The sequence below is a fragment of the Prosthecobacter sp. genome (genome assembly GCF_020439865.1).
In the GTDB taxonomy this organism is placed as follows: domain Bacteria; phylum Verrucomicrobiota; class Verrucomicrobiia; order Verrucomicrobiales; family Verrucomicrobiaceae; genus Prosthecobacter.
The window spans coordinates 1-54394 of sequence record NZ_JAGRPF010000140.1; the positions used below are offsets into that span (position 1 = coordinate 1).

General features: G+C 59.7%; 44 protein-coding genes and 1 tRNA gene. 22 read left to right on the top strand and 23 right to left on the bottom strand.

The features are described 5' to 3' along the window. The first annotated feature begins 126 nt into the window (after positions 1-126). From lptE to KDL09_RS16975, 3 genes are all read left to right on the top strand, one after another. The gene (gene lptE / locus KDL09_RS16965) at positions 127-636 is read left to right on the top strand and encodes an LPS assembly lipoprotein LptE (RefSeq protein ID WP_294387662.1); all 510 of its coding nucleotides are present in this window, start codon (positions 127-129) and stop codon (positions 634-636) included. Positions 637-756: 120 nt separating this feature from the next. Next, entirely contained in the window at positions 757-1431 is a 675-nt protein-coding gene (gene rsmI / locus KDL09_RS16970) for a 16S rRNA (cytidine(1402)-2'-O)-methyltransferase (protein ID WP_294387820.1), read from the top strand. Between the two features lie 23 nt (positions 1432-1454). Then, positions 1455-3917 (top strand): glycogen/starch/alpha-glucan phosphorylase, encoded by a 2463-nt coding sequence (locus KDL09_RS16975; protein ID WP_294387664.1) that lies wholly within the window; start codon positions 1455-1457, stop codon positions 3915-3917. Positions 3918-3921: 4 nt separating this feature from the next. Here KDL09_RS16975 and lpxB read toward each other — a convergent pair whose 3' ends face one another. The 7 genes from lpxB to KDL09_RS17010 form a co-directional block, all read right to left on the bottom strand. Next, positions 3922-5043, bottom strand: coding sequence for a lipid-A-disaccharide synthase (gene lpxB, locus KDL09_RS16980; RefSeq protein WP_294387668.1), 1122 nt, complete (start codon positions 5041-5043; stop codon positions 3922-3924). Then, the gene (locus KDL09_RS16985; RefSeq protein WP_294387671.1) at positions 5040-5993 is read right to left on the bottom strand and encodes a Gfo/Idh/MocA family oxidoreductase; all 954 of its coding nucleotides are present in this window, start codon (positions 5991-5993) and stop codon (positions 5040-5042) included. The genes lpxB and KDL09_RS16985 overlap by 4 nt, the downstream gene beginning before the upstream one ends. Positions 5994-6015: 22 nt before the next feature. Then, positions 6016-7443: a signal recognition particle protein gene (gene ffh / locus KDL09_RS16990; protein ID WP_294387674.1), complete on the bottom strand. Its 1428-nt coding sequence runs from the start codon at positions 7441-7443 to the stop codon at positions 6016-6018. 89 nt (positions 7444-7532) lie between these two features. After that, entirely contained in the window at positions 7533-8861 is a 1329-nt protein-coding gene (locus KDL09_RS16995; protein WP_294387678.1) for a polysaccharide deacetylase family protein, read from the bottom strand. Positions 8862-8865: 4 nt separating this feature from the next. Next, complete coding sequence (locus tag KDL09_RS17000) at positions 8866-9579, bottom strand: hypothetical protein (RefSeq protein ID WP_294387681.1); 714 nt, start codon at positions 9577-9579, stop codon at positions 8866-8868. A 32-nt stretch (positions 9580-9611) separates the two neighbouring features. Further along, positions 9612-11120 (bottom strand): hypothetical protein, encoded by a 1509-nt coding sequence (locus KDL09_RS17005; RefSeq protein ID WP_294387683.1) that lies wholly within the window; start codon positions 11118-11120, stop codon positions 9612-9614. Beyond that, the gene (locus tag KDL09_RS17010; RefSeq protein WP_294387685.1) at positions 11117-11830 is read right to left on the bottom strand and encodes a hypothetical protein; all 714 of its coding nucleotides are present in this window, start codon (positions 11828-11830) and stop codon (positions 11117-11119) included. Before KDL09_RS17010 ends, KDL09_RS17005 begins: the two co-directional genes overlap by 4 nt. 152 nt (positions 11831-11982) lie before the next feature. On the opposite strand from KDL09_RS17010, the gene KDL09_RS17015 reads away from it, so the two are divergent. The 5 genes from KDL09_RS17015 (at position 11983) to KDL09_RS17035 (ending at position 18392) form a co-directional block, all read left to right on the top strand. Continuing rightward, positions 11983-13821 carry an alpha/beta hydrolase-fold protein gene (locus KDL09_RS17015; protein WP_294387688.1) on the top strand — a complete coding sequence of 613 codons (1839 nt, stop codon included), beginning with the start codon at positions 11983-11985 and terminating at the stop codon, positions 13819-13821. Between the two features lie 47 nt (positions 13822-13868). After that, on the top strand, positions 13869-14105 hold the full coding sequence (locus KDL09_RS17020) for a hypothetical protein (RefSeq protein ID WP_294387691.1): 237 nt from the start codon (positions 13869-13871) through the stop codon (positions 14103-14105). Between the two features lie 21 nt (positions 14106-14126). Continuing rightward, positions 14127-15701 carry an arylsulfatase gene (locus KDL09_RS17025; RefSeq protein ID WP_294387694.1) on the top strand — a complete coding sequence of 525 codons (1575 nt, stop codon included), beginning with the start codon at positions 14127-14129 and terminating at the stop codon, positions 15699-15701. Positions 15702-15775: 74 nt separating this feature from the next. Continuing rightward, positions 15776-16804 carry a TIM barrel protein gene (locus tag KDL09_RS17030; RefSeq protein ID WP_294387696.1) on the top strand — a complete coding sequence of 343 codons (1029 nt, stop codon included), beginning with the start codon at positions 15776-15778 and terminating at the stop codon, positions 16802-16804. Positions 16805-16901: 97 nt separating this feature from the next. Beyond that, positions 16902-18392, top strand: coding sequence for a hypothetical protein (locus KDL09_RS17035; protein WP_294387699.1), 1491 nt, complete (start codon positions 16902-16904; stop codon positions 18390-18392). A 35-nt stretch (positions 18393-18427) separates the two neighbouring features. Here KDL09_RS17035 and KDL09_RS17040 read toward each other — a convergent pair whose 3' ends face one another. Both KDL09_RS17040 and KDL09_RS17045 read right to left on the bottom strand, forming a co-directional pair. Continuing rightward, complete coding sequence (locus tag KDL09_RS17040; protein WP_294387701.1) at positions 18428-19066, bottom strand: NAD(P)H-dependent oxidoreductase; 639 nt, start codon at positions 19064-19066, stop codon at positions 18428-18430. 32 nt (positions 19067-19098) lie between these two features. Then, positions 19099-19818, bottom strand: a complete 720-nt coding sequence (locus tag KDL09_RS17045) for an SDR family oxidoreductase (protein ID WP_294387706.1) — start codon at positions 19816-19818, stop codon at positions 19099-19101. A 196-nt stretch (positions 19819-20014) separates the two neighbouring features. On the opposite strand from KDL09_RS17045, the gene KDL09_RS17050 reads away from it, so the two are divergent. The 3 genes from KDL09_RS17050 to KDL09_RS17060 all read left to right on the top strand — a co-directional run bounded on the left by KDL09_RS17050 (position 20015) and on the right by KDL09_RS17060 (position 24225). After that, entirely contained in the window at positions 20015-20590 is a 576-nt protein-coding gene (locus KDL09_RS17050; protein WP_294387709.1) for a DUF4339 domain-containing protein, read from the top strand. Positions 20591-20719: 129 nt separating this feature from the next. Then, complete coding sequence (locus KDL09_RS17055; protein WP_294387710.1) at positions 20720-22888, top strand: DUF1549 domain-containing protein; 2169 nt, start codon at positions 20720-20722, stop codon at positions 22886-22888. Between the two features lie 44 nt (positions 22889-22932). Beyond that, positions 22933-24225 carry a DUF1501 domain-containing protein gene (locus KDL09_RS17060; RefSeq protein WP_294387712.1) on the top strand — a complete coding sequence of 431 codons (1293 nt, stop codon included), beginning with the start codon at positions 22933-22935 and terminating at the stop codon, positions 24223-24225. A gap of 105 nt (positions 24226-24330) precedes the next feature. Here the strand turns inward: KDL09_RS17060 and KDL09_RS17065 are convergent, their stop codons facing one another. Then, positions 24331-25698 carry a Gfo/Idh/MocA family oxidoreductase gene (locus KDL09_RS17065; protein ID WP_294387713.1) on the bottom strand — a complete coding sequence of 456 codons (1368 nt, stop codon included), beginning with the start codon at positions 25696-25698 and terminating at the stop codon, positions 24331-24333. A gap of 152 nt (positions 25699-25850) precedes the next feature. On the opposite strand from KDL09_RS17065, the gene KDL09_RS17070 reads away from it, so the two are divergent. Then, on the top strand, positions 25851-27203 hold the full coding sequence (locus KDL09_RS17070) for a sodium:alanine symporter family protein (protein ID WP_294387714.1): 1353 nt from the start codon (positions 25851-25853) through the stop codon (positions 27201-27203). A gap of 63 nt (positions 27204-27266) precedes the next feature. Continuing rightward, positions 27267-27340 (top strand) — tRNA-Gln (locus tag KDL09_RS17075). A gap of 102 nt (positions 27341-27442) precedes the next feature. Here the strand turns inward: KDL09_RS17075 and KDL09_RS17080 are convergent. The 5 genes from KDL09_RS17080 to KDL09_RS17100 form a co-directional block, all read right to left on the bottom strand. Continuing rightward, entirely contained in the window at positions 27443-27715 is a 273-nt protein-coding gene (locus tag KDL09_RS17080) for a hypothetical protein (RefSeq protein ID WP_294387716.1), read from the bottom strand. 152 nt (positions 27716-27867) lie between these two features. Next, positions 27868-28152 carry a GIY-YIG nuclease family protein gene (locus KDL09_RS17085; RefSeq protein ID WP_294387718.1) on the bottom strand — a complete coding sequence of 95 codons (285 nt, stop codon included), beginning with the start codon at positions 28150-28152 and terminating at the stop codon, positions 27868-27870. A 27-nt stretch (positions 28153-28179) separates the two neighbouring features. Next, complete coding sequence (locus KDL09_RS17090) at positions 28180-29523, bottom strand: DUF1501 domain-containing protein (RefSeq protein ID WP_294387720.1); 1344 nt, start codon at positions 29521-29523, stop codon at positions 28180-28182. Positions 29524-29588: 65 nt separating this feature from the next. Next, a complete protein-coding gene (locus tag KDL09_RS17095; protein WP_294387723.1) occupies positions 29589-29939 on the bottom strand; it encodes a hypothetical protein in 351 nt (116 codons plus the stop codon). Positions 29940-30045: 106 nt separating this feature from the next. Beyond that, on the bottom strand, positions 30046-30939 hold the full coding sequence (locus tag KDL09_RS17100) for a metallophosphoesterase (RefSeq protein WP_294387725.1): 894 nt from the start codon (positions 30937-30939) through the stop codon (positions 30046-30048). Positions 30940-30980: 41 nt separating this feature from the next. Here KDL09_RS17100 and KDL09_RS17105 point away from each other — a divergent pair, with 41 nt between their 5' ends. From KDL09_RS17105 to KDL09_RS17115, 3 genes are all read left to right on the top strand, one after another. Next, positions 30981-32486 (top strand): N,N-dimethylformamidase beta subunit family domain-containing protein, encoded by a 1506-nt coding sequence (locus tag KDL09_RS17105; RefSeq protein WP_294387727.1) that lies wholly within the window; start codon positions 30981-30983, stop codon positions 32484-32486. 105 nt (positions 32487-32591) lie between these two features. Further along, positions 32592-35657, top strand: coding sequence for a DUF1553 domain-containing protein (locus KDL09_RS17110; protein ID WP_294387729.1), 3066 nt, complete (start codon positions 32592-32594; stop codon positions 35655-35657). Positions 35658-35660: 3 nt separating this feature from the next. Further along, the gene (locus KDL09_RS17115; RefSeq protein WP_294387731.1) at positions 35661-37121 is read left to right on the top strand and encodes a DUF1501 domain-containing protein; all 1461 of its coding nucleotides are present in this window, start codon (positions 35661-35663) and stop codon (positions 37119-37121) included. Here KDL09_RS17115 and KDL09_RS17120 read toward each other — a convergent pair whose 3' ends face one another. After that, on the bottom strand, positions 37122-38237 hold the full coding sequence (locus KDL09_RS17120; RefSeq protein ID WP_294387734.1) for a Zn-dependent alcohol dehydrogenase: 1116 nt from the start codon (positions 38235-38237) through the stop codon (positions 37122-37124). A gap of 10 nt (positions 38238-38247) precedes the next feature. Continuing rightward, positions 38248-38577, bottom strand: coding sequence for a hypothetical protein (locus KDL09_RS17125; RefSeq protein ID WP_294387737.1), 330 nt, complete (start codon positions 38575-38577; stop codon positions 38248-38250). Positions 38578-38674: 97 nt separating this feature from the next. Here KDL09_RS17125 and KDL09_RS17130 point away from each other — a divergent pair, with 97 nt between their 5' ends. Together KDL09_RS17130 and KDL09_RS17135 are read left to right on the top strand one after the other, a co-directional pair. Beyond that, positions 38675-40852 (top strand): hypothetical protein, encoded by a 2178-nt coding sequence (locus KDL09_RS17130; RefSeq protein ID WP_294387738.1) that lies wholly within the window; start codon positions 38675-38677, stop codon positions 40850-40852. 12 nt (positions 40853-40864) lie between these two features. After that, the gene (locus tag KDL09_RS17135; RefSeq protein ID WP_294387742.1) at positions 40865-42646 is read left to right on the top strand and encodes an ABC transporter transmembrane domain-containing protein; all 1782 of its coding nucleotides are present in this window, start codon (positions 40865-40867) and stop codon (positions 42644-42646) included. A gap of 32 nt (positions 42647-42678) precedes the next feature. Here the strand turns inward: KDL09_RS17135 and KDL09_RS17140 are convergent, their stop codons facing one another. Next, on the bottom strand, positions 42679-43869 hold the full coding sequence (locus KDL09_RS17140; protein WP_294387743.1) for an ABC transporter permease: 1191 nt from the start codon (positions 43867-43869) through the stop codon (positions 42679-42681). 43 nt (positions 43870-43912) lie between these two features. Beyond that, entirely contained in the window at positions 43913-44347 is a 435-nt protein-coding gene (locus tag KDL09_RS17145; protein WP_294387746.1) for a YidB family protein, read from the bottom strand. Between the two features lie 117 nt (positions 44348-44464). Between KDL09_RS17145 and htpG the strand changes: the two genes are divergently transcribed. Then, positions 44465-46303 (top strand): molecular chaperone HtpG, encoded by a 1839-nt coding sequence (gene htpG, locus KDL09_RS17150; protein WP_294387750.1) that lies wholly within the window; start codon positions 44465-44467, stop codon positions 46301-46303. Positions 46304-46386: 83 nt separating this feature from the next. After that, positions 46387-46776: a hypothetical protein gene (locus KDL09_RS17155; RefSeq protein WP_294387754.1), complete on the top strand. Its 390-nt coding sequence runs from the start codon at positions 46387-46389 to the stop codon at positions 46774-46776. Between the two features lie 6 nt (positions 46777-46782). Here KDL09_RS17155 and KDL09_RS17160 read toward each other — a convergent pair whose 3' ends face one another. Further along, positions 46783-47382 carry a class I SAM-dependent methyltransferase gene (locus KDL09_RS17160; protein ID WP_294387756.1) on the bottom strand — a complete coding sequence of 200 codons (600 nt, stop codon included), beginning with the start codon at positions 47380-47382 and terminating at the stop codon, positions 46783-46785. A gap of 120 nt (positions 47383-47502) precedes the next feature. Between KDL09_RS17160 and ruvA the strand changes: the two genes are divergently transcribed. Further along, positions 47503-48108: a Holliday junction branch migration protein RuvA gene (ruvA, locus tag KDL09_RS17165; protein WP_294387759.1), complete on the top strand. Its 606-nt coding sequence runs from the start codon at positions 47503-47505 to the stop codon at positions 48106-48108. A gap of 67 nt (positions 48109-48175) precedes the next feature. Here the strand turns inward: ruvA and KDL09_RS17170 are convergent, their stop codons facing one another. Next, positions 48176-50908 carry a cytochrome c gene (locus tag KDL09_RS17170; protein WP_294387762.1) on the bottom strand — a complete coding sequence of 911 codons (2733 nt, stop codon included), beginning with the start codon at positions 50906-50908 and terminating at the stop codon, positions 48176-48178. 193 nt (positions 50909-51101) lie between these two features. Here KDL09_RS17170 and KDL09_RS17175 point away from each other — a divergent pair, with 193 nt between their 5' ends. Beyond that, positions 51102-52823 carry a chloride channel protein gene (locus KDL09_RS17175; RefSeq protein WP_294387765.1) on the top strand — a complete coding sequence of 574 codons (1722 nt, stop codon included), beginning with the start codon at positions 51102-51104 and terminating at the stop codon, positions 52821-52823. Here KDL09_RS17175 and KDL09_RS17180 read toward each other — a convergent pair. Together KDL09_RS17180 and KDL09_RS17185 are read right to left on the bottom strand one after the other, a co-directional pair. Continuing rightward, on the bottom strand, positions 52820-54049 hold the full coding sequence (locus KDL09_RS17180; protein WP_294387769.1) for a serine hydrolase domain-containing protein: 1230 nt from the start codon (positions 54047-54049) through the stop codon (positions 52820-52822). The genes KDL09_RS17175 and KDL09_RS17180 overlap by 4 nt on opposite strands. A 59-nt stretch (positions 54050-54108) precedes the next feature. Continuing rightward, on the bottom strand, positions 54109-54394 hold a 286-nt coding region (locus KDL09_RS17185), incomplete at its 5' end, for an acyloxyacyl hydrolase (protein WP_294387817.1).

The following is a 54394-nucleotide window of genomic DNA, read 5'->3' on the forward strand; positions in this document are numbered from 1 at the left end:
CCTCCTCCGGCATCAGGCACAGCGCCTCCGATTCCTCCGGCGCCGACGGTGAAGCCGGCGTCATAATTCTTGCGCAGACGGGACAACCCGCCATGCTGGGTGGCTCACTTCTCAAACCATTTTTGGATGAAACAGATTTTTCTTTTGCTGGCTCCACTGTGTCTCATGCTCACCGGCTGTGCGGGTTACAGTCTCGGCAGTCAAAAGCCCGCCCATCTGCGCCACATCACCAAGATCGCGGTGCCAAGCTTTGAAAATCTGACGCTGGAGCCCCGTCTGGGGGTGCTGGTGACCAATACGATCATCAAGCAGCTGCAGAACCACGGATCCTATCAAATTGTTTCCCGAGGCGAGGCAGAGGCGATTCTGCAGGGGAAGATTTTACGAATCAATCGCACGCAGTTCCGTTCAGATCGTAACAACATCCTGCGTACGTCGCAGATTCTGGCGACCCTCTCCTGTGCGTTCACGATCACGGAGGCCGGTTCCGGCAAAGTGATTCACAACGGAAGCGCCTCGGCTGATTCTTACATCATCCTCGATGCGAACCTTCAGCTCTCCGAGACCCAGTTGCTTGAAGATGCGGCTCAGCGTCTCGCTCACGAAGTGGCTGATCAGGTTTCCGAGGGCTGGTAACCGACTCTCCGTTTCATGTCATCGGAGCAGGATTCAAAGGCGGACCATTTCGAAGGCGAGGCGCATGCAGTGCTTGAACCTGTGGTCGCCACCGGGCGTTTGAGGGCGGGGCTTCATCTGGTGGCGACTCCGATCGGAAACATGCGCGACATCACCCAGCGTGCGCTGGACACGTTGCGCGTGGCCGATCTGGTGGCATGTGAAGACACGCGTCACTCAGGGATCCTGCTGAAGCACCATGATATTCGAGCACGGCTCGTCAGTCTCAACGAACACAATGAGGCGCAGCGCATTCCGCAATTGATCGATCACATGCGTCAGGGCGGCAGTGTGGCCCTGATTTCGGACGCAGGCATGCCCACCGTATCTGATCCGGGACAACGACTCGTGGGAGCCGTGGTGGGAGCAGGTTTGCATGTCGAGGGGATTCCGGGCCCAAGCGCGGTGATCACCGCGCTCGCCGCTTCGGGGCTGCCCACGACGCCCTTCTTTTTTGGTGGATTTCTCCCGCACAAAAAGGGCGCACGAACCACCGAACTCACCGCTGCTTTGCAGCGCGACTGCACCAGCATCTTCTTCGAAAGTCCCTACCGGCTCGTCGATACGCTGGCCATTCTGGCAGAGCTTGAACCGGGGCGTCGCATCGTTGTGGCACGTGAGCTGACGAAAAAGTTTGAGGAATTCAAGCGTGGCCCGGCAAGCATCCTGCTCTCTTGGTTTCAAACTAAAGCGCCAAAAGGCGAAATCACTCTTCTTATCGCTCCGGTTGATCCCCCCAAGTGGTTGACCTGGTAAAACTTTCCCAACTCAGCACTCCCATGGAAGCCCTCGCCAACTGCGCCGTTCTCGACACCACCGACAGTCTCAAGCTCTCAATCACCAATCACCTGCGCTTTACCCTGGGCGCCTACATTGAAACTGCCAGCGAGAACGACTGGTATGTCGCCACGTCGCTGGCGGTGAGGGATCGGGCCATGGAGCGTGCCACCCAGTCTCGCCGGCAGCATCGTGCGCAGGGAGTGCGTCGTGTGCATTATCTCTCGCTGGAGTATCTCATGGGCCGGCTGTTGGAGAACAATCTGCGCAATTCAGGGATTTACGAAGCCACCAAGCAGGCGCTGGCAGAGATGGGCAAAGACTTGGATGCGCTGGTTCAGAAGGAGCCTGACATGGGGCTCGGAAACGGAGGTCTGGGACGTCTCGCAGCCTGTTTCATGGACTCTCTTAGCACCATGGATCTACCGGCCATCGGCTACGGCATTCACTATGAGTTCGGTCTTTTCCGCCAAGAGTTCGTGAACGGCAAACAAGTCGAGCATCCCGATGCTTGGATGCGTGATGGCAGCCCCTGGAAGATTGCGCGGCCATCGTACCGCCAGACGGTGCATCTCTATGGCAGGGTCATTCAGAAATTCGACGAGTTCGGCCAGCCTCACCACGAGTGGATCGAGACCAAATGCCTTTTGGGACTGCCATGGGACATTCCCATCATTGGTTACGACAGCAACACCGTGAATGTTTTGCGTCTCTGGCAGGCGCAGGCGGACGAAGATTTCAATTTCAAGGTGTTCAACGAAGGCAGTTACATCGAAGCCCTTCGTGAAAAGGCCATTGCTGAAACCGTTTCCAAGGTGCTCTACCCGAACGACGCCACCGAAAGCGGCAAAGAACTGCGTCTGGTGCAGCAGTACTTCTTCGTCGCCTGTTCGCTGGCCGACATTGTGCGTCGATTCAAGGGGGGCTACGAGCTGCCGTGGAGTGAATTCCCCTCCAAGGCCGCCATCCAGCTCAACGACACGCATCCTGCAGTCGCCATTCCCGAACTCATGCGAATTCTCGTCGATGACGAGAAACTCGAGTGGACACAGGCCTGGGACATCTGCCAGAAAACGTTCTCCTACACCAATCACACGCTGCTTCCCGAGGCGCTCGAAACATGGAGCGTGGCCTTGTTTGAGCGTGTTCTCCCGCGGCACCTGCAGATCATTTTTGAAATCAACAAGCGCTTCCTTGACGGCGAGGTAGAAAAACGCTGGCCGGGAGATTCCGACAAGAAGCGCAATCTCTCGCTCATCGAGGAGCGTGGCGGCAAGCACGTCCGCATGGCGCATCTCTCCGTTCTTGGCAGCCATGCGACAAACGGAGTGGCCGCGCTCCACACGCGCCTGCTTTGCGAGCGACTCTTTCCCGAATTCTTCGAGCTGTATCCCGGCCGCTTCCTCAATCTTACCAACGGCGTCACCTTTCGCCGCTGGCTCGACGTGTGCAATCCGCAGCTCTCCGCGTTGATCTCTGAGTCTATCGGCTCCGGATGGCTGAAGGATGCGAATGAATTGAAGGCGCTGGACCGGTTTGCCGACGACGCTTCGTTCAGGGAAAAGTTCCACGCCATCAAGCGCGGTCACAAGGTGCATCTTGCCAAGATCATCCAGGACACCTGTGGTGTCTGCGTCAGTCCGGATGCCCTGTTTGACGTTCAGATCAAGCGTCTGCACGAGTACAAGCGCCAGCACCTGAATCTGCTGCACATCGTCAGTCTCTACCGCAAGATCATCGCGAACCCGGAGATCGACATGGCACCGCGTGTCTTTATCTTCGGAGCCAAGGCTGCACCAGGTTACTTTCTTGCCAAGAACATTATTCACGCGATAAACGCCCTCGCCGCCAAGGTGAACCACGACCCGCGTGTGGATGGGAAGCTCAAGGTCATCTATCTCCCGAATTATGGCGTTTCACTCGCCGAGCGCATCATTCCTGCTGCCGATCTCTCGGAGCAAATCTCTACTGCGGGCAAGGAAGCTTCCGGCACTGGCAACATGAAGCTCGCCCTCAACGGTGCGCTCACCATCGGTACGCTGGACGGTGCCAATGTGGAAATCCTCGAAGAGGTCGGCCCGGACAACATCTTCATCTTCGGTCTCACCGTGGAGGAAGTTACCGAACTGCTGGCCAAAGGCTACAACCCTTGGGACTTTTATCACGCAAGCGAGGATCTGCGTCTCAGCATCGACTGGCTGGCATCTGATTACTTCACCGGCAATCCTGACGAGTTCAAACCTCTGCGGGACAGTCTGCTGGCACATGGAGATCCTTTCCTCGTCATGGCGGACTACGAACGCTATGCGGCCTGTCAGTCCAAAGTGGACGAGGCCTATCGTGATCAGCCGCGCTGGCAGAAGATGGCCATTCACAACACGGCTCGCATGGGCAAGTTCAGCAGCGACCGCACCATCCTCGAATACGCCAAAAACGTCTGGAAACTGCCTCAGGTCGTCGTCTGAGGCGCTACAGCGCTTCGTGCACCGTTTGTGCGGCGCGCGAGTAAGCGCCACCGCTGCCGAGCGTGGCAACTACCTCGGCCAGTTCCTTCTGCATTTGCTGCCGTTTCGACTCGTGGGTTAGGAGGTCGAGTGTGACCTTCGCCAGACTGTCTGCGGTCAGTTTTTCCTGCACGAGTTCTGTCACCACTTCGCGTTTCGCCAGAATGTTGACGATGCCCAGGTGCTTGATGCGCACGACGAGTTTGCCGATGATATAAGTCGGCCAGCTTACGTTGTAGACCAGCGTGTAGGGCAGGCCAAAACATGCCGCTTCGAGCGTGGCGGTGCCGGATGCCACAGCACCGGCTTCGGCACGCTGCATGAGATCATAGACCGTGCCGGTTTCGATCCAGCGCTTGGCTTCGGGCATGCCGTGTTCCTCCGCCATGGTGCGCATGTAGCCGGCAAGGGATTCGTTTGCCGCAGAAACGGCGAAACGTGCGTTGGGGATCGCCTGCTTGATCGCTTTCGCAGCATCCATCATGAGCGGAAACAGACGGCGCACTTCGTTGAGTCTGCTGCCGGGAAACCAGCCGACCAGGCCGGATTCGCGCTTCCAGTCCCGCTTCAGTGTCACCAAGCGATCGACCATCGGGTGGCCGCTGAATTCAGTGCGAAGTCCGCTTTTTTCATAGAACTCCTTTTCGAAGGGAAAGATGCAGATCATCAGGTCCAAGACCTGGGCCATCGTTTTCACACGGCCCTTTTTCCAGGCCCAGACTTGGGGGCTGATGTAGTAGAAGATTCGGCCCTTGTAGCCGGCGGTGCGCAGCGCTTTGGCCAGTCTCAGATTGAAGCCGGGGTAATCGACTAGAATGACGGCCTCGGGCTTCTGGTCGAGAATGGCGTCGAGCACCGCGTCCATCTTCTCTTTGAAATAGCGGTACATCTTCACCACCTCCCAAAGGCCGACGACTCCGGCCGTCTCAACCCAGTCTTCAATGCCTTCGCCAATGAGTTCCCTCATCTTCGGTCCACCCAGACCGATGACCTTCATGTCCGGCTCGAGCGCCTTCAATTCACGCAGCAATCCTGCGGCATGGGTGTCGCCGCTGACTTCGCCTGCGATGATGAAAATCCGGTTCATGAGGTGCCGAGAGCGGCGTTCTTTTCGATCTGGTCGGTGATTTCGAGCGCAATTCGCACGGCCTCGGCGCCTTCTTGCCCCGTAACCACCGGCCTGCGGCCGTGACGGGCGCATTCGACGAAGGCGGCGATTTCGAGTTTCAGCGGCTCGTCTTTTTCGACTTCGACCGCCTCGCGCACGATCTGCATGCCGTCCTTGCGGTAGATCCAGCCGCTTTGTTCCTGATAGTCGAGACTGAGGTAGCTGTCGTTTTGGAAGACGCGGATTTTGCGCATCTTCTCGGGGCTGATGCGGCTGGCGGTGATGTTGGCGATGCAGCCGTTGGCGAACTTCAGTCGTGCGTTGGCGATGTCCTCACGCTTCGTCAGCACGGGAATGCCGACGGCGTCCACCTGCACCAGCGGCGACTTCACGAGGTGAAGGACGATCTCGATGTCGTGAATCATGAGATCAAGCACCACGCCGATGTCGATGCTGCGGTTTGGGAACGGGGAGAGACGGTGGGCTTCGATGAACTTGGGATGGTCCATGCGCTGCTCAAGCTGCAGAAGCACGGGATTGAAACGCTCGATGTGGCCGACCTGCAGGATGACGCTCTTTTCCTGCGCGAGTTCGATCAGCGCCTGGGCCTCTGCATAGGATTCGCTGATCGGCTTTTCCACCATGACGTGAATGCCGCGCTGCATGAGCGGTTCGGCAACCTTGCGGTGGAAGATTGTCGGGACGGCCACTGTGGCTGCGTCAATGCGCTGGGCGAAATCCTCGAGGTCGCTCGCGGCCTGGGTGCCATATTGAGCGGCGAATTCGGCGGCGCGTGCGGCGTCAGCATCATACACGGCGGCGAAAGCAACCACTCCGTCGCTCTTCGCGGCGATCTCTGCCATGATGCGGGCGTGATTCTTGCCAATGGCGCCGACTCCGGCGACTCCAATGCGGAAAGGGGAACTCATGATTTGATCGAGGAGGGAAGGGTTAGAATTTGCCGGGGAACTTCATGCCGGGCGGAAGTTTGGGCAGTTTTCCACCACCACCCAGCATGCCGCCGAGGCCACCCATTCCTCCCGGTCCTCCCATGCCGCCGCCTCCACCCATCATGCCGCTCATCATCTGGGCCATCATGCCCTTGTTGCTCATGAGCTTCTTCATCATTTCGAACTGCTTGAGAAGCTGGTTCATTTCCATCACCGGACGTCCGGCACCATTGCAGATGCGCTTGCGTCGCTGGCCGTTGATGATCTCCGGACGCTGGCGCTCTTTCGGTGTCATCGAGAGGATCAGGGCTTCGACATGCTTCATTCGTTTGTCGCCATCGGCTCCCACCATGTCCTTCATCTTGCCCATTCCGGGCAGCATGCCGAGGATGCCGCCGATGGGGCCGAGTTTCTTCATCATGCGCAGCTGGGCAAGCATGTCGGTGAAATCGAATTTGTTCGACTGCATCCGGGCGGCGAGTTTCATCGCCTCCTTTTCGTCGATCTCTTCAGCGGCTTTCTCGACGAGGCCGACGACGTCGCCCATGCCGAGGATGCGCTGGGACATGCGGTCAGGGTGGAAGACCTCGAGTTGCTCGACCTTTTCGCCGACACCCAGGAACTTCACGGCACAGCCGGTGACCTGACGCATCGAAAGCAAGGCGCCGCCGCGGGCGTCGCCGTCCAGCTTGGTCATGATCAGGCCGGTGATGCCGACGGCGTCATTGAATTTCTGCGCCACGCTGACAGCCTGCTGGCCGGTGGCAGCATCAGCTACGAGCAGCACTTCATTGGGCTCCACCATGGCCCGCACGCGCTTGAGTTCGGCGAGGAGTTCTTCGTCGAGATCCTGACGACCGGCGGTGTCAAAGATGGCGATGCCGCTGCCCTGTTCCTTCAGCCAGACGAGCGACGCCTTTGCCGCCTTCACCGGATCAGTTTCGCCTTCAGCGGGTGCGAAGACGGGCACGTTGAGCTGCTGACCAAGAACCTGAAGCTGTTTGATGGCGGCCGGACGGTAAAGGTCGAGGGCGATGAGCAGCGGCCGGCGTCCTTGTTTCTTGAGCCAGTTGGCGAGCTTGGCGGACGTCGTCGTTTTACCGGCACCGTTGAGGCCGGTCATCAGGATGCGCTGCGGCGGGTCGAGATTCAGCGCGCTGGCATCACTGCCGAGCAGCTTGACCAGCTCATCGTGGAAGATTTTGACGATCTGCTGGCCGGGCGAAACGGTGCGCAGCACTTCAGCACCCACGGACTGTTTTGTGACGGTTTCGACGAGGTCTTTGGCGACTTTGAAGTCCACGTCGGCCTCCAGCAGGGCCATGCGGATGTCCTGCATGGCTTCGCTGACATTGGATTCACTGATGCGGGCCTGGCCGCGCAGCTTTTTGAAGGCGCTTTCGAGTTTTTCAGAGAGGGCGGAGAACATCGGGAAGAGGAGTGGGGCGCGTGACAGTCGGCAGAAGCTTCCGCATGGCAACTGCGAAGGCGGATCTAATCAAGGCCTCGAAAATGGAGCTACGGTGCTGGAAGGTAAGCCGCGGCGAGGTCGATCTTGAAGCGCCAGCTCACCACTTCGGCAGGCTGGGCGGCATCACGCTGAAAGCTGAGGCTGACGGCGCATTCTTCGCGATGCAGTTTGTAGGGAAACTGAAAGCGCACAACCATTGTGGCCGGATCGTAGTTCACCGGAACGGTGCCGAGACCGGCGATGCGCAGCTTGATGCTCTCGGGGACGATGGTGCCGATTTTTTTCAAATCTGCCTCGATGAGAGGACGTCGTTCCGCGATGACGGCGTCGGGTTTGGGAGTGAGCTGTATGAGCTGCTCTCCTTTGTCGTTTTTCGCGTCTGCCACGAGGAACTTGTTGGAGGTGACGTCTCCGCGCCCCCGGAAGCTGGTGGCGAGCTTGAAGTTGGTGTCGTTGTCCCCATGGATGATGTAGCGACCGATTTTGCCGTTGGGGGTGTCCCAGGTGACTTTCTGGCCGTTTACCGTGACGAGCGATTCGTAGCCGACCTGCAGTCCTGTCTCCATGATGCTGTCATCAAAGATGCCGAAAGGATAGGCGAAGGAGGTGATTTTGATCTTGAGGTTCTGTTCCAGAAAGTCGCGCGAGTCCTTGAGTTCGCCCACAATCCATTGCTGAAAGTCAGCGTCGTTCTTCGCGCCTTTAGGGCGCTTCTTGAGGCTTTCATGGGAGACGCTGTGGCTGCCGATTTCGCAGCCGTGCGCCATCATCTCCTTGAGTTGGTCCCAGCTCATGGAGCGACCGCCGATGTTCACGTATTTTTTGTAGAGATAGACGGTGAACGGGAAGTTGAACTCACGCAGCACCGGATAGGCGTAGGTGTAAACGCCTTCCCAGCCGTCATCCATGGTGATGACGATGGATTCTTCCGGAATGTTCTTCTCTCCGCGCTTCCAGGCCATCATCTCGTTCAATGAGATGACCGGAATCTTGGAGTCTTTGATCGCCTGCATCTGCTCGCGGAATTTGGGTGCGGCAATAAGCATGGGACTGCCGCCGCGATCGCGAAAATCATGGTAGCCAAGAACGGAAACGATGGCGGACTTGTTGAGCTCGAAGGCTGGGGCTGCCGGGATCTCAGGCTCCGGGGCGGCTGAGCTTAGCATCGCGGAATCCTGCAGCTTCTTTTCGATCGCCTCTTCCTCGGGGGTCAACGCGGGCTCGGCTGGCTCAGCGGGCTTGGGAGGAGGCGGAGGTTTGGGGGCGACTCCACTTTGCTCTGCCAGGCGACGCAGCTTGTCCTCGATCCGCTTGCAGGATGGCAGCGAGCCAAGGGCCAGAAGTGCGATGGAAAGAAGAAGGACGGAACGCAGCATGGAACTAGGGATTGGGGGCGGGGGCACGCGGACGGGTGATGAGCAGGCTCTTGAGGGTGACTTTGGGACTGGTTTTGTCACCGGCGCTGAGATGCAGTGTTTCTCCTCGATGGTCTCCGGTCAAGACAAGGCTGCCCAACCGCATGATTCGGAACGTTTCGGCATTCTTGGTCGTCCGGTCAGCATCGAGGTCTTTTTCGATGATTTGTCCGTTAAACTCGACACGAATCTTCACAGGCTGGTTCAGCTCCGGACATGCGTAGTGTAGCAGGATGTCGTAGCTGCCTGCGGCGATGAGTTCGATGCGCCATTCGGCTTCGCCGATCAGTGCAGTTGGGGCGTCAGGAGGCGGTGTGGGTGAAACAGACTGGGCGAGGGCGGGTGCCAGCGCGATCAGCGCCTCTTTGCGTTCGGCAGGGACGGGTGGAGGCATGGCCGAGGGCATCGGCATGGTGCCCGACTGCGCCTTCTGCATGGCAATGAGATCCAGTACACCGCCTGCGCTTATGATTTGTTGGATGCGTCCGATCTCGGCGTCGTAGGCCGGCTTGTTGGTGGCACCGGCCGCCTGACGTTGCAATTCGATCAGATACTTCCCGAGCAATGGGATGTGACGTGCGCTCAGCTCTTTCTGATAGATGCTTTCCATCTGTTGCAACCGCGTGGCCGGCGCTGCAGGTGCGGCGGGTTGCTGGGCTCCTGCACTGGGAGCAAGCATGATCAAAAACAAAGCGAGCATCAGCACGCGCCTCATTGCTTTTTCCCTCCATTGGTTTCAGCCGAAAGCGCCCAGGCTCCGGGGGCGGGCTTGCGGTTTTTGGCGGCGGTTTCACGGGCGGTGAGGGTCGAGAGGAAGGCACGTTCCATCACACTTCGGCGCAGATCTCGCGGTGGTGGGACGGCGGCGGCGAGCCCGTGGTCGACGAGCACGTTTTGATACAGGCCGACATCAGGCAGGAACAAAAGGGCGGCATAGGTGCCGTCTTTGTCGCGATCCGGGCGGATGAGCAGGCGCAGCGGTTTGTCACGCAGATAGCCGGCGGTGAATTCACGTGCGGCACGGCCCACGGCGACCGCATCTTCGTTTTCGATGTTGAAGTGCTTAGCAAAGCGATCCACACCCGGGTCGTCTTCTTCAATCGGGGCACAGTCAACCCAGAGGAGGCGCACGGGAAGCGTGCGGCCCTCATGCACGACGCTGAAGCGCTCACCGGAAAGAGGTTCTTCTCCTGACAGTCGTGCGTCACTGAGATCTTCGAATCCATTGAGATTGCCACCGACGGAACTGATCGCGCGGATGCCGGTGGGACCTGTTTTTTGATCGCTCAGACGTTGGACGCGGCGTGTCTCGGCGTTGACCTGATCTTTCAAGGCGGGCTTTTCCTGCGCGAGGTTTTGCAAGTTGGCGAGATAGGCGGTGGTGGCGGTGGCGCGGGCGTCGTCGATGGCTGTCTTCAGCGCGGCATTGGCCTGCTGCATCGCGGTGGTCGAATTGGCCAGTGGCACCTCTGTTGTTGAGGCGGCTTCTTCCGTCACGGGAACCAGCCGCAGATTGCGGACGCGGATGATGTTGGCGGGATAACCTGCCGAGGATGCGAAACGCAGCGTCACCGGGTTGCGCGTGAAGGTGAGCGGGCCCACGCGCACCGTGGTAAAGGTGGTTTCATCGGTGCTGCGGGAGATGTCGAACGTGCGGTGATTTTCGGGGGCTTTGCCCAGCAACGTCACCTCGTCGAATTCAAACAGTGCCGTCTTCTGCGGCTGAAATTTCGAAGAGGCGTAGATGCTGCCTGCGACGGGCGCGTCGCTCATGTTCGCTTCGAATTCGAGATGATAGCTGCCGGGCAGAAGGCGGAAGTCCTGCCACTCGGCGCCGCTCCCGTTGGAACGCCAGCCGCTGAGAGTTTCACCGGAGGCCTGGGCCGAGCCCATCATTCGGGCCTGCACCAAGGGCAGGGGAGTGGCGAGGCTGGACGCGGTGCCGGCGTAAAGCGCCTGCAACTGCTCACGACGCTGCCGGATGGCCCGGGCCTCTTCGTAGTCACCTGTAGCGGCGATTTCCGTCTCCGCCCTCGCAAGCGCCCGTTCGTATTGTTCGGTCAGGAGCTGCGAGTCTGCCATGACCTGCCGAAGAAACGTGGCGCGTGTGGTGGTGAGAGCGGCGGGTTCCGCAGGTTCGGGAGTCGGCGTCTGAGCCTCGGACAGCGGTGTCAAACCGGCCTGCAGGGCAAGGATCAAAACTGTCAGTCGGAGATTCATCGGGATGCCGGTGCCAGTTCGACGCCCAGCAGTTGCATGAGATTGTTGGTGAAGAGCGATTGTGCGACGAGTGTGAGCGTGCCTGACCCATCGCTGATCTTGAGGGTGCCGGCGCTCCGTTCTTCGGGGCCTTTAAGCGTGGTCTCGATGTCCGTGGTGAGCGTGAATCGTGCTTCTTTGATCAGCAACTGGCCTCCTTCCGCCGCGCCGCAGCGATAGCGCAGCATCACTTCATAACCGCCGGGCGGAAGCGAGGGCAGCTTCCAGGTCGCGGAGGCTCCGATCTTCGACCAGCCAGTGATGGCTCCGCCTTCGCGGCGGAGATCGTTCAGGGTGGCTGCATCGAGAGAGAGCTTGATGCGGTCCGGCAGCAAAGCTGTTTTGAGTGATTGTTCACGTGTCTGTAGAAGCAGCAGCTCTTTGTCGAGCCGTGCGAGTTCGTTTTGCAGACGCTTGCGCTCATCGCGCGCGGTGATGGCGGCGTCGTAATCGCGTTCGGCGGCGAACTGTTTCTCCAGTGTGTCGAGGGTGGTGATCTGCTGCTTGATCGGTGAAAGGCTGGCTTCGATCAGGTCTCGTTCATACCCAAGTCGCAGAAGAGCGATGTCCTGGCTGGCTCCGGGGTCGCCGGTGCGCTTTTCCCCCGACGGAGCTGACGAGGCAAGCCCCGCGCCAACGAACGCGCATGCGAGAACGAAACCGGGTTTCAAGTGAAGGTAAATTGGGGTGAAATAGGTGGGCGCATGCTAGCCGGAGCCCATGGTGAAACAAGCCCGAACTCACCTCTACGAATGTGGAGATTGATGCGAGACCGAACAAAATCACGCTGGTCACGTGATTCCCGCTCTGTCAGCATCATTGCATGCGTTCTGTCCTCGCACTCCTTCTTCTGACCCGCCTCGCCGCCGCCGAGCCCGAGTTTCCTCTCACGGAAGACTCCAAGCCGCAGTCGCAAGTGCCCAAGGGCGCGCTGATTAAGGACAGCTACACCGCGAAGGAAGGCGGTGTCTTTCCCGGCACGCAGCGCGGATACGAGATCTACCTGCCCGCAGGCCTCGACAAGTCGAAGCCTGCCGCCTTCATGGTGTTTCAGGACGGCGTCATCTATCAGGCGCCCGTCGTCTTCGACAATCTCATTGCGAATAAGGACATCCCGCCGCTCATCGGCATCTTCATCAAGCCCGGGATCGTTCCTGCCGCGAATGAAAACGCCCTGCCGCGCTTCAACCGCAGCTACGAATACGACAGCATCACGCCCACCTACTCGCAGTTCCTCATCGACGAGTTTCTGCCCGCCATCGAGGCGAAACACGGCATCAAACTCAGCACCGATCCCAATCACGCCGCCATCGCCGGCAACAGCAGCGGCGGCATCTGCGCCTTCATGGTCGCGTGGCATCGCCCCGACCGCTTCCGCCGCGTGTTCACCGGAGTCGGCACCTACGTCGGCATTCATGGGGCCGATCAACAGCCCGTCCTCGTCCGCAAGTTCGAGCCCAAGCCCCTGCGCGTTTTCCTCCAGAGCGGTGCCAGCGACAACAACCTCTACTGCGGCGACTGGTGGATGGCGAACCAGATGATGGAGCGCAGCCTCACCTGGGCCGGCTACGACGTGAACCACGCCTGGGGCGAAGGCGGCCACAATCAAAAGCACGCGAGCCAAATCTTCCCCGACGTCCTCCGCTGGCTCTGGCGCGACTGGCAGACGGACATCGAGGTGAAGTCGAACCCGAAAGGCGAGTCGAACTGGAAGGGATTTGAGGTGGTGGGAGAAGGAGAGTGGGAGGGCGTTTTGCACGATCCGGCGACCGATCATTTCCCGGCGTTGCGCGCTGAGATGGCTTCCACAGCCGATGGCACGGTTTATGTCCACAAAGGGGCGGTAGAGAATGTCACCTCGTTTGTCCGATTGGATGCCCATGGAGGAAAACAGGAGGTGAAGGTTCACTCCAAAGGAGGTTCAAGCGGCTTCAAGGCGGGACCGAACGGCTGCTTGCGTCTCTTTTTCGCAGTCGAGCATCCAAACAAGTTTGCGCGCATTGTGGATGTCACTTCAAACGGAAACGTGGAGCGTGAAATCAGATTCGGAGACAAAGAAAACGAATACGACCCGCCATGCACCAATCACAGTGGCGTCTGCTGTGACAGCTTGGGCCGCTTTTATTTCGCGGGCTGTAATGATGCGCTCATAGGTCGGGTCGATGTCGATGGCAGCTACCACTATCTTCATGGCGAAAAGCTGCATTCCGAAGTCCTTGGCTCATCGGGTGGCTCAATTTGTCTCTCGCCCGATCAAAGCCTGCTCTACATCACAGGTTACAATAGCCGGATCGACTGCGTGCAGCTTCGGATGGAACCGCCATTGTTCCAACATCCGCAGCACTTTTACCTCACTGAAGATCCTTACGGACTGCCATTTCCAGCGAGAACCCATGCCATGTGTGTGGACACCAACGGCTGGCTCTACGTCGCCACGTCTCTTGGTATCCAGGTCTGTGACCAGGCAGGACGCGTGAATTTCATTATTCCCACTCCAGGCGAACCGCGCGACATCTGTTTCGGTGGAAAAGATCTCGGTGAACTTTTTGTCGCCTGCCATGACAAACATTACCGCACCCATATCTACAAGCGCTCGACCAAGGCCAAAGGTGTTGTCAGCGGCCAGCAGGCACCGATTAAACCGCCGCCACCGAAGCTCTGAGCGGTTGTCCGTCTTGCCCGCTCTCGATTGCGTTGCATCATCCACGCATGTCCGACCTCGACCACCTCCGCACGCTCCTCCAGCGTCGCCTTGACCTCATCGCCGATCACGCCTTCCGTGATCGCGACGCGGCGGCGCATCTGGAGGCGCTGAAAACGGTTTCGGAAGAGATCATGGCGGAGCATCAGCGTCTGCGTGCTGTGCTGCCGCCGCGGCTCAATCATTTCCTCACGCAGGCGAGCTTCTCGAAGGCGCTGGAATATCTCGATAGCTCGGAGGACTGAGCGCGTTGAATTCGGTCCACCATGAACCGTTTCCTTGTTCTCACGACGCTGCTTTGTCTCTCGATCGCCCATGCCGCCACGGCGGCCGACAAACCGAACATCATCTTCATCCTCTGCGATGACCTCGGCTACGGCGATGTGAAATGCCTGAACCCTGAAGGCAAGATTGCCACGCCGAACTTCGACAAGCTCGCCGCCGAGGGCATGAAGTTCACCGACGCCCACTCCGGTTCCAGCGTCTGCACACCGACCCGCTATGGCGTGGTGACCGGCCGCTACGCGTGGCGCTCCAAACTGCAGAGCAGCGTGCTCGGCGGTCTGAGTCCGCGTTTGATTGAGCAGGGCCGCATGACGGTGGCCAGCATGCTCAAGACGCAGGGGTATTCGACTCACTGCATCGGCAAGTGGCATCTTGGCATGGACTGGGTGCGCAAGGGCGAGGTGACCGAGTTGGGCATCGAATCCGCCGCGCAGGTGAACAACGTCGATTACACGAAGACGATCGCCAACGGGCCCACCACCGTCGGCTTTGACACCTACTTCGGCATCAGCGCCTCGCTGGACATGGTGCCCTACTGCTTCATCGAAAACGATCACGTCGTGGCCAATCCGACGGAGAACATGAAGCTCGCCATGAACGGCTCGGGCGGCAAGATGAGCTTCACCCGTGAGGGCCCCGGCTCCCCCGGCTTCCGTGGAGAGGACGTGCTGCCATCGCTCACCAAGCGCGCCGTGACGATCATCAACGAGAAGGCGAAGAAGGGCGATCCTTTCTTCATCTACATGCCGCTGAACTCGCCGCACACGCCCATCCTACCGAGCGAGAAATGGCAGGGCAAAAGCGGCATCAGTCTCTATGCCGATTTCGTCATGGAAACCGATGATGCGATCGGCCAGGTGATGCGTGCCACGGAAGAGAACGGCATCGCCAAAGACACGCTCATCATCGTGACCAGCGATAACGGCTGCTCGCCGCAGGCAAACTTCCCCGAGCTCATCGCCAAAGGCCACAATCCGAGCTACAACATGCGCGGCCACAAGGCAGACATCTTTGACGGCGGCCACCGCGTGCCCTTCATCGTGCGCTGGCCTGCGAAGGTCAAAGGTGGTCAGACGACGAGCCAGATCACGTGCCTCACCGACTTCATGGCCACCGCCGCCGAGATCGTGGGCGTGAAGCTCCCGGACAACGCTGCGGAGGACAGCTTCAGCTTCCTGCCCGTGCTGCTCGGCGAGTCCGGCAAGCCACTGCGCCAGAGCGTCATTCATCATTCCATCAACGGCAGTTTCGCGTTGCGTGAAGGCGACTGGAAGATCGAACTCTGCGCCGGTTCCGGCGGCTGGAGCGATCCGCGTCCCGGCAGTCCCGGCGAGCAAGGACTGCCCGACACGCAGCTTTACAATCTGAAGGAAGACATTGCCGAGAAGGACAACCTGCAGTCCTCGGAGCCGGCCATCGTCGCCAAAATGACCGCCGAACTCGAAAAGATCGTCACCGACGGCCGCAGCACGCCGGGCACGCCGCAGAAGAACGCGGTCGAGGTGGTCATCCGCAAGAAAACACCTGCTGCGAAGGCGAAGAAGAAAGCGAAATGACGCCATTTTCTTCGTGCGTTCCAAATCGCACCCGCTAACCTCGCGATTCCGTTTCCTCAAACCAAGCAACCACCATGAGCTACTCCTCACCCAAACTTCACAATGCAATGTGGCCCGGACTCGTCGGCAAAGGCGATGGCGAAGGCCAGGAGCCACCGATCAGCCTCGAAAAGATGCTCGACCTCACCGCCGCCGCGAATGTGAACGGCCAGAAGTTTGAAGGCATCGATTACTTCCTGTTCCTGCCTCACACCAATCCCGAGGCGAGCGACGACGAACTGAAGAAGATCGCCGACCTCATCGCCTCCAAAGGTTTCTCCGTTGGTTCCCTTGTGGCCCCTGTGTGGCCCGGCACCGTCGGTGATTCCGCCATGGGCGACGACGCCCAGCAGGAGAAATTCCTCAGCGCTGTGAAAATGGCCTGCCGCATCGCGAAGGTTTTCAATGCGCACGGCGTCCGCAAATACGGCGTCATCCGCATCGACTCCGCCGAGTTCGGCATCGCCAAATGGCGCGAGAATCCGCAGGCAAACACCGCCCGCATCATCGACACCTTCAAGAAGGCCGCCGCCATCGCCGCCGACAACGGCGAGCGCCTCGCCGCCGAAGGTGAAATCTGCTGGGCCGGCATGCACTCGTGGAAGGACATGCTCGACGTCCTCGAAGGCGTGGGCATGCCCAACGCGCTCGGCTTCCAAGCCGACCTCGCCCACACCTACCTCTACACGCTCGGCTACAATGCGCCTGAGCATGCCCTCGTGAAGGAAGGCTACAGCGACGCCGAATTCTGGGCCGCCTACGAGAAGATGACTGACGCTCTCCGCCCATGGACGATCGACTTCCACGTCGCTCAAAACGACGGCACTGTGCATGGCGCCGGATCGCACGACAAGACCGGCAAGCACTGCCAGGCCGACGATCCAAACGGCAAACTCGACATCACCAAAGCCGCCGGCTACTGGCTCAAGGACGCCGCCGCCCGCGGCATCCAGCACATCTGCTGGGATGGCTGCATGTTCCCGAACGCCGTGCTCGAAACGCCGGACACCTGGAACAAGATCCTCAGCGCGATGATCAAAGTCCGCGACGCACACGGCTGGTAAATCCATCCGCTGCTTCAAACTCACAAAAGCCGTCGGGGAAACCCGGCGGCTTTTTCGTGCTTGTGCTCAGACGTCGGGATCGTGTTATCCTGCTCGGATGAAAGCCTCGTTTGCCCTCCTGTGCTGTCTTCTGGCTCCCATCGCGATGTTAGCGCAGGAGGAGGTGGAGCGGACTCCGGAAACGATGATTGCGGGAGTTCGTGCGAACCTTGCCGCCTACGAGAAGATCAAGCTCTCCGGTGCCAGTTCATCCGCCTCATTTAAAATCAAGCTGGGCGAGACCACTTCGAGCTACAAGGGAGGCCTGGTGTTTGATGGTTTTCGCATCACCGCTCCTGAGGATCTCGAAGGACGCGACTTTGTGTGGTACTTCAACGCACCCGGCGCCTGGTCCACCTGGTACGTCGTTCCGGTCTCTGGCGATGTGGAAGACGCATTTCGCAACTGGTTGAATGCTGACAAAATCTACCAGGGGCTGGACGTGGCCGGGGAGAAGGACCGCTTTCGCGCTCTGCAGACCTTGGACGGCAGCTACTTCAAACCGGGACGGGACTACATCTTCTGGTTCCAACAAAACAAGGAGACGAAGGACACGGAACTGCGTGTGACGCTCGGCTTTGCTGCCAAGCCCGCCGACGACAAGGAGTGGGGACACGCGGGCGTTGAGAAAGCGCTCAAGCTCAAACCGGCCGGCGCGGCACAGCAGGTGAAAGAGCTCGGATCACGAGGGGGCAGGATCTTGCTGGACCAGGCCTTCTTCAGCAAAGGTTATGCCGAGGGGCGAATCGACGATGTCTTCTTCAACAAGCGGCAGACAAGCTGGACGAGAGGCGGATACTTCGTGACGATCGAGATGTCCTGTCCGCCCTGCCGCACCGAGCCGTCGTTGGCAAAGATCCGTGCGAAGTATGGCGACGCCGACTTTGTGCAATCGGCTGAGGAGCATGACAAAGTCTATGGCAGCAGAGAAGGGAAGGGAAAGCCGGACAAGGAGGACAGGGTGGTTACCCACTTCTATGACTACTTTGGTTTTGAAATCGATCCCAACGATCCTGCGGAAACGGTGCTGAGGGTAAGAACCCAGGCGAACGATTTCTCGAAGCTGCAGCCGCCTGATGCTGACGGCCATTTCGCCCAGATCGGGATGAAGAATCTGACCGTCTTTTACAAGGACAAGAAGGAGGTTGGACGGATGTACTTTTTCACGGAGGGCGGCAAAGTGCCTTTGCTGATTCAGGAACCGCCTGTCGGCCAATACCGCAACGAGGACGAAGTGCTCGACTATCAGGGCGGTGGACGCTGGCTGCTGCTGGACATGGAGGACCACCAAGTGGTGCGCCGCATTCCGTTTGCCAATCACCGCATGGAAGGACTCGCCGAGGGATTCTACTCCGACGGCAGCCCCAGTTTCAAAGCCAGCTACAAGGCGGGCGAGCTCCACGGCGAGGCCGTTCAATACTCGGAGGAGGGAAAGGTGGTCAAACGCCAGCGCTTCCGGGATGGCGAGCCGGTGGATGAGTCCGAAGGTGCTCCGAAGAAAGGACCGTCCAAGACTGCCGAGCCCAAGGTCAAACCCAAGGCTTTGTGACCAGCTTCTGGGCTGGTCGGCTCAGCGAGTTTGCATCAGCGATGCTCGATCACATCGTCGTGCTTGAAGCGCACCTTGGGTAGGACGGCATAGCGGTCATCGGCATGGCGATAGCCCGCAGGGCAGAGGACGGCGGTGGTGAGCCCTTGGGCCTCGAGGCCGAGCAGTTCGTCGTATTTCTCGGGAACGAAGCCTTCCATCGGACAGGTGTCGACACCGAGCAGCGCGCAGGCTGTCATGAACTGACCGAGGGCGATGTAGGCCTGCATCTTGGACCACTCCCGGGTCATGTAACCCTGCTGATGCGTGCCCATGAGCATTTTGCGGAATCCCGCCAATGAATCCGGCGTGCCACCGCGCACTTCGGCGATGCGCATGAGGTTCGCGTCGATGTCCGCCTCGTTCATGGCGCGTTTGGTGGCCATGACGACGAGGTGGGAACAGTCGGCCACCTGCCGCTGACGCCAGGAGTGTGCCACGAGTTGTTCCCGCAGTTCCTGATCTTGAATGACGAGGAACTTCCACGGCTGAAGGCCGAAGCTCGAGGGCGTGAGGACAAGGGATTCTTCAAGCGCTTTCCAAGTGTCTTCGGGAATCTTCTTGGTGGGATCGAAGACCTTCGTGGCGTAGCGCCAGTTCAGTGCGGTGAGGAGATCGGCAGGAGTCGTGGACATAAATGAGACGATAGGAAGGCGGATGAAGAGGATCAAGGCTCCTGCCGGGTGGGGCAGATGACCATTTCGCGGACGCAAACACTCTGAGGCAGTTTGCAGGACCACACGATGGCTTCGGCGATGTCGGTGGGCTTCAAGGCGCCGCCGATCTGTTTCGCGTAATCCCACCAGCCGTCTCGGGAGGCGTCGTGCGTGGTGTGATTGACCAGATCAGTTTCCACCATGCCGGGGGCGATGGTGATGAGGCGCACGTTCTTGCTGCTGACTTCCTCGCGGATTGCTTCGCTGATCGCATGCACGGCGAACTTGGTTCCGCAGTACACCGCGTGATTGCTGAAGGTCTTCACGCCGGCGATGGAGCCGATGTTGACGATGGTGCCGCTGCCGCGCTTCACCATGCCGGAGAGGGCCAGGCGGATGCCGGTGAGGACCCCCTTGATGTTGATGTCGATCATCGAGTCCCACTGGGTGGGATTGCTCTCGAGAGCCGGGGCATTCATCATGACTCCGGCATTGTTCACCAGGTATTCGGCGGGGCCGAACTGCGCCTCGGCTTCGTCGATGGCTCTCTGGAAGCTCTCAGCGTCGAGGACATCGACGGCACGGCAGAGGGTACTTGGGAGCTTGAGAGCCTCCATGGGTTCCAGACGGCGGGCCAGCAGGAGCAGGGGGTGCGCGGCGGCGGCAAAGGCTTGAGCCGTGGCGGCTCCAATGCCTGAAGAGGCGCCGGTGATGATGACGAGTTTGTTCATGGGGAGGTGCGGACTGGAGGCTGTCTTTGGCACGGGCCTGCCCGTCCTGCAACCACCGGGCGGAACCGGCGGCGAGGGGCCGTTGAGCTTCGATCGGGCGCTTCGGATGAAAAAAACTTACAACTCAACTTGGTGTGAATATTGCAATGCGCGCACGAAGTACGGTAATATACCTCGGTTCGACTCCTCCCGATTCGTGCACGCTCTTTACTACATTGCCAAAGGCCAGAAGACCTTGGGGCCCTGCTCCAAGGACGATCTGCGCAATTTCTTGGCCTATGGGTCCATCCGGGACAGTGATCTGGTGAAGCGCGATGATGACGAGCAGTGGCGGCCGGTCTCGACGTTGCTGGAACTGCATGCAGAAGGCCAGGTGATCGCGGACGGCCTCACGGTGCGGCCGTCACGCCGTCGCGTGGCCCGCTATCGGGACTACAATCGTGTGCCGTACAATCAGCGTGGAGGCGCCGTGATGCGGCGCATGATCCTGGGATTCCTGCTGATCCCCCCGCTTCTCTGGTGGGCGGCGGTTTCCCTGTACTCAGACCACATCTTCCGCAAAAAGAAGGACGAGAACGGCTATCTGCTGGTGTGGGGCCGCTGGGTCGAGGTGCTGGTGACGATCATGATCATCGTCAATGCGGTCGCGTGGTGGATGGCGGTCACCTATGCCTCATGGATTCTGGGTCCCGGCCTCCACGAACTGATGAAAGGCATGGGTGAGGCGATGGATGTGATCAAGGGGCTGATCCATGACATGTCCCCCAAATAAAACGGGCTTTTGAAGGGGGAGACAGGTTTTGAGCGGGCTGGCAATCCGTGGATTGTCATTCGGTGTGCCGTATTTGGCATCATGCCCGGGTGCTGACACGTTGTTTGAGCGCGCCGCGTTGGTTGCTGCATGAAAGCACAGCCAACACTTTCTCTCCTCGCATCCGTTTTGTTCGCCGTCTCGGTTCAGGCCGCGCCTGCGGACACGACCGCTGCTTCGAAACAGATCGACGCCCTGCTGGCCCAAAGCTGGCAAAAGCACAAGATCACTCCCAATCCGCTTGTGGATGACGCCACGTTCCTGCGCCGCGTCTATCTGACCGTAGTGGGGCGCATCCCGACCTACGACGAGGCGAAGGCGTTCTATGCCTGTCAGGCTCCTGACAAACGGGCGAAGCTGGTGGACAGCCTGCTTTCCGGCGAGGGCTACGTGCAGAACTTTTTCAACTACTGGGCTGACGTGTTGCGTGCGCAGAGCCAGGGGGTGGGCGGCAGCATCACGGCAGAGAATTACCTGAACTACATCCGCGAGTCGCTGCGCGAGAACAAGCCTTGGGATCAGATGGCCCGCGAACTCGTCTCGAGCAGCGGTTCCTGCTTCGACACCGGCGCCATCGGTTACTACATGCGCGACCGCGGCATGCCGCTGGACAATCTGTCGAACACCACCCGAATCTTCTTGGGCACGCGTTTGGAGTGCGCTCAGTGCCACGACCATCCCTTCGACAAGTGGACGCAGAAACAGTTCTACGAGATGGCGGCCTTCACGCACAACATGAGCGCCACCAGCTACCAGTCGAAGGGCTACAACGAGGTGCAGAAGATGATGCGTGCCGACAAGTCAATCGACAAGGAGACTCAGGATCTGATGCGCAAGGCGATGAGCGAGGCCGTGCGCCCGCTGCGCAACACGCTGGTCGTGCAGAACAAGGGCGCCCTGCGTCTGCCGCATGACTACAAATACAAGGATGCCAAGCCGAAGGATGTCGTGCAGGCCTCGGTGATGTTTGGCAAGCCGGTGACGCTTTCGAAGGACTCGAACTCGATCGACGAATTCGGCAAGTGGCTGACTTCGGCCGAGAATCCGCGTTTTACCACCGTCATTGCCAACCGCCTGTGGAAGCGCGTCTTTGGCGCCGGCATCTACGAGCAGGTCGATGAAATGATGGACGGCAGCGTGGCCTCCAATCCGGAACTCATGCACTTTCTCGAACGCCAGATGGTGGCGCTGAAATACGACATGAAGGCCTACCTCCGCATGCTCTTAAACACGCAGGCCTTTGCCCGAGCCAGCACGAAGGAAGTCTCCCCGGGCACTCCCTACTATTTCGAAGGGCCCGTGTTTCACCGCATGAGCGCCGAGCAGGTGTGGGATTCGCTGGTGGCCCTTGTGAGTCCGGACCCGGAGCAGCCGAACTGGAGTGCCCGCGAACGCGAACGCCGCGATCTTGAGAACCGTCACCGTCTGGCTGAACTGCTCGACAGGACCGAGCCCGCGCTGCTCTTTGAAGCCTCCAAGCAGGTCGGAGAGGTCATGGTTGAACAGAACAAGGAGTTCGACCAGTTGCGCACGGAACTCGACGTGGCGCGCGCCAAGGATGACAAGGCCAAGGTGCGCGAAATTCAAAACCGCCTGAACAGCACCCAGCGCGTCCTGCGCGAGCAGGTGTCCAAGTCCTTCTACGCCGCCGCGAAGAAGTCCGGCAATCAGGATATCCAGGCCGAGCTCGCCGCCGTCAGCGGTGACGGACCGATGGAAATGGCGATGATGAACCTCATGGAAGACACTCGCGTGGATCCGAAACAGGCACCGCTGAATCCGAAAGTTATGGAGCGCATCAAGGAATACGAGGCCTTGCTCGGGATGAAGGATGAGAAGAGCGCGAAGAGCTTTGAGAACTACGAGAAGACACTGCATCAGACTTGGAGCCGCGCCGCCGAACTGCCTTCACCCGCTCCCCGCGGCCACTTCCTCCGCGAGTTTGGTCAGAGCGACCGCGAGATCATCGAAAACGCCAACGACGAAGCAAGCGTGCCGCAGGCGCTGACGATGATGAACGGCTCGCTGCTCAACCAGCTCACTAGCGCCTGGTCCATGTTGAGCATCAACCTGCGAAAGGCCACGACGAACGAAGATAAGGTCAATACACTCTTCCTCAGCGTCTATTCCCGTCCGCCTTCGGCCAAGGAGAGGGCCCACATGCTGCAGACCATCGAATCCTACGCGTCGTCCAAGACGCTGTGGGAGGACATCATCACCGCTGCCCTCAGCACCCAGCGTTTCATCTTCGTCGAGTAAGTCACACCCAGATTCCCAATTGAAACTTTACACCTGAAACTACCATGAACACCGATCTTACCCGCCGCTCTGTGATGACTCGCATGGCCCAGTCCTGCCTCGGAGTCGGTTTGTTGCCTTCAATGGAGCATCTCTTCAGCAGCAAGGCCTTCGCCGTCGGTGAAGGCAGCGCTACAGCCAAGCAGGCTGCCACCGCCCGCAACGTCATCTTCCTCTACATGACCGGCGGCCAGAGCCACCTCGACACTTGGGATCCGAAGCCGGAGAACAAGGAGGTCATGGGGGCCACGAAGGCCATCAAGACCAGCGCCGACGGCGTCCAGATCAGCGAATACCTTCCACGCATGGCTAAGCAGATGCATCACGCCTGCGTAATCAACTCGATGGCCACCAATACCGCGGCACATGAGCAGGCGAACTATTTCATGCACACCAGCTTTGGGCTGCGGAGCACGATCAAGCATCCGGGCATGGGTGCGTGGCTCAGTTTCTTCCAAGGACCGGGTAATCCGGCACTGCCACCCTATGTTTATGTTGGCAATGACAGCCGCCATCCTGGCGCAGGCTTCTTTGCCAAAAAGCATGGCCCGCTCATGGTGAACAATCCTGAAGCTGGCTTGCAAAACGTGCGCCCGCAAAAAGGCGTGACCGACGAGCGCTTCGGCATGCGTCGTGAACTTGCCGGTTCATTGGACGCCGAGTTCCAAGGCAAGTGGGACACCCGAAACGTGAAGGCCTATGCCGACATGTATGACGATGCGGTGCGGTTGATGAAGAGCGAGGATCTTGTGGCCTTCGATCTGACCAAAGAGCCTGAAGCGCTTCGTCAGGCCTACGGCAAAGACACGTTTGGCCAGGGTTGCCTCCTCGCACGCCGCCTCGTCGAGCATGGGGTGCGCTTCATCGAGGTGAGCTTCGGAAGCTGGGACACGCACGTGGCGAACTTCATCAACGTCCCGCGTCTCTGCGACACGCTGGACACCGCTCTCGCCGCCCTCGTCACCGATCTGGAACATCGGGGCATGCTGGAGGACACCATGATCGTCGTCAGCTCCGAATTCGGCCGCACGCCAAAGATCAATCAGAACCAGGGCCGCGACCACTATCCCATCTTCAGCTCCGTCATCATTGGCGGTGGCATCAAAGGAGGCATCAAATATGGCTCCACCACGCCTGACGGCGCCGGCATCGCTGCCGACAAGGTTGGTCCGCCCGACCTCAACGCCACCATCGGTTACGCGCTTGGTCTGCCGCTTGATCAGGTGATCTACTCACCCAGCAAGCGTCCGTTCACCGTCGCCGACAAGGGCCAGCCGCTGACGCATTTGTTTTCGTGAGGTAGTGCCAAAGATCGGGTTAAAACACGATCGCCCGGCAGGATTCCTGCCGGGCGATTGATTTTAGAGAGGCAATGACACAGGCGGTCAGCCTGTGTCACAGATTTAAACGTTCGCGGCGCTGTAGTCCCAGCCCTGGCGGTAGGCCGCACGGGTGATGAGCTTGTTCGCGTCGGCGCTGTCGGATTCCTGCTTGGCGGCGTCCCAGTTGATGACCTTGCCGGGATTGGCTATGGCGAGGTTGCCGAAAAGGCAGAGCTTGGTCAGCGGGACGGAATAGTCGAAGTTGCTGCCGCAGATCTTGTCCTGCTCGATGGCGCGGATGAGTTCGAGCTGCGGTTCGCCTTCGGCGAGTGCGGGCTCAAGCTTGAGTTCAGGAGACTTGCCGCCGAGGAACGCAGTCATCTTCGTGCTCGGGATGAGACGCGGGCTGCCGCAGTAGTCGTCGGTGTTGAGGATCACGCCCTCATCGCCGCGCAGGAGGAAGCCTCCTTTGATCTTGCTCCAGTCGCGGTCTGCTTCGAGTTCGGCCGGACGCTCGGGCTTCAGGCTGCCTTCATACCAGTGAAGCTTGATCTCGCCGTACTTCTCCGTCTTGAAGTAGAAGACGACGTGGGAGGACTTCGGCCAGCTCACATCGGTGAGTTCGGTGCACTCGGCTTCCATCTTGTAGGGTTCGCCAAGGCCGCAGGACCAGAAGGGGCCGTCGAGAAGATGGCAGCCCATGTCGCCCATGGCACCGGCGCCGTACTCACGATGGCCACGCCAGGCGAAGGGATGCAGGCCGTTGAGGTAGGGCACCTGCGGCGTCGCGGCAAGCCAGGATTCCCAGTTGAGGCTGGCCGGGACTTCGCCGGGCGTATATTTTTCCTTGGCTTCGTTGCCCTGTGGCCAGATGGGGCGGTTGGTCCAGACGTGAATTTCCTTCACGTTGCCGACGATTCCTTCGCTGATCCACTGATTGAGGAAGCGGATGCCTTTGCCAGTGTGGCCCTGGTTGCCCATGTTGGTCTTCACACCTTTCTTCTTGGCCGCTTCATGAAGCTGGTTGGCCTCCCAAATGCGGTTCACCAGCGGCTTTTGCACGCAAACGTGCTTGCCGCGCTTGATGGCCTCCATCGCCGCCGGGTAGTGCGCGTGGTCAGGGGTGGAGACGGTGCACATGTCGATCTTGTCGCCCATGGCTTCGAACATGTCGCGGAAGCTCTCGAACATCTTCGCATCGGGATACTTCTGCTGGGCCTGCTTGAGGCGCTCGCGGTCCACATCGCAGATGGCCACAATGTTGGCCCCCTTGGCCGAAATGCCGACGTCAGACGCGCCTTTGCCGCCCGCGCCGCCGATGCCGGCGACATTGATTTTTTTGACGCCGCCTTCCTGGCCGATCAGCAGATTGGGGAGGAAGATGCTGCCTGCGGTGGCGGCCGTGTTGCGGAGGAAAGTACGACGGTTGGGGAAGAGCGAGGGCTTCATGGTGTTTGGATTGGGCTGGGACGATAGCGGCATGGGGGCGAAACGCGCAATGGGAATGTCGCTCTCGGAGAAAAAGTATCGTGATGGCACAAAATGCCATCACAGGCATTTTGTGCTTGGCTCGCTGGCATGTTCGCCGCTAGAACCCTTGCATGGACTTCGCCAAATTCGCTTCTGAGTTCTCCGGCTTCGTCTGGGGGGTGCCCCTCATCGTGCTCCTGTTTGGGACACACCTGTTCCTGACAATTCGCACCGGTTTCATCCAGCGCTTCATCCCGCGGGCGATCAAGATTTCGATGTCACGTGAGAACGAAGGCGAGGGAGATGTGTCGCAGTTTGGAGCTCTGATGACGGCACTCGCAGCGACCATAGGAGCGGGCAACATCATCGGTGTGGCCGGTGCGGTTGCCACCGGAGGGCCGGGAGCGGTATTTTGGATGTGGCTCACCGGTGTGTTCGGCATCGCCACCAAGTACTCCGAGGCGGTGTTGGCTGTGAAATACCGTGTGAAAATGCCGGACGGCAGCTATGCGGGCGGTCCGATGTATGCACTGGAACGTGGGCTCGGGCAGAAGTGGCTCGGGATCGTGTTTGCGATCTTTACCTGCATTGCTGCGTTTGGCATTGGAAACATGTTTCAGGCCAACTCAGTGGTGGGCTCGTTGAAGGACTACATCAAACCGGGTGACGACTACGAGAACATCATGCGCTGGGTGTCGGGGCTTGTCATGGCGGCGATTACCGGAGCCGTGATTCTGGGCGGCGTGAAAAGCATCGCCAAGGTCTGCGGCTTTCTCGTGCCGATCATGGCCGTCGGTTATGTCCTCGGATGTGTCCTGATTCTGATCAAGAACGCCGCGTTGCTGCCCCAGGCCTTCAGCGATATTTTCAGCAGCGCGTTTTCCAGTCACGCGGCGGTGGGTGGTTTTGCCGGAGCGACGATGAAAGCCGTGGTTCAGGCTGGCATTGCCCGCGGCTTGTTTTCCAACGAATCCGGCCTCGGCAGCGCTCCGATCGTCGCGGCGGCCGCCCAGACGCGGAACCCGGTGCGTCAGGCGCTGGTGTCTTCGACGGCGACATTTTGGGACACCGTGGTTGTATGCGCGATTACCGGCCTGGTCATTGTGAGCAGCGGCCACTGGAAAGAGGGCTTGCCCAAGGAGTCACTGACCAATGCCGCCTTCGCCGAACTGCACACCGTAGGCCCCATTTTTCTGCTCTTCGGCTTGATGACCTTTGTGTTTTCTTCGATACTCGGCTGGTGCTACTACGGGGAGAAAGCAGCGGAATACCTTATCGGTCCGCGGGCGGTGAAGCCCTATCGCATCCTATGGGTGTTGATGGTTTTGTTCGGTGCCGTTCAGCCCGCTGCGGCGGTGATGGATTTCTCGGATGCTGCCAACGGCCTCATGGCTGTCCCGAATCTCATCGCGTTGATCTGCCTGAGCGGTGTGATCGCTGCGGAAACCAGAGCGCATCGGGACGAGTTGACTGGAAAGAGCTGAAAAAAAATGCTGTCACGCTTGCAAGCAGGACGGGTGCCTCTATTTTGCGCGCCCCTGACCCACTGCCTCATGGTGTAATGGTAACACAGCAGATTCTGAATCTGTTATTCAAGGTTCGAATCCTTGTGAGGCAACCACTCCCCCCCCCCCAGGGAGGTAACAGCATTCCGGTCACGGACTTCCCTCACGAGCACGTGTGTGCTGATTTGTCCTGCTATTGGGGGCTGACAGGGGACAGATCAGGCCTTGGCCCGACCTGCGGCGAGAATGGCCGAATCCAAGCGTGCCAGGCGATGAGCGCTGGAGGCCGTTTCGATGCCCTCAAGAGCCCGATAGGATTTGCCGATCTTCTGCACAAGCCCGCTGTTGGTCAGTTTGAGGATCTTCTCGTATGAGCGCAGGCGGAGCATTTCTTCACCCCCGCTGACCGCATTCTTGAGCTTTAGTCCCTCAAATACTCGTGCGAACAAATCTTTGAACTCGAAGGTTTCTCCTGTGGAAAGAACATTCACCAGTTCGTCGGTGACGTGATCAACTACCCGGCGGGAGAATGGAGCTTTTTTTGTGACTGCTTTTGTAGGGACCATCTGTCTCTGTACCACATCAATTCAGCTCTGTCTCATAAACCCTTCGCAAATGTCACATTTCTGCCCTTCAAGCCGTCTCAGGAGGCCAGTTTTGCGTCTTTCGCGGTCCTCGTGAGGCGTTTAAAGGCGATTTCGGCCTTCAATGCGGCAGATTTGTTCTTCTGTGGCCACGAGCGCAGCAACTTCAACGGCCCGCGTCCGCGGGTGTAACGTGCGCCTTTTCCCGTCCTGTGCTGGGCGATGCGTCGTTCCAGATCATTGGTGATGCCGCAGTAGAGAGTGCCGTCACCGCATTGGAGCACATAGAGACACCACTTTTTCGCGGGCCTGACTTTGGTGGCGGACTTTTTCTTTTTCGGCACGGTCCAGCATAGCAGCAGGCTGAGAAATCAAAACAGCTCGCTGATCATTGTGCCTTCCGTCAACGCCACAGGCCGCCCGTCTGAGGAACGATATTCGATCTCACGGTAATCGTAGCCCAGCGCCGAGTAGATGCTCGCATGGATGTCCGCAGGCGAGACCGGGCGTTCCTTCGGATACGCACCCGAGGCATCACTGCTGCCGATGACCTGCCCGCCGCGCACGCCGCCGCCTGCGAGGAGCACGCTGTAGCAGCCCGGCCAGTGATCACGACCCGCATCGTTGTTGATCTTCGGCGTGCGGCCAAATTCACCCATCCAGACCACGAGCGTGCTGTCCAGCAGGCCGCGTTCCTCGAGATCGTCGAGCAGCGTGGCATAGGCCTGCTCCATCGGCGGCACGAGGCGGTTCTTGAGGCTGTTGAAGTTGTCCTTGTGCGTGTCCCAGGTGATCGACGGCCCGTTCACCGTCGTGACAAACCGCGTACCGGATTCGATCAGACGACGCGCCAGCAGATGCGACTGGCCCCAGCTGTGCCTGCCGTAGCGCTCGCGCACTTTGTCGGGCTCCTTCGACAGATCGAACGCGTCTGCAGCCTTGCCGGTTTGCAGCATTGAAGTGGCAAGTTCATTGAAGATATCCATCTGCGCGACCTGCGATGATGCGATGGGTTGTGCGGCGGTGCTGATGTGATTGAGCAACGCGAGGCGTTCCTGAAACCGTTGCGGCGTGAGGCTGGCGTCGAGTCCCATGTTCCGCACTCGGAAGCTTGCGGCGTTGGGATCGTCATCGAGCACGAAAGGATCGTAGCGATTACCCAGGCAGCCGCCGAACTGACCCGGCGTGAGATATACCTTGCTGTCGCAATGCGGAAACGGCGTGATGACATACGGCGGCACGCCTTTGCTGAATCCATCCCGCTGGGCCAGCCACCCGCAGAGCGTGCCGACACCGGGCAGATCGGTCGGGCTAGGAGTGATCAGCGTGCTATCCACACGATACGGTCTGCCGACCGTGGACCAATGCATGCCGCCGTTGTGGCTGCTGTGCCCGTGATGCACGCTGCGGATCAGCGCGACCTTGTCCATGCGCTTCGCCATCTGCGGAAGCAACTCGGTGACGTGGATGCCCGGCACGTTTGTCTTGATGGTCTTGAACTCGCCGCGGATCTCCGACGGCCCGTCCGGCTTGGGATCCCACAGATCGATGTGGCTCGGTGCTCCGCCGTTGAAGATCAAAATGACCGACTTCGCCTTGCCAAGACCGATGCCGGAGCGCACAGCAGATGCTCCAAGCGCACTTAACTGATTCAATCCGAAGCCGAGCATTCCCATCCCGCCCGCTTGCAGGATGTTCCGACGCGAAAAGCGCATTTCCGGGAGTGCTGTGTTTACCACGGAGCAAACCTACGGTGCAGGAGGCGATGTCTTGCGCTCGGTCACGGAACGAGTTCTCCCGATCCTTCGTAGAGCCAGAAATGCACCTGTTGATTGCGGATGTAGGCAGACGCAGAGGCGTTTTCGTTTCCGAACACCGTATCTAACTTATAATCGACCTGAATCGTCCAATACACGAATGACCTTCCATCGGTAGTGAAAGCTGAGGAAGTGCGCTTTCGCGGCGGATGCAGCTTTTGAATGTTTTTAGGGCGGATTTCAGTGACCTGACCCGTCTCCATGCTTTTCAAGATGCAGTCGTATTCTCCCTGCTTGTTCAGTTCGGGTTTTGGGCCGGGGTCGTTGAGAACTCCCTTTGGTTTGATGACTTCATCATCAGCAACGGCCGCCATGACGCCGAGTGTTAGGCTGGACATAAGGGCTCGACGAGTCATGCCAGTTTAACGTGCGACACAGCCCCGTTTTAGAGGCGGGGGAGACAAAGTTTTCAGACAATTCTCACACCCGCCACTTGAGATCTACCTTAACGCCATTCCATTCGTGGTCGGGAAGGTGCGTGTGGGTGGTAAAACTGCCGCCGGTGTTGCTGAGGCTGGCCATCGTCCAACCAGTCGTCGAGGTTTTCTTGTCGGCGACATACGAGGTCGCGGGTGTGTTGAGGATGTGGATGCCCTCGTGCTCGAAGAAGTTGCGATGATGGATGTGGCCGTGGATGTAGGCTTTGACGTGCTTGCGGGCCGCCAGTTCCTTCCAGAGCGCCTCGGAATCCTCCAGACCGCCCGGGAAGTGCAGGGGATCGCCGCCCAGACGGGGATTGTGATGCGCGAACACCAGCGCCGGTTTGTCGGCGTGTTGATCGAGCAGCTTCGTCAGCCAGGTCACTTGGGCGTCGCCGAGCAAGCCTTGTGTCACCATCGTCTCTTTCAGCGAGTCGAGCAGGAAGAGGTTGGCCCCTGCGAGGTTCACCACGCCGACGTGTTTGGACTCCACAGCAGGTGACCCTGGCTTCTCGCTCTTCAATACTTCGTAAAACACCGCCCGGTCGTCGTGATTGCCCATCGTCAGATGCACCGACACTCCGGCTTCGCGAAGAGGTGCGATGAGCTTCGCAAAGTGCTCGTAGTCGCCGGGCTTCCCGTCCTTCAAGGCCAGATCGCCGTTGATGACGACCGCGGCGGGGCGTTTCGGCAGCGCCAGCAACCAGGCAATCGTGTTCCGAAGATTGGTGGGGATCGAAGCGCTCTCGGGATGCTGCACGCCGATGTGCGTGTCGTTCAGGATGGCGATCAGGTTCTCGTCCACCTCGGCGGCAGATGCTCCGACCTGTCCCAGAACCACCGCGGCTCCGAGTTGCGTGATGAATTGGCGGCGTGAGGTTAGATGAATCGGCATGGTCTGCTATACGGGCACGGGCGCTTCCGTATTGCTCCATCATGGACCGCCGCGACTTCATCAAGACCACCAGTGCCGCTGCAATCGCCTCTGGAGTGCGGACGACCTCGTCCGCAGCCATTCCTGCACAGCCCGATCTCATCAAAACCGAAAACGCGAAGGCGGGCGCGAGTTTCCAGCTCACGCGCATGCGACCGGACAACGCGAAGTCCTATCGCACGTCGTTGATCGAGGGCTACTGCTCGCGCCAGTCGGTGAAAGCGGGCGAAAAGCTCGACATCTTTGTCAGCACCAAACCGGTGGCGAAGTTCACGATCGAAATCTTCCGCATGGGCTACTACGACGGCGCGGGCTCGCGTTTGATGACCACGCTAGGACCGTTCGACGGCAAAACACAGCCGGTGCCCGAGATTGGCGAGCAGCGTCTGCGTGAGTGCCACTGGGAGTCGAGCACCTCGCTCACGATTCCCGCCGACTGGCCCAGCGGCGTGTATCTCGGCCGTCTCACCACGGTTCCCGAAACCTTGGAGAAACCCTACTGGCAGAGCTATGTGATCTTCATCGTCAAAGACGATCGCCCCGCCGACATCCTCTTCCAATGCAGCGACAACACCTGGCAGGCCTACAATCGCTGGCCGGTGAACGAATCGCTCTACACCGATCCCCGCGCCGCGCATGCGCCGGGCGTCAGCGTGAGTTTTGACCGGCCCTACGGCAAATACGTGCAGATCTTTGAGAACCCGCTCAGCGTGGGCAGCGGCGAGTTCCTGCTGTGGGAATACCCGCTGTGCTACTGGCTCGAAAAAGAAGGCTACGATGTCACCTACTGCTCGAACGTCGACAACCTCGATCCTGCGAATCTCGCTCGCGTCAAAACGATGATCAGCGTCGGTCACGACGAGTATTGGGACGTGCGCCAGTATCAAAATGTGAAACAAGCCATCGCCGACGGTTTGAACGTGCTCTGGCTCTCCGCCAATGATGTGTACATGGTCACGCCCTTTACGCCGAATGCGAAAGGTGATGCCAACCGTCGTCTCACCCGTGAAACCTGCTATGGCGAATTTCGCGAGGAGGAAAAGGAGGCCTATTCCAAAGTCCTCGGACCCTTTGAAAATCCCGGTCCCGATGAACGCGACATTATCGGTGCGCGCACCATCGTTCCCTTCAACGGTGGCGGTGACTGGACCTGCGCGAAGCCCGATCACTGGCTTTTTGAAGGAACCGGCATGAAAATGGGCGACAGCATCCCCGGTCTCGTCGGTTGGGAATTTCACGGTGAGCCCGACACCGATCGTCCGGGCCTCGAAGTCGTCGGCGAAGGCAATGTCTGGGCCGGAGGCACGCGTCTCGGCAAATACGCCTCGACGATTTACGAAGGCCCGAAGAAGAACATCGTCTTCAACGCCACCACCATCTTCTGGGCGCAGGGGTTGAGCGACCCCCCCGGGCACATGATCCCTTGGAGTCACTGGTCCCGTCCGCATGGACCCGATGAGCGCGTGCAGCGCATCACGAAGAATGCGCTGAAGAGGGCGATTGGATGATCTTTTGAAGCAAGATAAGCCAAGGGTTTGTCCGGAATCAGCCCGTGGTGAGAGAATGTTTGGCTGACGTTTCAACGTAAGCTTCTCAATCGCCTAATTCTGTTCATGACTCGTGCCGTGCCCATGCTCTGCCTGCTTGCCATCAGTTCGGCCTTTGCCGCTGACAAGCTGAGCTTCAATCAAGACATTCGTCCGATCCTTTCGGAGAACTGCTTCGCTTGTCATGGCTTCGATGCGAAGAAGCGCGAGGCGGAATTGCGACTGGATACAAAAGAGGGCGCCTACACGGCCAAGGACGGGACTTTCCCGATCAAGCCGGGCGATCTGGCGAAGAGCGAGGTGTGGCAGCGCATCATCACGGATGATGCAGACGACCTCATGCCGCCGCCAAAGTCGCACAAGAAGCTCACGCAGGCGCAGAAGGACACGATCAAGCTCTGGATCGAGCAGGGGGCGCCGTATCAGAAGCACTGGGCGTTTGAGAAGCCGGTGGATCATTCGGGCGTGACGATCGACGGACTGCTGGCGGAGCGGCAGGCGAAGGACAAACTCAGTTTTGCGGAGGAAGCGGACAAGGAGACGCTGATCCGTCGCGCGGCCTTCACATTGACCGGTTTGCCGCCAACGCTGGCGGAGGTGGATGCGTTTGTGAAGGACAAGTCACCACAGGCCTATGAGACGATGGTCGATCGCTACATGAAGTCGCCGCGTTACGGCGAGGAGATGGCGCGGCACTGGCTGGATGTGGCGCGTTATGCGGACACGCACGGACTGCATCTCGACAACGAGCGCAGCATGTGGGCGTATCGCGACTGGGTGGTGAAGGCGTTCAACACGAACCTGCCCTTTGATCAATTCATCGTCTGGCAGATTGGGGGCGACCTCCTGCCGAATGCCACGCCGGATCAGATCACGGCCACCGGGTTCTGCCGTTGCAATGTGACGACCAGCGAAGGCGGTGCGATCGACGAGGAATACCGGCATCTCTATGCGGTGGATCGCGCTGCGACGCTGACCTCCGCCTTCATGGCACTGACGGGTGGCTGTGCGCAGTGCCACGATCACAAATACGATCCGCTGACGACGAAGGAGTTTTACTCGCTCTACGCTTTCTTTTACAGCGGCGCCGATCCGGCGATGGACAAGAACATCTCCGACACGCCGCCGTTTCTGAAGCTGCCGACACCTGAGCAGCAAAAAACGCTCGATGCGGCGGTTAAAGCCGAGGACGTGGCGCGGAAGGCTCTCGATGCAGCCGGGCAACACGTGGCCTACATCGATCCTGCGACGATCAAGCCGGCACCCGCGCCGCAAACGGTCACGCAGGTGCTGTTTGATGACGCATTCGCCATCGGCACTGAAACGCGGAACACGTCGCGTAATCCGAGCGTGTGGCTGATGCAGCCCGGTTTTGGTGCGAAGTCGGGCAGGCGCGTGCTGGAACTCAGCAACGGCCAGTTCAGCCAGGAGATCATCACGCCGGTGCTTGAGCCGGTGGTGCTCGGCGACTCGCCTCGCGTCAGCGTGTGGGTGCGACTCGATCCGCTCAACACGCCGGGTGTCGTGTGTCTCGAACTCAACGGCCGCCGCATCGTCTGGGGAGACGCGCATGTCTTCGATGCCACGACCTACGGCAAGGACGACACGATCACGGCTGGACCGCTGCCCAAGCCGGGTGAGTGGACGCTGCTGAGTTTCGATCCCGGCGTGCTCGGATTGAAAACCGGTTCGCGCATCAACACCATCGCCGTGCAGCAGGTCGGTGGCACCACGACCTGGGATTTGTGCACTGTGACCGGCGAGATTCGTGCATCGGCCGATCTGCTCGCGTCACTCAGCGCGTGGTGGAAGGCGGTGGGCGGTGGGAAGAAGAATCCGCCGGATGTGCCTGCATCGGTTTTGAAGACGCTCATGACCGCGCCGGACAAGGTCACCGATGCCAAGGCGCGAGAGAGCCTGCTGCATTTCTACCTCGCCCACATTGCGCATCCGGCCAATGACGAGATCGCCAGGCTGCGTCGTGAGTGGGAGGACGCGCAGGTGGCCCGCGCTGCGGCTGATGACGCAATTCCGGGCACGATGGTGTTTCACGATCTCGACACGCCGCGCGACACCTTCATCGCCGTGCGCGGTCAGTACACGAAACTCGGCGACAAGGTCGAACCCGCCACGCCCGCCTTCTTGCCGTCTTTGAAAAAGGCCGATCCTGCCGCGCGTGCCACGCGGCTCGATCTCGCGAAGTGGCTGGTGGATTCCGAGAATCCGATGACAGCGCGTGTGACGGTGAATCGCTTCTGGCAGCAGGTGTTTGGTATCGGCTTGGTGAAGACGAGCCATGATTTCGGCTCGCAAGGCGAACCGCCGAGCCATCCGGAACTGCTCGATCATCTCGCCGCGCAGTTTCAGAAGAACGGCTGGGACGTGAAGAAACTCATCAAGGAATTGGTGATGACGAAGGCGTTCAGGCAGGCCTCGCCCGTCGAGTCGAATCTGCTCAGTCTCGATCCTGACAACCGTCTGCTCGCCCGTGGCCCACGCATTCGACTCGGTGCGGAGCAGATTCGTGACAACGCGCTCTTCGTCAGCGGGCTCATCAATCTCGAGATGGGCGGACGCGGCGCCCGCACCTATCAGCCGCCGAACATCTGGGAACCGGTTGGCTATGGCGACAGCAACACGCGTTACTACCTGCAGGATCACGGCTCCGCGCTCTATCGCCGCAGCCTCTACTGCTTCCTCAAGCGCACCGCACCGCCGCCCTTCATGACCACCTTCGACGCGCCGAACCGCGAGGAGAGCTGTACACGCCGTGAACGCAGCAACACGCCGATGCAGGCGCTGCAACTCATGAATGACGTTCAGCATTTCGAAGCGGCGCGTGCCCTTGCCGAACGTGTGCTCAAGGAAGGTGGTGCGGATGACGCCCATCGCTTCGACTGGCTTTTCCGCACCGTATTGAGCCGCAAGCCGGATGCACAGGAGACAACGATGCTTCAGACGGCGCTCGCCAAACAACGCGAACTTTACAAGGCCGACCCGCAAGCCGCGGAGAAGGCCGTTCACATTGGCGAATCGCAGCCTAAGAACGTCGCGCCCGCGCCCGAAACCGCGTCGTGGACGTTGATCGCGAATCTGGTGCTCAACTTGGATGAAACTGTCACACGCAACTGAGTCATGAATCCGATTTTCGAATCCAATCTTCTGCAAACCCGCCGCCAGTTTTTCGGGCACAGCGGTCTGCGCCTCGGCGGGCTCGGCTTGACCTATTTGATGGGCAAGGACGCGCTTGGTGCTCCTGACGCCCGCGTGCATCCACCGTTGCCGGGACTGCCGCATTTTGCGGCGAAGGCGAAGGCGGTGATCTATCTGCACATGAACGGCGGGCCGTCGCAGCTCGACACGTGGGACTACAAGCCCGGCCTGCAGCAGTGGTATGACAAGGACCTGCCGCCGAGCGTGCAGGGCGGGCAGCGGCTCACCGGCATGACGAGCAAGCAGGCGCGCTTTCCAGTGGCACCGAGCTTGTTCAAGTTCGCGCAGCACGGCCAGTGCGGACGCTGGGTGAGCGAACTGCTGCCGCACACGGCGAAGCACGTCGATGACATTGCTTTGATCAAGACGGTGCACACCAACGCGATCAACCACGATCCCGCGTGCACGTTTGTGATGACCGGACGCGAGGTGCCGGGCTTTGCGAGCCTCGGTTCATGGCTGAGCTACGGCCTCGGCAGCGAGAGCAATGATCTGCCCGCGTTTGTGGTGCTCACGCCGCGCTGGAGTGCGAAGGCCATGGCGCAGGCGCTCTTCACACGCATGTGGAACAGCGGCTTTCTGCCGAGCCAGTATAGCGGCGTTGCCTTGCGTGCGATTGGCGATCCCGTGCTCTATTTGAAGAATCCCGAGGGCGTTTCCAGCACGCACCGTCGTGCGATGCTCGACACGCTGTCGCAGATGAACGCGCACAGCTTCGAGAAGTTCGGCGATCCCGAGATCCAGACGCGCATCTCGCAGTATGAGATGGCCTTTCGCATGCAGACCAGCGTGCCGGAGCTCGTGGATCTGAGGCAAGAGAGCCAGGCCACGCTCGAGATGTATGGCCCCGAGGTGCAGAAGCCGGGCAGCTTTGCTTCCAGCGCCATCCTAGCTCGTCGGCTCGTGGAACGCGGTGTCCGTGTGGTGCAGGTGCTGCATCGCGGCTGGGACCAGCATGGCAATCTGCCGGCTGACATCCGTTTGCAATGCGGCGACACCGACCAGCCGATCGGCGCGTTGTTGACCGACTTGAAGCAGCGCGGGCTGCTCGACAGCACGCTTGTCATCTGGGGCGGCGAGTTTGGTCGCACGGTCTATTCGCAGGGCGGTCTGTCGCAGACGAACTACGGACGCGATCATCATCCGCGGAACTTCTGCATGTGGATGGCGGGCGGCGGCATCAAAGGTGGCACCAGCTTCGGCGAGAGCGACGACTTCAGTTACAACATCGCCACCGACCCCGCACACCTGAACGACATCAACGCCACGATCCTGAACCAGTGCGGCATCGACCACGAGCGCCTCAGCTACAAGTTCGCCGGCCTCGATGCGCGGCTCACAGGGGTGGAAAGCCAGCATCCGATCAAGGAGATCATCGCGTGATCAATCAAACACGATCAAGCTGCGCGCCACTTCACCGCGCTGCAGTGCATCGTAAGCTTCGTTGATGCCTTCGAGCGGGTAGCGCTTGGTGACGAGTTCATCCAGCATCAGGCGGCCGGATTGATGCATGCCGATCAGCAGCAGCAGGTCCTTGCGAGGCTGTGTGCTGCCGTAGAGGCTGCCGCGCAGGGTTTTCTCCGCATAGACGAGCTGGTTCACGTTGATGGAGGCACGATCCGCGGCGCAGGTGATGCCGACCATCACACATGTCCCGCCCTTTTTTGTGGCGTCGAAGGCCTGCTCCGCCGTTTTGCCCGAACCGAAGGCTTCGAAGGCATAATCGACGCCTTTGCCGTCGGTGAGATCTTTAATCGCCTGCACGGGGTCGCCGGCATTTACATCGACATAGTCCGTCGCTCCGAACTGCCGCGCATCGCCTTCTTTGCGAGGAAACCTGTCCACAGCGATGATTTGACGTGCTCCTGCCATGCGGGCGCCTTGAACGATGTTCAAACCGATTCCGCCGCAGCCGATGACGGCCACGGTGCTTTGCGGCTGAACTTTGGCCGCACGTTCCACCGCACCCACACCGGTGATCACGCCGCAGCCGATGAGCGCCGCCTTTTCAAAGGAAAACTCCTTCGGGATCTTCACCACCGATGCCTCGGGCATCGTGGAGAGCGAGGAAAAGGCCGACACGCCCGCGTAGTGCCGGATGCTCTCGCCTGATGCGTTTTGAAAGCGCGTGGTGCCGTCGGGCATCAGGCCGGTGAAGCGCATCGCCGTGCCCATGTCGCACAACGCAGGCCGGCCGCTGGAGCAGTACTCGCATTTTCCGCAGGAGCCGCGCCAGACGAGGATCACGTGGTCGCCGACCTCCACCGAGGTCACGCCTTCACCCACGGCTTCGATCACACCGCTGCCCTCATGGCCGAGAATGATGGGCATGGGCATGGCCAGATCTCCCTTCATCACATGCAGGTCGCTGTGACAGACGCCGGCGGCCTTCATGCGGACGGTGACTTCACCCTTCTGTGGCGGCAGCACGAGCACCTCCTCAAGGCTCAGGGGCTTTTTGGCTTCATACAGGACGGCGGCGGTGGCGTGCGTGGACATGGCGGTGTGGCTAAAACACGAAATGAACGACGATCATACTCAAAATCAGGTGGGCGCCGAAGAACGAAATTACGATTTTCCAAGTGGTCCGCGTGGAATAGCCGCAGAATTTGTCCACCGCCAGGTAGAGAGTCACGACCTGCAGAAGAAGTGCCACAGGCCAAAATCCATCTGGTAAAAGCATGTTTGCGGCCCATCCGACAAACGAGACGACAAGGATGATCGTGAGGGCCTGTTGCTCCTGCGCTTCAAAATTGGATCCCTCGTGGAACAGCACGAGCAGGAACCACAATGTTCCCGCACTGATGAGGAAGGAAACCATACCATTGACCGGTCTCATCACCGGAAGGGGGTTGCAACCTCTATGGCACCGGGATTTGGACGGCCCCCCACTCCCCGGTTGCAGCAGCCGCCGGTCTCGCTGAGATAGCGACCGCATGTCATCCAACCACAAGACTTTCTCCATCCTGGGCGCGCTGGCGTTGTTGGGAGCGGCCGGTCTCCGTGCGCAGACGCCGGAAGCGCCCCCTGCGGCGCCGCCACCTGCTGCTGAAGCACGGCCGGATCTCCCGGCACTTCAAGAGGCGGCACGCGAGGTGGAGGCGAAACTGCCTTCGCCGAAGCTGGAACCTCAGACCTACTTTGACCTGGGCTCCGCGCAGCGGGAGCGGTGGCAGACCTTTCTGCCGCAGACTTTGCTCAAACTCACCCGCCGTGAACGCGTGCAGATCGTGGTGCTGGGCGATGCGATCCTCGACGGGGCGACGGTGGACAAGGACACCGATCCGCTGCTCAAAAGCTTTGCGGGTGTGTTTGCCAAAGCGCTGGCCACCCAGTTTTACTACACGGGCGGAGTGCGCGTGGTGCGGCCGGGGTCGAAGCTGCGCAGCAAGGACAGCATGGTCATGGGGCCGGAAATTCTTCTTCAGCCAGTGCGCACGTCGAGCATCGTGTCGGCAGCCTCCGCACTTGCAACGGTGGGTTTCCAAGGCGAGCCGGACCTGGTTCTTGTGGCCTATGGTCTCGAAGACGGTCTGGCGGGCATCGCTCCGGTTGATGTGGGTGACGGACTGCGCAGCCTCCGCGACACAGCGCGCACCCATCGCCTCGAAATGATCGTGGCGGGACCGATTCCGCAGGCGGCCGACCCTGAGGAAACGAGCCTGGCGCTCACCCGGTCGACGAGCAGTGTAATGCGCGACTATTGCAAGGCTGAGAAGATCTTGTTTTCGGACCTTGGGGATCTGTCGCGGCTGGTCGCTCCGCCGGAAGGCACTCATGAAGCTCACCTGCTTTTTCCAGCGGTGGTTCAGCAGTTCCGAAGCCGGTTGAACCTCGGGGCTTCGTCATCCGTGGCCACGCCGACAACGGAAATGCATCAGGCCATGGGCCGCATTCTGTTTGACGATGTGATGAGCGGAGCGCCTTTGGTCTCGTGGAATCTCAGCGCGGCCAATGCGAGCTTGGAAGGACAGGGAAAGCTCAGACTCGAATTCCAGATCACCAACACATCCCGTTCCGGCCGGTCTCTGACGGTGCTGCCGCTTGTCCCGCGCGGATTGAAGCTCAAGGACACGAACTCTGAGATCAAACTGGCCGCCGGCGCTCACCAGACCGTGGCGGTGAGCTACCAGATCACGGACACGCTCAGGCTGCCGCTGGCAGACGGGCTGATGAGGCTCCCGGTGCTCGTGATCTCGGGTGCGGAAGCGCGCATCACGGACTTGGTCGTTCCTCTGCGTCCATTCAGCGTGGCTTGGACTATGCGCACGGCGTTCAATCAGGAGAAGGAGTGTTCGCCGTCCTTGGAGATTGAAAACAGCACCGGAGGCAGTCTCTCGGCCTCGTGGGAATCTGAATGGGGCGGCAAAAAACAGAGCGGCAAGATTTCTCTGGATGCCAATGGTTCCGAAGCGGTGCCGCTGTCCCTGCTGCTGCCTGACGAAAAGGCGCCGTTTCGTCAGCGACTGCCATTCAACTTTGCGGTGACCTCGAACGGTGTTCGACAGATCTTTGATCGCTATATCGAAATCACCCGCAACTTCGGTTTAAAGGAAAGCGTGCCACTGAGCGCCACCGATGGACAGTCGAGCGCCGTCACGTTGAAAGCGGATGCTGACAGCATGAAGCTGTTCCTCACACTCGATCTGACGGGCGTCGATCTGGCGAATGATGAGTCCGGGATCGGATACGAGCTTTTGTTGAATCTTGATGCGCGGAGCTACGGCGAGCGTCTGACACCGGGTGCGACGGCTGCGCTGCGCATTTCGGGCAAGGCGGCGGACGGAGAGGCTGTGGTTGATCCGATTGCCCCTTGGGCTTTTGGCAGCGGTTACGCGGCGGTGTTTGAGTCCGGCGAGGTTCATGCGATGCTCAGCAGTTCTGCCGGAGGGGGGCGCAGGCTGACGGTCAGTCTGCCGAAAAGCTACCTCTACCGGCACGAATGGGCGTTGGGGAATGGTAACAGCGAGTTGGGCATCAATGTGCGCCTCAACGGCGGTGGGCGGACGTATTTTTTAACCCGCAGCACGCGCATGAGTGACGATGCCGGGAGCCTGAGCGTATTGGAACTGACTGACAAACCCACCCGCCGCTGGACCGTGCGCGTGGAGTAATGACAACCGAGCATGGCTGAAGAAAGAGCGAGCAAAAAACTGTGGGATCGCGCGGCGTGGAAAGACGCAGGCTTTTTCCTGAACTACCTCCGTCCCCACTACAATGTGTTTGTCCCGGCGGTCATCGCGCTGGCGATCACCGGCGGGATGACGATCATTTTCATCAAAGAACTGGCCGCCGTGGCCGGGAAGGGGATTGGCGGCGCCACAGGGCCGGAATGGATGGCGGAGCTCAATCACAGCGTCTGGTTTCTTGTGGGGATTGTGGCCGTCCAAGCCTTCATCGCGTTCTGGCGTATTCTGCTTTTTGCGAAGGCCTCGGAACGCGCTCTGGCGGCTCTGCGGCTGGATACCTTCAGCCGCATTATCCGCCTGCCGATGGGGACGCTGAACCGTCGCCGCGTCGGGGAACTGGCCTCCCGTCTCGCCAATGACGTGGAGGCGATGCGTGAGACTTTGGTGGTGACGATTCCGATGCTCATCCGGCACTCGGTGATGCTTTCGCTCTGCCTCGTGTTGATCCTGAACATGTCGGTGAAGCTTTCATTGTTCATGATCGGCACCATTCCGGTGGTGATTGTGATGATCGCGATCTTCGGCTCCCGCATTCGCAAGCTGACCAAGCGTGCGCAGGACAACCTCGCTGCTTCCCAGGTTGTTGTGGACGAGAGCCTGCAGAGCATTGTGAGCGTGAAGGCCTTTCGCAACGAGGCGTATGAAATGGCGCGCTATGACAAGAACCTCGGCGAGTACCTCAGAACGGTGATTCGTGCGGCGATTCCCCGTGCTTCATTCATCGCGTTCATCATTTTCGCCTTCAGCGTGGCCCTGATCTTGGTGACGTGGTTCGCCATGCGAATGCTGAACTTCGGAGAGATCGGCAAGGCGGAGCTGACGCAGTTTGCGGGCCTCACCGGCATGATCGCGGCCTCCTTTGCGCAATTCCCGGAGTTGATCACCCAGCTCCAACGTTCGCTGGGGGCCACGGAGCGTGTGCGGGAAATTCTGCGCGATGAAACCGAGTTGGAGGACGGTGAAAAAGCCGCCACCCGGCGGTTTCGTGGCGAGATTGAAATGCACGGCGTCAGCTTTGCCTATCCCACACGTCCGGATGCCGTGGTGCTGCGTGATTTTGACCTCAGTGCGAAGGCGGGGCAGCGCATCGCACTTGTGGGGCCGAGCGGATCGGGCAAAACAACGACTGTTTCGCTTTTGTTCCGCTTCTACGATCCAACGAGCGGTGAAATCCGCATCGACGGTCAGCCTATTCGCGATATGACGCTCACCACGTTGCGACGTAATCTGGCACTGGTGCCGCAGGAGGTGCTTTTGTTCGGTGGCAGCATCAAGGAGAACATCGCCTACGGCAAACCGAGCGCGACCGAGGAGGAAATCATCAGTGCGGCGAAGAAGGCCAACGCCCATGATTTCATCGCAGGCCTCACGGAAGGCTATGAGACGTTGGTGGGAGATCGTGGGACACAGCTCTCCGGCGGCCAGCGCCAGCGCATTGCCATTGCGCGGGCGATTCTCGCGGATCCGGCGATCTTGATCCTGGATGAGGCGACCAGCAGCCTCGATGCCGAGAGCGAACGCTTGGTGCAGGACGCCTTGGACAAGCTGATGGAAAATCGCACCAGCGTCATCATCGCGCATCGTCTGAGCACCGTGCGGCGTTGTGATCAGATTCTGGTCATGTCCGGCGGTGCCATCTTGGAGCGTGGCACGCATGATGAACTCGTTGCAAAACCGGGAGGGCTTTATGGTTCGCTAGCCAGATTGCAGCTGGAGTAGTAGAGGCACTCCTAATGGAGCGCCTGTCGTAGTCAGCTGCGGAACACCATCGCGGGCTCAAGGCGGCTGACGCGCCAGATGCCCAGCAGGGCCGCGAGCGAACAGATGCCTAGAACAACCGCCAGCACCGCGAACGGCACGAAGTCCGGCATGTAGAAAGGCGGCTGCTCGTTTTTCAGCGCTCCCATGGCGAAGCCTGCCGTTCCCAACAGGCCGATGCCGTAGCCGATGATGCCGACGGTGAACGCCTGCGTGATCAGCATCAGGCAGAGCGTGCCGGTGGAGGCGCCCATGGCTTTCAGAGCTCCGAGATGGCGCATGTTTTCCAGCACGAAGGAGTAGAAGGTCTGGCAGCTTACCGCCATGCCGACGAGCAGGCCGATGATCACCGTCGTGCCGAATGAAATCGGGATGCCGGTGTTCTTCACATACCACCAGACCGTGGAGACATTGAAATTGTCGGTCCTGCCTCCGTTGCGCTGTGCCCAGAACTCGCCGAAACCGGCGTCGCGGTTGATGAACGCACGCAGGCCCGTTTCGCGCTGAATGTCGATCACCGCCTGTTCGAGGCTGACTCCTTCACGCGGTGCACAGATCACCGCCTGCAGCATTTTGCGCTGTGCGGGCACATATTGCAGCGCCCTCTCGTAAGTTGTCCAAACATAAGGGCCACCGGTGAACGAGGTCTGCGCATCGGCGATGCCCACCACGCGTGCTTCCTGATCATTGAGCTCGAACACATCGCCCACCTCTACTTTGTCACCACGCTTGCGTGCCAGCCGGGTGACCCCGAGATCGTCGATCACCACCGAGTGCGGCAGTCGCAGCTTCATCAGATCTCCCTTCAGCATTTTGGCCGGTGCTCCGGCCAGCGTGTTGGCATCGATGCCGATGAGCTGGATCATCTTGAAGTTTCCGTTCTCCAGGCGCACGCGCTGGATGCCTGAATAGATCGGTGAAGCCCAGGCAACGCTGCTGACGCTGCGCACGCGTGCCACATCCGTATCCAGCAAGGGGTTCGTTTCATTGACCTGCTCGACCTTCTCCTCCACCACCCAGATCGGGGCCGGAACATTGCGCAGGGTTGATTTCGTCCAGCTCATCAATCCGCAAAACACCGCCGTCTGCTGCGCCATGAGAAACGTGGCCACTGCCAGCCCCGCGACGAGCATGAGATACTTCGCTGTATCACCAAACAGCATTTTGAGGGCGAGGCGGAGCATGAGCCGAGATTACGCTTGTGGTTCTCTCTTCCGCGCACCCAATTCAACGGCCGCCGCCAAACAATCCGCCCAGACCGCTGCTGATGACGCTGGTGAGCACGCTTTGAATCTGACCGCCGCTCGGGTTGTTCTCGTGGATGTGGCCGTGAGGGGTCAGTTTGTCGATCACCTGGGGAAGGAACTGTGTGAGGAGCGGCAGGACGGTGTTCACATTCATGCCCAGCTTGCCGGCGAGTCCCTGCAGCGAATCGGCACCGATGGCGTTCTGCATCTGGTCCGCAGTCAGCGGCTGGTTGGCTCCTGTGCCCACCCATGAGGAAAAAACCTCGCCCATGCCGGCTTTTTCAAACTGGGCCATCATACCCTGCAGGCCGCCCGCTTCATTCAGCAAGCCCGAGAGCATCGCGGCGGGGTCTTGTTTGGAGCCGCCGAGCATGCCGCCCAGCGCATTTTTGGCGAGTGAATCAAAGAGTCCCATGGTGGGCGCGAGTGTGGGGGAGGGGAAGGCAAAGTCAAACTGAGAACCGCAAACCTTGACCATGCAAAGCCGGGCGCTATGCTCGCGGCCCCCCAACCCCAAAAACAACACCTACACATGAGCCAGACCCACGAATTCCAGGCCGAAGTCAAACAAGTCCTCGATATCGTCATCCACTCGCTCTACACCGACCGCGAGATCTTCATCCGTGAGCTCGTCTCGAATGCGGCTGACGCGATGGAGAAGATGCGTCTCACGCAGTTGACGGAGAAGGACATCTTTGACCCTTCCGCCGCCCTTGAAATCAGCATCACCACGGATGAAACCGCCCGCACGCTGACCATCGCGGACTCCGGCATCGGCATGACCCGCGCAGAGCTGGTCGAGAACCTCGGAACCATCGCCCATTCTGGTTCGAAGGCCTTCGCAGCGGCGCTAAAAAACGCTGGCAAGCAGAACGACGCGACGCTCATCGGGCAGTTCGGCGTCGGTTTCTACTCGGCCTTCATGGTGGCCGACAAGGTGCAGGTGTACACGCACTCCTGGAAAAACGAAGGCGAGCACCTCGTCTGGACCAGCGACGGTCATTCCAGCTACACCATCGACGAGTCTCCGGATCAGAAGCGCGGCTGCAGAATCGTCCTGCATTTGAAGGAAGACGCCGCCGACTTCGCCAAAGCAAGCACGGTGAAGCAGATCCTCGAGAAACACTCGAACTTCGTCAGCTTCCCGCTTCTGCTCAACGGCGAGCGCGTCAACACCGTCGAGGCCCTGTGGCTGAAGTCGAAGGAAGGCATCACCGAGGAGCAGTACAACGAGTTCTACAAGTTCACCGCCCACGCTTTCGACGATCCGAGCTACCGCCTGCACTTCCAGGCCGAGTCTCCCATCGCCATCAACGCGCTTCTCTTCACTCCGACCCAGAACATGGAATCGTTTGGCATGGGCCAGATGGAGCCCAATGTCGGTCTGTATTGCAAGAAGGTGCTCATCGATCCAAAACCGAAGAAGTTGCTCCCTGACTGGATGCGCTTCGTTCGCGGCGTCATCGACAGCGAGGATCTTCCACTTAACATCTCGCGTGAATCCATGCAGGACAGTGCGCTGGTGCGCAAACTGGGCGACGTCGTCGTCAAACGCCTGCTGAAGCATCTCGACAAGGAGGCGACGGATGATGCGAAGAAGTGGAATGAGTTCTATGCGAACTTCAGCCGCTTCTTTAAAGAAGGCATCGCGACCGATTACACCCATCGCGAGGCCATCGCCAAACTGCTGCGCTTTGAATCAAGCATGACCCAGCCGGGTGAGACCATCGGGCTCGCCGACTATGTGAAGCGCATGACGGGCGACCAGAAGGCCATCTACTATCAGGTCGCGCCGTCCCGTTCCGCCATTGAAAGCGGGCCGTATATTGAAGCCTTCAAGGCCAAGGGCATTGAAGTGCTCTTCATGTTTGAAACGATTGACGAATACGTCGTTTCCAGCCTGAGCAAGTTTGAGGACAAAGACCTCAAGGCGGTTAACGCCGATGACATTGACCTTGGTGACAGCGACGCTGAGGGCGAATCACTTCCGGAGGCGGAAACCACCTCGTTGTGTGACTGGATCAAGGAACGCCTGACCGCCAGCGTGGACACTGTCCGCCCCGGCAAGCGCCTCGTCGGTTCTCCGGCCCTCGTTCTGACGCCCGAAGGCGAAATGACACCCCAGATGCGCCAGATGATGAAGGCTCTTGGCAAAGACGGCGGCATGCCCGGACCGAAGGTCGTCTTCGAAATCAATCCGCGCCATCAACTCGTCAAAGGCCTCTCCAAGCTTCACAAGAGCGACCCTGAAACGGCGGGGCTCATCACCGAGCAGATTCTCGACAACGCGCTGTTGTCCGCCGGACTGCTGGACGAACCTCAGCGCATCATCGAGCGCACGCAGAAGCTGATGGAAAAGCTGGCAAGCTAAAAAGCCAGTCGCGGTTTCAGCCCGAGATCACGTTGAAGGCCGAAACGACCTCGTTTCGGCCTTTTTCATTTTGCGCTCGTCGCATGACAGCGGTTCAGTTTGTCATGTCGCGTCTCAATCTTCTCTCCCGCATTCCATTCAATGCCTGGCTTTTGTTGATAGGAGTTCCGGTGGCGATTTTTTGGACTCGCTTTTTCCCGACCTCACAGATGAGGAATCTGAGTGCTGCCACGAGACACGTTGAAGTCCTGAACGTGTTGTTTCAAAAAGATCCGAGGTTTTTGTGTTTAAAGGCCAGACCTTGGACTGGTGATGGCGGCATCATCTGGATTCATTGGGAGGACGATAAGTTCACGTTGGCGGACCCTCTTCGAGACGAAGACGTGCCTGATGTCCTGAAGATCGTTCGATCTACCCATCCCCCTGTAATAGTTCGTTACCGTGACCATTGGATCACGCCTGACGAACCGTGACCAAGCTTAAAGTCGCTGCACCACCACGACCAGATGCTTCTCCGGCCACTGGTCATAATCGAGGTGGCGGATCACGCAGCCGCAGTCGTCGATGAGGCGGGTGAGGGCGGGCAGGCCGGGGGTGGCGTGATACATGGAAACGCCCATGGCATTGTTTTGCACCTCTCCAGACTCGTCGAGGCCGCCGGTGGTGAGGATGAGCACGCCGTCTGGAGCGAGCGCGTTCAAGAGCTTGCGCCACACGGCCTCCTGCGCGCCCAATGGCACATGCCAGACGCTGTCCCAGGCGCTGATGAAGTCGTATTGGTCCTGCGGCTGCCAATCGCATACGTCGGCCTGATGAAACGGAACCTGCGGATGTCGCTCACGGGCGAGACGGATCATTTCGGCCGAGATGTCGAGCCCTTCGACATAGAAGCCACGCTCCAAGAGAAGCTTGATGAACCTTCCACTGCTGCCGCAGCCGACATCAAGCGCCCTGCCGGTGCGATCAAGGAACTGCAGCGCTTTGCGGTGTTCCTCGATGCCGTTGGCACGATTGAAGTCCTCGCCTGACCATTGCGATGCGATGGCATCGTAGCTTTGAGCGACTTCGACGGGTTTCATGGCGATAGGGAGGCATCAAAGCCGGGTTTGGCTGAGGGTGCATCTGGTTTCGGGGGCCTTTGCTCGATTGGTAACAAACCTCCGCTTGCGTTTGCTTCGCGTGCTCGCCTTCATGGGCGCATGATAGCCTTTTTGCGCGGAATCCTGGCCGAAGCTTTGCCTCATCGAGTGACGCTCGACGTTCATGGTGTCGGCTATGTGGCGCTCATTCCTCTCACTACCTTCGACAAACTGCCGCAGCCGGGGAATGAGGTGACGCTGCTCACGCATTACCACGTCACGGACCGTGATCACACGTTGTTCGGCTTCATGACCACGGATGAACGGGATCTCTTCCGCCTGCTGATGGATCGTGTGTCCGGCATTGGGCCGAAGATGGCGCTCAGCGTGCTCAGCGGCATGCCGGTGGCGGCGTTCAAGGACGCGGTGATTCAGGGCGATGTGAAGGCGCTCGCGCGCATCAAGGGCGTCGGTGGGAAGACGGCCGAGCGCATCGTTTTGGAATTGAAGGACAAGGTCGGTGTCGTCGATGCCTGGCAGGCCTCACGCACGGCGAAAGGCGCGCATGATCCGAAGCAGGAGGCCCAGACCGATGCGGTGCTCGGACTCATCGCCCTCGGCTACAAGCAAGGCGAGGCGATCAAAGTCGTGAACGAACTCACGAAGAAACCGGAGTTGGACACGGCGGACAAACTCATCCGCGAGGCGCTGCGGAGCATGGGCTGAACCAAGGAGTGGGGGACTCTGTCCCCCAGGGATGGAAACGGGGGACGGAGTCCCCATCTCCTTGACCTCACTTCAAGCTCTTGATATACAGGATCAGGCTCTCGATCTGCGAATCATTCAAGATGCCCGCGTAGATGGGCATGCCGGTGTCGAATTTTTCGAAGCCTTTCACGACTTTGGCGCTCGGATTGAGGATGGATTCGCGCAGGTAGGCTTCGTCGGCCTTGAACTTGCCTTTCGTGCCTTTGGCGATCTCGCGTTCGGTGCCGTAGAGGCCCTTCCAGCTTGGGCCGACTTTGCCGACGAGGGTGCCGTCGGTGCTGTGACAGGCCATGCAGCCGAACATTTGATAGAGGCGCTCGCCTTCTTCTGCAGTGGGTTTCACCGCGGCGACGGTGGTGGCTTTGCGCGGGGTGAGATCGACCTGGATGTCGCCGAAGCCTTCCTTCTTCGCGTCAAAGGTGAGCACTTCCCAAGGCGAGAAGTAGGCGGCGTTTTGTGCAGGTGATCCGTCGGCGCCTTTGAGCCCCCAGCCGATACGCATCTGATGGACGCCGGCCTTCATGTCGGGAAAGCCGACGAGTACGCTTTTGCCGTCCTCGCTGAGGTAGGCGCTGCTTGCGGTCATCCATTCCTGGCCGGTGCTGCCATCGAGCTTCAGGTGCGGGCTGCCGTAGTCCGGCGTGCGGCGGTAGTTCCAACGCTCGGCGTTGTAGCTGTCAGGATTCGTCGCGAGCGTTGGATCCAGTTTCGCGTTGAAGCGCAAAAGGAGACCCTTGTCGGTGGGCGTGACTTCTTTCAGCAGCACGCGTTCGCCACCCGTGTACCGCACGCGGGCGAGGCCGCTGATCTTCTTCACCACCGTGCCCCAGACTTGGAATCCGACGACGTAGAGCTGGCCGTCGGCCGGGTTCACTTTTGCGTTGAGTGTGGGGAAGTCGAAGTCGCGTGAAAAGCTTGTCACCGCCGCCTGCGGGCGTTCAAAGCGTGTGTTGATGAGCACGCGGAAGAGCTCGGGACGATTGTAGCCGATGTGAATGAGCTCATCGTTCACCGGTCCCATCTTCGCATCGAGCAGCCAGGTCTGCGTCACGCCGCTCGGATTCACCGGATGAGGGATCCACGTCAGCGGTTCGGTGATCGTCTCGGGATACTTCTCCTTCGGCGCAATCGTTGGCAGGTGGCCGTAGAAATGATGATCGCTGATGATGTGCAACGGTGTGGAGGGCACGTAATTGCCCTGCTGGTCGCTCGCGGTGACGAGCCCGGTCTTTTCATTCACGCCGATGAACGGCTGCCGCAGTCCGTAGCCGATGACCTCGAAGGACTTTCCATCCGCCGCCACCTTGATGACCGTGCCGTTGTGCTTGCCGATCGTCGTGCCCTCCTGGCCACCTTTGGAGATGTAAAGCTCGCCCTTCGGTCCCAGCTTCATCGAGTTCGGAAACTCCCGCGTCTCCGCCGTCTGCGCGAAGAGATTGCAGAACATCTCATAGCGGTCGCATTCCTTGTCGCCGTTCGTGTCCACCAGCTTCCAGATGCCGTTGCGGTCGAAGACGAACACTTGGAGTGGGACCTTGGGAATCGACTCAACGTCGGTCCGTGCCAGCATGGCAGGCTGAGCGACAATGCTCATCGGTTCATGCAAACCGCTCGCAAATCGCTTCCATGTCACCTTCTCCAGATCGCCCTTCAAACCGGAGATGAGCCACACATCGCCATCAAAGGTCACGCCCGCCGCGTCGCCCTGATCATTGAGAAACGCGATGTCCGCGAGTCGCACATTGCGCTTCCACGGATTGTCGAGAGGCAGGGGAATGTCGTCGATTGCGTAGGAGCTCTTGGCGGTGCCGAGGGTGGCGGTGGTGGTGATGGTTTGAGGCCAAAGAGAATGCAGGATAATCTCAAACTGAGGATCTCTGCTTGCGTAATTAATCTTATCCCCGGTTTCGTTTACAGGAGGGCGCTGGCGGCCGACTGCGCAAAGGAACTCACCCGATTTGTCTCTCGGTGGCAACGAATGAAAACGAACTTCATTTGAGCCTGATTTAGAGAAGGATTTAGCCACTGAGTTGCCTGCACGCGATACCCACAAAATATCTCCTGAGTCGGCGCGACCAAACGGCAGGCTTCCAAATACTGAAGCCAGTGCTTCTGTTCCTGGACCAACGACGACCGATCTTTGAACCGCGAGATAGGGGCCGGCTTCTTTTATCGTCAGCCATTCTTTGATTCGCCGGCCACCAACTTCGTAGTGAAGGCAGGCTCCTCTTTCGGTTAGCGAAATGCCCTCAAAGTGTCCCTTTTTGCCGAGGCTGCCTCTCCCCACCTCCTCCTTGCTCGGCGCAGGCTCACGCGGATCACTGAAATCAGGTTTCTCACCGACTTGCCACCCCGGATAGATGCCATTCGCGAGCCACACCTTGCCAATCGGCTTCGGCAGATACTCCTGACCGTCCTTGGTCTTCTGTCCGGCGACGTGATACGATCCGGGCGCGAGCGCATCCGGCGTGACGGGTGGTTTGCCTTCTTCGCCTTCCCAGATGCAGGCAATGCGGAGAAGATCGGTGTCGAAGCAGGCCCAAAGGTTGTGGCCGAGATTCAGGATGAGGCCGCGCGGTGTGAGATTGTCCTTCGGAAAGCCTTCGCCGAGGTCGCGGCAGTCGAGCACGCTGCTGAAGAAGGGGAAATCCTTTTCCACAAAGTCGCCCCATGGCGAAGGCGCAGCCGCTGGTGCGGACTTTTGGGCGAGGAGTGGTGTGGCGAGGAACAGAAGCGCTGCGAGCGGACGGAAATTCATGACGGAACAGAACAGGCGGGACGGGGATGATCTGTCAACTCCTTGAGTCGAAACGGGGCTTCGGAACGCGAGATGGGGGTGAGGTGCAGTTGTGTGGCGTCAGATGAACCTTTGGAGCTGAAAAAACAGGCATAAAGATGGGACCCGGCCCGATCCGCATTGGACTGAGTATCAAGCTGTGCTTGGTGTAAGCATGAGTCTACGCAGCCTCCTCGCCAAGCTGCCGCCGCGCCCCCGTTTGTATGTCGCGACGGCGATCTATGGCGTGGCGGGGGGAGGAATCGCGGTGGCGTTTCACGAGTGCATCCACCTCCTCTACGGACGCACGTTTGAAGCCTGGGCGGAGCAGTCGCCCGACACCTTCATGTGGCGCACGCTGGCCTTCATGCTGGCGGCTTCGCTGATCTCCGGTCTGCTGTTGCATGTGTGTGGTCCGGCGGCGGCGGGCAGTGGAATTCCGCAGTTGAAGCTGGCGTTTTGGAAGGAATTTGGCTGGTCGTCTCCGCGGATCATGTGGGTGAAGTTTGTGGCCGGTGCGCTGAGCATCGGCAGCGGCATGAGCCTGGGCCGTGAGGGGCCGTCTGTGCAAATGGCAGGAACGCTGGGATCAGTGGTCGCCACGCGTCTGGGACTCGCAAAGGCCAAGCATCGCATGCCGGCGGCGGCAGGTGCGGCGGCGGGACTCGCGGCTGCCTTCAACACGCCGCTCGCCGCAGTAACTTTTGTGTTGGAGGAGATCATCGGCGATCTGAACAGCCGCTTCCTCGGCAACGTGCTCATGGCTTCCGTGATCGGTGCGCTCGTGGCACACGGTGCGCTCGGCGCGGAGCCTGCGTTTCAAATGGTCGTCAATGGTGAGCCGGGCTGGCAGGTGTATGTGATGACGCCGTGGGTGGCCGCCTGCGCGACGTTTGCCGGCCTGCTGTTTCAACACAGCAGTCTCAAGCTGAGGGGATGGACCCGCACCCAGCGTCGTCTTCCCATGTGGGCGCTGCCAACCGTGGGAGCGTTGGTGACGTGGGTGATCGGAGTGATGGTTTGGAAACAGACGGGGCATCTCGGTGTCTTTTCGCTCGGCTACAATGATCTCTCGGATGCGCTATCCGGACGGCTGGCCTGGCAACTGGCCGCCCTGCTGCTGCTGGCAAAGCTGGTTGCCACGGTGTTCTGCTACGGTCTTGGCGGATGCGGCGGGATCTTTTCTCCCACACTGTTCTTTGGCGGCATGGCCGGACTGGCGGCAGCAGGTCTGGGCAGTCTGGTGCTGCCATTGCAGGGGACGGACTTGGTCGTGCTGGCCGTGGTTGGAATGTGCGCGTGTCTCGGGGCCGTGGTGCGTGCGCCGGTCACGGGGATTTTGATCGTGTTTGAAATGACGCATCAATTCTCCCTCGTGCTGCCGCTGATGCTCGGTGTCCTGATCAGCCAGGCGATCAGCCGTCGTCTGATGCACGCAAACTTCTACGAAGCCGTGCTGGAGCAGGACGGACACAGCCTCACGCACATCATTCCACCGCGCGACTTTGAAACCTGGCAGCAGCTTCCGGTGTCCACAATCGCGAACTTTCATCCGGTCTCGCTGGCCGATCTCTCGGTGGAGTCCCTGCACAAGGCGTTCGATCAGTATCCCTATGCCAATTTCCCAGTGCTTCAGGACGGGCACGTGGTCGGGGTGCTCACCCGGCATGACATGGAGCGGTCGCTGCTGACCAAGGAGATTCCCGAGTTTGAGCCGGCCGTGACGGCGGATCCGCATGAGAGCATTCGGCACATTCAGTCACGCATCATCGCGTCGAGCGTGGGCATGGTGGTGCTGTGCGATGAAAAGCAGGCGCTGCTGGGCGTGGTCACCCTGCATGACCTTCTGCGCGCGCAGATGTCCTATGGCCATGCGACCGAAGAGGGTGATGATTAGTCCAGACGAACCGCGGAGCACACCATTTCGAGAATGCGGCCGAGCGAAGCCGTGCCGGAGCCTTCCATGAAGGCGTTGCCAGGGAAGGGCTGCCAGTTGTCGCGATCGTGATTCTGCTCCGGCTGTGGGATGCGGGTGAGGGTGGGATCATACTGGCCGTCTTTGCCGCCGAGTTTGTAGATCACGAGATCGAGCGAAGGGACGATGTAGAGGCAGAAGCCGCCCGCGCCGGACTTCCAGAACGCGTCCTTGGGTGCGCCGGCCACATGGCCGTCGGCGTTGTGCTCAAACTGGAGCGAGAAGGGCGTGTGCGGATTGTAAGGACTCCAGGTCTGGCATTTTTTGATGTAGTCAGGCGGAACAAGCTGCTGGTCCTTCCACTTCCCGTCATGGGCGAGGCAGTAACCAAAGCGCACCGCGTCTGTCGCATGCAGCGCGGTGCTGCCGGCGCCGTTGGCATGGGGCATGACGAAGTCACTGCGATGCAGGCAGTAGTCCCATGCGCCCCATCCCTGTGGCTTCGCAAGACGGGTGTCGATGTAGTCCTTCAACTCCATGCCGGTGACATGTCGCAGCACAATGCTGGCGATGTGCGGGGAAGGGGACGAATACGAGTAGCCTGCGCCGGGATCGCACCACAACGGGACATTGAGCGAGGACTTGTCGAGGTCACGGATGTTCTGCCCGGGCACGGGCTTGAGCTGCTTCGGTTTGGGATCTCCTTTGACGTAGCCGGTGGGCGTCTGCCCTTCGCCCCAGTAACCTGCGGTCATGCAGAGCAACTGACCGAGCGTGATGTCCGCCTTGCATGGATCATTGAGTGGAAAGGCCTCGGGCAGATATTTCTCGGTGAAGACCTTCGTGTCGAGTCCGTCGGGGATTTTGTCCTTGAACTCGTGAAGCATGATGCCGCAGGCGATGCTGCAGAAGGCCTTGCCGGTGGAGGCCATGTCCGGATTGCAGTTGCGGCTGGCTCTGCCGAAGTAGCGCTCCAGCACGAGGTAGCCTTTGTGCACCACGAGCAGCCCGCCATTGCCCGTGGAGCGTTCGGTCAGGGTGTACGCGGGTTCGAGCTGAGACAGATCCATTCCCGCCAGTTCCTTGGCGGCTTTTTCTGTCTTCGCCTCACGCCAGCCTCCTTCGCTGTCGGGTGGCGGGAAGTACAGGTCGGCGGCGTGGAGAGACGCAGAGACGAAGACAAGTGCGGACAGGATGCGAAGGCTCATGGCGGTGGCGATCACCATGAAATGCATCGAGCCCGCCTGCGAGCATCATTTTGCTGCGATCAGAAATTGCGGCTGAGACCGAACAGAATGCCCAGCGAATTGAGGCCGGGATTGGGGTTTGTCTGATCGCCGTTGGAGAGATGCTGAAACATCGCGCTGGCGCGGACGGACCATGTTTGAGTCAGCACGCGTGACACGCCGAACTGTCCGAACCAGTTCAAGGTGAAGTCCTGCCCCTGACCTCCCGGTGCGCCCTGTGAATCGACCCAGCCGACGCCACCGCCGGCGGAGCCGAAGACACTCCAGGTCGCGGTGGGATCCCACCATTCGATCGACGGAGCGGCG

Excerpts from the sequence above, each read along its gene's own strand:
- lptE (WP_294387662.1), top strand. The coding sequence starts at position 127 with ATGAAACAGATTTTTCTTTTGCTGGCTCCACTGTGTCTCATGCTCACC.
- KDL09_RS16975 (WP_294387664.1), top strand. The coding sequence starts at position 1,455 with ATGGAAGCCCTCGCCAACTGCGCCGTTCTCGACACCACCGACAGTCTC.
- lpxB (WP_294387668.1), bottom strand. The coding sequence starts at position 5,043 with ATGAACCGGATTTTCATCATCGCAGGCGAAGTCAGCGGCGACACCCAT.
- KDL09_RS16985 (WP_294387671.1), bottom strand. The coding sequence starts at position 5,993 with ATGAGTTCCCCTTTCCGCATTGGAGTCGCCGGAGTCGGCGCCATTGGC.
- ffh (WP_294387674.1), bottom strand. The coding sequence starts at position 7,443 with ATGTTCTCCGCCCTCTCTGAAAAACTCGAAAGCGCCTTCAAAAAGCTG.
- KDL09_RS16995 (WP_294387678.1), bottom strand. The coding sequence starts at position 8,861 with ATGCTGCGTTCCGTCCTTCTTCTTTCCATCGCACTTCTGGCCCTTGGC.
- KDL09_RS17000 (WP_294387681.1), bottom strand. The coding sequence starts at position 9,579 with ATGCTTGCTCCCAGTGCAGGAGCCCAGCAACCCGCCGCACCTGCAGCG.
- KDL09_RS17005 (WP_294387683.1), bottom strand. The coding sequence starts at position 11,120 with ATGAATCTCCGACTGACAGTTTTGATCCTTGCCCTGCAGGCCGGTTTG.
- KDL09_RS17015 (WP_294387688.1), top strand. The coding sequence starts at position 11,983 with ATGCGTTCTGTCCTCGCACTCCTTCTTCTGACCCGCCTCGCCGCCGCC.
- KDL09_RS17020 (WP_294387691.1), top strand. The coding sequence starts at position 13,869 with ATGTCCGACCTCGACCACCTCCGCACGCTCCTCCAGCGTCGCCTTGAC.
- KDL09_RS17025 (WP_294387694.1), top strand. The coding sequence starts at position 14,127 with ATGAACCGTTTCCTTGTTCTCACGACGCTGCTTTGTCTCTCGATCGCC.
- KDL09_RS17030 (WP_294387696.1), top strand. The coding sequence starts at position 15,776 with ATGAGCTACTCCTCACCCAAACTTCACAATGCAATGTGGCCCGGACTC.
- KDL09_RS17035 (WP_294387699.1), top strand. The coding sequence starts at position 16,902 with ATGAAAGCCTCGTTTGCCCTCCTGTGCTGTCTTCTGGCTCCCATCGCG.
- KDL09_RS17040 (WP_294387701.1), bottom strand. The coding sequence starts at position 19,066 with ATGTCCACGACTCCTGCCGATCTCCTCACCGCACTGAACTGGCGCTAC.
- KDL09_RS17045 (WP_294387706.1), bottom strand. The coding sequence starts at position 19,818 with ATGAACAAACTCGTCATCATCACCGGCGCCTCTTCAGGCATTGGAGCC.
- KDL09_RS17055 (WP_294387710.1), top strand. The coding sequence starts at position 20,720 with ATGAAAGCACAGCCAACACTTTCTCTCCTCGCATCCGTTTTGTTCGCC.
- KDL09_RS17060 (WP_294387712.1), top strand. The coding sequence starts at position 22,933 with ATGAACACCGATCTTACCCGCCGCTCTGTGATGACTCGCATGGCCCAG.
- KDL09_RS17065 (WP_294387713.1), bottom strand. The coding sequence starts at position 25,698 with ATGAAGCCCTCGCTCTTCCCCAACCGTCGTACTTTCCTCCGCAACACG.
- KDL09_RS17070 (WP_294387714.1), top strand. The coding sequence starts at position 25,851 with ATGGACTTCGCCAAATTCGCTTCTGAGTTCTCCGGCTTCGTCTGGGGG.
- KDL09_RS17090 (WP_294387720.1), bottom strand. The coding sequence starts at position 29,523 with ATGCGCTTTTCGCGTCGGAACATCCTGCAAGCGGGCGGGATGGGAATG.
- KDL09_RS17095 (WP_294387723.1), bottom strand. The coding sequence starts at position 29,939 with ATGGCGGCCGTTGCTGATGATGAAGTCATCAAACCAAAGGGAGTTCTC.
- KDL09_RS17100 (WP_294387725.1), bottom strand. The coding sequence starts at position 30,939 with ATGCCGATTCATCTAACCTCACGCCGCCAATTCATCACGCAACTCGGA.
- KDL09_RS17105 (WP_294387727.1), top strand. The coding sequence starts at position 30,981 with ATGGACCGCCGCGACTTCATCAAGACCACCAGTGCCGCTGCAATCGCC.
- KDL09_RS17110 (WP_294387729.1), top strand. The coding sequence starts at position 32,592 with ATGACTCGTGCCGTGCCCATGCTCTGCCTGCTTGCCATCAGTTCGGCC.
- KDL09_RS17115 (WP_294387731.1), top strand. The coding sequence starts at position 35,661 with ATGAATCCGATTTTCGAATCCAATCTTCTGCAAACCCGCCGCCAGTTT.
- KDL09_RS17120 (WP_294387734.1), bottom strand. The coding sequence starts at position 38,237 with ATGTCCACGCACGCCACCGCCGCCGTCCTGTATGAAGCCAAAAAGCCC.
- KDL09_RS17125 (WP_294387737.1), bottom strand. The coding sequence starts at position 38,577 with ATGAGACCGGTCAATGGTATGGTTTCCTTCCTCATCAGTGCGGGAACA.
- KDL09_RS17130 (WP_294387738.1), top strand. The coding sequence starts at position 38,675 with ATGTCATCCAACCACAAGACTTTCTCCATCCTGGGCGCGCTGGCGTTG.
- KDL09_RS17135 (WP_294387742.1), top strand. The coding sequence starts at position 40,865 with ATGGCTGAAGAAAGAGCGAGCAAAAAACTGTGGGATCGCGCGGCGTGG.
- KDL09_RS17140 (WP_294387743.1), bottom strand. The coding sequence starts at position 43,869 with ATGCTCCGCCTCGCCCTCAAAATGCTGTTTGGTGATACAGCGAAGTAT.
- KDL09_RS17145 (WP_294387746.1), bottom strand. The coding sequence starts at position 44,347 with ATGGGACTCTTTGATTCACTCGCCAAAAATGCGCTGGGCGGCATGCTC.
- htpG (WP_294387750.1), top strand. The coding sequence starts at position 44,465 with ATGAGCCAGACCCACGAATTCCAGGCCGAAGTCAAACAAGTCCTCGAT.
- KDL09_RS17155 (WP_294387754.1), top strand. The coding sequence starts at position 46,387 with ATGACAGCGGTTCAGTTTGTCATGTCGCGTCTCAATCTTCTCTCCCGC.
- KDL09_RS17160 (WP_294387756.1), bottom strand. The coding sequence starts at position 47,382 with ATGAAACCCGTCGAAGTCGCTCAAAGCTACGATGCCATCGCATCGCAA.
- ruvA (WP_294387759.1), top strand. The coding sequence starts at position 47,503 with ATGATAGCCTTTTTGCGCGGAATCCTGGCCGAAGCTTTGCCTCATCGA.
- KDL09_RS17170 (WP_294387762.1), bottom strand. The coding sequence starts at position 50,908 with ATGAATTTCCGTCCGCTCGCAGCGCTTCTGTTCCTCGCCACACCACTC.
- KDL09_RS17175 (WP_294387765.1), top strand. The coding sequence starts at position 51,102 with ATGAGTCTACGCAGCCTCCTCGCCAAGCTGCCGCCGCGCCCCCGTTTG.
- KDL09_RS17180 (WP_294387769.1), bottom strand. The coding sequence starts at position 54,049 with ATGAGCCTTCGCATCCTGTCCGCACTTGTCTTCGTCTCTGCGTCTCTC.